Genomic DNA, 54245 nt, shown 5'->3' with positions numbered 1-54245 from the left:
CACCCAGGGCCTGGCTCTGGCGCACGCCCACGGGCGAGAGGACATCGTAGTCATCGGCGCCGAAGGAGGCTTGGCCATGTCGGATCAGGTAGAGATTGCCCACGAAAGGTTCCGGCCTGTTGGAGGTTGCTGCGAGGTTAGGATGCGGCACACGGGCTGTCAACGAAAAAACATACAAGCGTTTGAAAAGGTTGTTTGAAAGGTGTTGCCAGCGTTTGCCACGGCTGGCAGCACCTCAGGCGCAACGGTATGCTTGCTACAGTTACGCGCCGTAGTGGCGCATGTCTTTAAGGAGTCAATGTGGAGTTTCTTGCTGAATACGCAAGCTTTCTCGCCAAAACCGCCACCCTGGTCATCGCCATCCTGATAGTGCTGTCGGCTATCGCCGGGCTGCGCGGCAAGGGGCGGCGCAAATCGGGTGGGCAATTGCAGGTCACTCGCCTGAACGAGTTCTACAAGGACCTGCGCGAGCGCCTGGAATCCGGCCTGCTCGACAAGGCCCAGCTCAAGGCCTTGCGCAAGCAGCAGGCCAAGGCGGAAAAGCGGCAGAAGAAGGGCAAGGCCGAGGAAAAGGGCCGGGTCTTCGTGCTGGACTTCGATGGCGACATCAAAGCTTCTGCCACCGAAAGCCTGCGCAACGAAATCACCGCGCTGCTGACCCTCGCCACCCCGCGTGACGAAGTTGTGCTGCGCCTGGAAAGCGGTGGCGGCCTGGTGCACAGCTACGGCCTGGCCGCATCGCAGCTGGCGCGCATTCGTCAGGCCGGCATCCCGTTGACCGTGTGCATCGACAAGGTGGCCGCCAGCGGCGGCTACATGATGGCCTGCATCGGCGAGAAGATCGTCAGCGCACCGTTCGCAGTACTGGGTTCCATCGGCGTGGTGGCGCAACTGCCCAACGTGAACCGCCTGCTGAAGAAGCACGACATCGATTTCGAAGTGCTGACCGCCGGGGAATACAAGCGCACCCTGACGGTGTTCGGCGAGAACACCGAGAAGGGCCGGGAGAAGTTCCAGGAAGACCTGGACATCACCCACCAGCTGTTCAAGGACTTCGTTGCCCGCTATCGCCCGCAGCTGCATATCGACGAAGTGGCCACCGGCGAAGTCTGGCTGGGCGTTGCGGCACTCAACCGCAAGCTGGTGGACGAGCTGCAGACCAGCGACGAGTACCTCAGCGAACGCGCGCGCAACGCCAACCTGTTCCATTTGCACTACGCCGAACGCAAGAGCCTGCAGGAGCGAATCGGCATGGCTGCCAGTGGCACCGTGGAGAACACAGTGGTGGGCTTGTGGAGTAAACTCGGCCGCCTGCGCTAACACCTTGAACCCGTTGAAATTTTTTTTCGTTCAGGGGGTTGCAAGGTTAAAGGAATGAAGACATAATGGCGCCCATCGAAACGCAGCAAACTTTGAAAAAGGTTCAGCGTTTCAAGGAGATAGCGAAGCGCAAGCTGCTAGATCCGACCTTTGAGGCCGAGTAGCAAAGTGGTTATGCTCCGGATTGCAAATCCGTCTACGCCGGTTCGATTCCGACCTCGGCCTCCACCATTCGAAAGCCCCGCAGATTAACGTCTGCGGGGTTTTTCTTTGTGGGTTAAAAAATCCAAGTGTTTCGAAATAAAAGGCATGGAGTTCCGAAACTTAAACCTTTCGAGCGCTTGGCGATAGCGCCGACGCGGCGGTAAAGGCGCTCGGTGATTCCCTCTTTCGAGTGTCCCAGCAGCACGCTCGCATCGCTCAGATCGTGAGTTTCAGAGGAGCGTTAGTTGCCGGTCGTGAATGGCCGATTTCGACACAGAGCGAACATCTGTAACCGGGGCCGCTTCGCGGCCATCGCCGGCAAGCGCGGCTCCCACAGGTACAGCGCATGCCTGAAGGCTGGTGATGTTCCTGTGGGAGCTGGCTTGCCGGCGATGAGGCCTGCACTGACAACAGATCTCTGGATCAGTGTTCGCTCCGGGTCGAAAGCTGCCTTACGTGACAGGCCGCTATCGACCCAAAGCGGCCATTGCGCAAGTACTGCTATTGCTTATTTTTCGAGGCCGGCGCAAACCCTGTGGGAGCGGGTTTACCCGCGAAGCAGGCAACGCGGAGGATGGCACGGGCTTCGCCCGTGTTCGCGGGTAAACCCGCTCCCACAAAGATCACCTCAGATACGAATGTCCGCTATGGGTCGATAGCGGCCTGTCGCGTACGGCAGCTTTCGACCTAAAGCGGATAACTGTCCAATCCTCTGTGGTCAGTACCGGCCTCATCGCCGGCAACCGCGGCTGCCACCGGTACCGCACAGGAATGGCAGCCGCTCAGGGGATTGCAGCCACGCCGTCATTGTTGCACCCTCATCACTCATTCTGGCACGGGAGGGCAGCATGGACTGGAGTGACATGCGGATCTTCCTGGCGATTGCTCGCAGTGGCTCGTTGGGAGGGGCCGCCAGGGCGCTGGAGGTCAGTCACCCGACGGTCGGGCGACGCTTGCAGGTGCTCGAACAGGCCAGTGGGCAAGCGTTTTTCCTGCGCACTGCCCAAGGGCTGGTGCTCACCGACAATGGCGAGCGGATTCTCGACCTGGCCCTCGCCATGGAGCACAGTGCCCTGGCCATCGAACGTCGCCTGGCGGGGCATGGCGATCAGCCGGAGGGGCTGTTGCGCATCTCCTCGGCCGACTGGTTCGCCTGCCATGTGCTGTCGCCGGTGCTGGCCGAACTGGCACGGCGGTATCCGTTGATCGTGCCCGAAGTCATCGCCGGGCATCGGCTGTTCGACCTTGCCCGCCGCGATGCCGACATCGCTTTTCGCATCGTGCCCTTCACCGAACCCGACATCGTCCAGCGCAAGCTGACGACCTTGCCGTACGGGCTCTACACCGCGTTGCATGCTCCGGCGCCACAACCGGGCGGCGAGGGGCTGGGGTTGATCCTGATGAACGTTGCCCAGGCCCATTACCCGGATGTGCACTGGCTACAGCAGCGCTACCCGCTGGCCCGCACCGTGTTCACGAGCAGCAGCCGGACGGTCCAGGCGCAGATGTGCGCGCAAGGGCTTGGGGTCGCCGTGTTGCCACGCGTGCTCGGCGACGCGGTGCCGGGCCTGCGGCTGCTGGATGAGCACCAACCACCCCCGGGGCGGGACATCTGGATGGGCTATCACCGCGACATGCGCCAGCTGGACCGACTGCGCGCCCTGGCCGACCTTGCCTCCAGCATGATTGGCACGGGGTAGCAGGTTGCCGACGCTCAGCTCGGGCGCATCGCCGCTGCCTCCGCCAGTGGTGCCGGCTGCCGCGCCAACGTCAGGCTCAGCGCAACTCCCACGGCCAGGCAGGCGGCCATGCACAGCACGGCGATCATGAAGGCGTGGGTGATGCGGGCGGCCGTTGCCTGCTCACCAAGCAGGCTGTAGAAAACGCCGCCGATGAGGGCTACGCTCAGCGAGGTGCTGATCTGCAAGGTCGCGCTGGTGATGCCTGCGATCATTCCGGCATATGCCGGTGCGACCCGGCCCGTGACCAGGCGCATCAAGGTCGGCAAGGCCAGCCCTTGTCCCAGCCCGATCAGGAACAGAGTGGCCGTCACGGACGTGAAGGGCGGGGCAAGGCCAGGCGCAGTCACCGACATCAGCCAACCCAGCCATAGCAACCCGATCACCTCCAGCCCCATGCCTACGGGGTTCAGGTAACCGCCGAGGACGCGCCTGAGCAGGGGAACCGAGAGCGGGCCGATCAGGAAGCCGGCGCCGAACGGCAGGAAGACCAGGCCGGCATGCAGTGCGGTCATATGCCGTGCGCCTTGCAGGTAGATCGAAAACAGCAGGAAGAACACGCCAATGGCGTAGAAGCACAGCGCTACCAATAACGCCCGGCCCAGCCCGTGGGCTTGCAGCGCGGCCGGGGCCAGCAAAGGGGTTCCGCCGGTGCGGTGCAGGCGCGCCTCGTAGCGCCAGAACAACGCCCCCAGTACAGGCGCTGCAGCGAGCGACAGCACCGCCCACCAAGGCCATCCCGCTTCGCGGCCCTCGATCAACGGCACGACCAGGGCGCCGAGGGCCAGCATCGACAACGCCGTGCCCACCAGGTCCAGCTTGCTCGCCTGCAGCGCACGGGTGTCCTTGAGCACGGGGATACCGAATGCAATCACCAGCAATGCAATCGGCAGGTTGACCAGGAATATCGCGCGCCAGCCCATGCCGAACAGGTCGAGCGCAATCAGCACGCCGCCCAGCGCTTGGCCGAGCACAGACGCCAGGCCAAACACGGCCCCGTACAGGCTCAGGGCCAATGACCTTTCCGCTGCCGGGAAAATCGCCTGCACCGAGGCGAGTGCCTGCGGCGCCATCACGGCGGCGCTTACGCCCTGCAAGGCGCGCCCGAGCACCAGTACCCATGGTGCAGCCGCCACGCCGCACAGCAGCGAAGCAGCGGCAAAACCCAGCAGGCCCATGAAGAACATCCGCCCGCGACCGTACAGGTCGCCGAGTCGTCCGCCGGTGATCAGCGTCACGGCATAGAGCGTCGCGTAGGATGCGATCACCAGCTGCTCGGCAGAGGCACCTGTGCCCAGGTCGGCCTGTATCGAGGGCAGCGCGACGTTGACGATGAAGAAATCCAGCGGAGGCAGAAACGCACCGACCAGCAAGATGGCGAACATCAACCAGCGCCGGGGTTCGCTGGCTTCGTTTTCGATTCGAGACATGACAGGCATCCTGTGTGGCAACTCAGGTTCGATACGCGTGCAGGCCAGGTTTCCTGGAGGGTTGTCGCCCCGCTCGTGCCTGGCCGATGGGCCACACTCTAGGGAATCACATCCCGGCGCGCGCCTTACGAAACTGCACGGGCAACGTTCATTGCTGTCAGTCTCGCTGGCACCTCAGCGTGGGGTAGGGTGGTTGGGCTTGCGGTCATCGCGGCCGGCTTGCCGGGCCTCGGCGCGTACCACCAGCCAGATACCGACCGCCGACAGCGCCATTCCCGCTGCCATCTGCCAGGACAACGGCTCATCGAACATCGCCCAGGCCCAGAGCAGGGTGATCGGTGGGCTGAGGTACTGCACGCTGGCGACGCGGGTGGCTGAGGACCTGCGCAGGCAGGCCCAGTACAGCCCATAGCCGCCAAGCGTCGACAGGGCCACGGTCCACGACACGCTCAGTGCAAAGCCTGCGCTGGCAACCGGTGCCAGGCTGCGTTGGCTGCCTTCGATGGCCGCGAAGGCGAAACTGGAGACGAAACACTGCAGCCAGAGGTTGGGCAACAGGCTCATCGGCTGCACCTTGCTGCGTTTTTGCCACAACGTGGCGACCGCCAGCGAGCACATGCCGGCCACGGGCAGGCCATAGGCCCACATCGGTGCTGTGCCCAGCATCAGCGCATCGTGGGTCACCCACAGCACCCCCAGCAGCCCGACGATCAGGCCGACCCACACCTGCAGCGGCAGGCGCTCGCCCAGCACCAGCGCTGCGAGCAGCGCCATGCCCAGCGGCAACAGGTCGGCGCATAACGCGGCAAGGCCGGCGGGCACTCCCAGGGCAATGCCCTGCGTCACGCCGGTCAGGTAGCCCGCCATGGCCAGCAGGCCGATACCCGCGTGGCTCAGCAAAACGGCAAATGGCGTATGGCACAGGGCCCGGCAGACGAACGGGAACAACAGCAGGCTCACCACGAGGCAGCGCCAGAACACCACCAGCAGGACGGGGGCATGATCGATGGAAAAGCGTGCGCCGATAAACCCGGAACTCCAAGTCAGCAGCAACCCGGCTTCAAGCAAGGGCAGCGGCAAGGCCTGCCGCCAGGAGCGACGGGGCGGCGTGGCGGGCGGGATTGGCAGGTGCTGGTTCATACCCCGACACTACGAAATCGGCGTAATCTGATAAATCAAAAATAGGTGCAGCAGTTCTTCACGGATATTGAATCAGGGCGACCACGCTCGATATCGACCTCCTGCGTACCTTCCATGCCGTGGTGCGCATCGGCAAATTCAGCGCTGCGGCCGAGCAACTGCATAAAAGCCCGGCGGCAGTCAGCGTTCAAATTCAACGCCTGGAGGCCGTCGCAGATCCTCGAGGGGCTGCCGGCCATTCCCGACCACGACATCCTGTTCGTGCGCAGCCCGGCATCGGGCGGGGACGGCGCCGTGACTTTGCTGGCGCGGGCGATGCGGCAATCGTTTCGGTTGTAAGCAAGGGGCGGACGCTTCGATGCGCCGCCAGCGGGTATTGACTTATCGAAGAATCTCGATATCCTCGCGTCATGGAATTGCTAGAAGTCTTCAAAGCCCTGTCGAACCCGATACGCCTTCAGATACTGAAGGGGTTGAAGGATCCCGCAAAGAACTTCCCTCCCCAAGACGAAGGGGACGTTCTGACGGTGGGCGTGTGCGTCAGCAGTATCCAGGAAGGCATAGGGCTTTCGCAGTCTACGGTGTCGAGTTACCTCGCAACGCTGCAACGGGTGGGTTTGGTTGAGGTCCGGCGCATAGGCCAGTGGACATATTACAAACGCAATGAAGCCGCCATCAGCGCGCTTGCCGAGATCATCGGGAAAGACCTGTAACTTTTTTTGCTGCATAATATCGAAATATCTCGATATCCCTTATTCCAGATATGGAGGTTTACCGTGAAGGCGATGTTGCTCAAATCCTACGGCGGGGCAGATGCCTTCGAGCTCTGCGAGGTGCCGAAGCCTGTACCGCTGGCGGGACAGGTGCTGGTCCGGGTACACGCAACATCCATCAACCCGTTGGATTATCAAGTCCGCCGTGGTGACTACCACGACCTGGTGCAGCTGCCCGCAATTACCGGGCATGATGTGTCGGGGGTTGTAGAAGCCGTTGGTGCGGGCGTGACGGCCTTCGCTCCAGGAGACGAAGTCTGGTACACGCCGCAGATATTCGGCGGGCCGGGGAGTTATGCCGAGTACCACGTGGCAGCCGAAAGCATTATCGCCCGGAAGCCTGCGTCACTGAGCCATCTGCAGGCGGCTAGCCTGAGCCTGGTCGGTGGCACGGTGTGGGAAGCACTGGTCGTGCGTGCGGCGCTTCGAGTGGGGGAAAGCATCCTCATACACGGCGGTGCAGGGGGCGTCGGTCATGTGGCGATCCAGCTGGCCAAAGCCATGGGCGCACGGGTGTTCACCACGGTGCGCGAGACCAACGCTGAATTCGTACGTGGGCTGGGCGCCGACGTGGTCATCGATTACGAAAAAGAAGACTGCGTTGCTGCCGTGATGCGGGAGACTAACGGACAAGGTGTCGATGTGGTGTTCGACAGCATCGGAGGCAACACCTTGGCAGGTAGCCCTGATGTGCTTGCACAACTGGGCCGCGTCGTGTCGATCGTGGATACGGCACAACCACAGAACCTCATCCAGGCCTGGGGCAAGAACGCCAGTTACCACTTCGTGTTCACCCGCCAGAACCGCGGCAAGCTCGATGAGTTGAGTGCGTTGGTGGCGCGTGGGCAACTGCGGCCGCATATCGGCGCCGTCTACTCCCTTCGCGACATAGCGCTGGCCCATGCCCGTCTGGAGAGCCCCAATAACGGTATCCAGGGAAAGATCGCCATCGCCGTTGTCGAGGAATTGCCATGATCTATGAAATCGCTCTGCTTCCCGTTCATTCGCAACACATCGAAGCGTTCAGGGAGGCATTTGCCGAGGTCGCGCCTTTGCTCACTCGCGCCAAGGGCTACGGCGGGCACATGCTGGCGCAGGGGGTAGAGACGCCACACGTATTCAACCTGATCGTGCATTGGGCGTCACTTGCAGACCACACGCCTGGTTTCGAAGCCAGTGAAGACCATCGCCTGTTCATGCTGGGGCTGGCGCCGTACTTGTCGGAAGAACCGCAGGTTTATCATGTCGACGGTGCCGGCTTTCCCACGGGTGTTTGATCGACTTACAGAGGGGGCGAGCAAGGCCGTCGGGTCAGGACGCACTTGGTTTTTTCTCGAATGCGGCCTCCAGTACTTGCTCGATCTCGGCCAGCTTGTGTTCGGTGCCTGCCACCACGACCGCAGTCTGATTGGCGCAATTCACCAATAGCTCCAGTGTCGCCGGATGGTGATCGCCCGGAAATTTCCGGAGCACGAAATGAACCGTCGCATGACTGCGCCAGGTGGCCTGATCCATGGACCAACGAGGGTCGGCGAATGCAAAAATGACCGCCTGGGTTTGCCTATCAAGGAGCGAGGGCACATATACCCATTGGCTGTTGCGCGCTTCCCAGGCGGCGACCTTGACCGCGAATCTGCCGCCTGGGGCGAGGATTGTTTCCATTTCTTCCATTTGCCACAGCTCCTGGGGCAGGTTGTTCAGCGTCTGGAGGTAGGCTGCGGCAATTAGCCGGCAATGGATAGCGAAGCCGTAGAATTGCTGGCCTTTGCGACTGTCCGCTTTCGCCCCATAGCTGTCGCTCATGGCTTCAGTAGAACGACAGGCGCTTCAAACATAATCGGCCGAGGATCGACTCACCTGTCGACATAGTGACGCGCCCCAAATAGCATGCCTCAATCCAATATGCCCGAGCTGGTAAAATGATCTCAGATCCTGGCACACCAACTCTAGACCAGCTGAAAGTTCTCCTGACGGTCGTAGAAGTGGGAAGCTTCGCTGGCGCTGCAAGGAAATTGCATCGTGCAACGTCAGTGGTGAGCTATGCCATTTCCAATCTGGAGATGCAGCTCGGCGTATCACTTTTTGACCGCAAGACGACACGTAAACCACAGCTGACAGAGGCTGGCCGTACAGTGTTGGCCGAAGCACGAACCATCATCAACGGAGTCAACGGACTGCGATCGAAGGTGTCTGGACTGCTGCACGGTCTCGAAGCAGAGGTGCATCTTGCTTTGGATGTAATGCTGCCAGCGGAGCGGGTGGTCGATGCGCTCAGGACTTTTAGACAGGTGTTTCCCACCGTGGCTTTGCATCTACACATGGAAGCGCTCGGTGCGGTCACGCAATTAGTACTTGAGAAAAAAGCCGGCATTGGGATCAGTGGCCCCCTGGACCCGGGAAGGGATGGCCTTGAGCGTGTCGGCGTAGGGAGTGTTGAGTTAGTACCCGTTGCAGCCCCGGCGCACCCACTTGCCCTCGCCAGCCGCAACGAGCCTGGTGCGGCAAGAAATCACATCCAATTGGTTTTGTCAGACCGCTCACCGCTTACCGGGGACAGAGATTTTGCCGTAGTGAGCCCCCGTACATGGCGGCTCGCGGACTTAGGCGCAAAACACATGCTCCTCAAGGAGGGCATTGGCTGGGGCAACATGCCCTTACCTATGGTCCAAGCGGACCTCAATGCGGGACATCTTGTCCATCTCGATCTTCCTGATTGCAAAGGCGGCTCTTACGCGTTTGACGCTATCTACCGGACTGATTCGCCGCCTGGGCCGGCTGGGCTATGGCTCATCAAACGCTTCGGCCAGCAAGCCGAAGCTCTCTAGACTTGTCGAATAAGTCGTATTAACCGTTCGATATTCTTCTGGTTTTTAGCCAGCTAAGCCCCTGTTAGGGTGTTGCTCATAGACCAGACACGCGCACCTTCGGTGCCTGGGCCTCAATAATCGCAAGACTCCGGTGCTACAAAGGTGAACTTATGTGTTCAGCAGCCGAGCTTCTCCACCACCATTTCGAAATGTTTGTTGATGACCATGAAAAGTGGAAATCCCTACTCGTTCCGGACATCGTCTGGGAGCTGCCTTTTGCCCCGAGTCTCGGTCACCCGGAGAAGCTGGTCGGCCGCGAGCAAGTGCTCAATCATGTCGGATGGTTTGTCGGAGCGGTGGAGTCGTTTCAATTCCACAATCTACGTATTCAACAATTCACTGATCCACTAACCGCCGTCGCGCAAGTCAAGGCACAGGGGATCATCACTGAGACGGGTAAACCCTACTCGCAAGAATATGTCGTTTTCGTTAGCGTTCGTGAGGGTAAGCTGACGCATATTCGTGAGTACTTCGATCCTGTCCAGGCGGCTTACGCCTTGGACTCCCCCGTGGTGATGCCAGGCTAGCGGCGCAGCCGAGTGCACGAAAGAAGCAAAACTCCGACAGGCAAAGCAAGGTCGCCAAGGAGTCGCATGTCAAAAAGAGAGAAATTGGCACCGTCGAAAGCGACAACCAATTCCTGACTTGGAGACATCAAAATGACTGACTTCATCCCAACCCCAAACGAAGTGGCAGGCAAAGTGGTGCTGGTAACCGGCGCGGCTAGCGGCATCGGGAAGGCCATCGCCGAGCTCCTTCACAGCCGTGGAGCGAAAGTCATTGCCGAGGATATCGACCCGAAAGTCAACGCCCTTGAGCGTCCCGGCCTGGTTCCTTTCGTCGCCGATATCACCGTTGACGGTTCTGCCGAGCAAGCGGTGGCGTTGGCGGTAGAGAAGTTTGGCAAGCTGGACGTCCTGGTCAATAACGCCGGTCGCATCCTATACAAGCCCCTCGTCGAAATGACCCGTGAAGATTGGGAATGGCAGATGCAAACCAACGTGACGGGGGCGTTTCTTCATTCCCGAGAGGCGATGAAGGAGATGATGAAGAACAAGAGCGGCGCGATCGTGAACATCGCCTCGTACGCGTCCTACTTCGCATTTCCCGGTATCGCGGCCTATACCGCGTCCAAAGGCGCATTAGCACAGTTGACTCGTACCCAGGCACTGGAAGCAATTGAGCATGGCATTCGGGTCAATGCCATTGGCGTGGGAGATGTGGTTACCAACCTTTTGAACCATTTCATGGAAGACGGTCGTGGGTTCCTGCAAGAGCATGGCAAGTCCGCGCCGATCGGTCGAGCTGCAGCACCGGAAGAGATTGCCGAGATTGTCTCTTTCCTGGCTTCCGAGCGCGCCAGCTTCATTGTCGGTTCGGTGGTCATGGCCGATGGCGGCATGAGTGTCCCGGTAGGTTAATCCTTCGCCTCGTCCGCGTTGTGCTGAATTGGCAGCACAACGCGTTTCCTTGCTAGCAGACCTTTTCAGCGGAGGCGTCATGACCGCACTTCGAAAATCCGACTTTCCCCTCATCGACGTTCGCCAGCATCTGGAAACCGGGCCCATCGTGCTCGTGACCTCAGCCTGGAACGGCGAAAGCAACATCATGACCATGGGCTGGCACATGATGATGCAATTCGATCCAGCCCTTTTTGGCTGCTACATCTGGTCGGGGAACCATAGCTATGAACTGATTCGCAACAGCCAGCAATGCGTGATCAACGTACCCACTCTGGAGCTGGCGGACCAGGTGGTCGCGGTGGGAAACAGTACGGGCACTGACGTGGACAAGTTTGGTCAATTCGGACTTACCGCGACAGCGGCGACGCGGGTTGCAGCGCCGCTGATAGCCGAATGTTATGCCAGCTTCGAATGCCAGCTGTACGATTCGAAGCTGATTGGCGATTACGGTTTGTTCATCTGGGAAGTCGTCAAAGCGCACGTAGATCGCTCCGTGGAGCAGCCTAGAACGCTGCACTACAGGGGAGGCGGTCAATTCATGGTGGCTGGAGAAACCTTGGACTTTCGCCAGCAATTCCGTCCCCAGAACCTCTGACTGGCATAGCCCACTCACTATTTACGGTATTGAGTGGGCGTGACGCCAACCTCACGTTTGAACACCTGCGAAAAATGGCTTGGGCTGCTGTATCCGATCTCCAAGCCTATATCGATCACGCTCCGATCCGTTTCGACCAGGAGCTGCCGGGCTCTTGCCATCCTCAGTCTGATAAAGAACTGCGACGGAGAATAACCAGCGGCTTTTTTGAACAGCCGGCTGAAGTGGTACTCGCTCATCCCTGCTATTTCGGCCAAGTGCCCGAGATTGAATTCCTCAGCAAGATTCGCCTCCATCGCCGACAGCACGCGGCGCAGCTTGTAAGCAGGCAATGCGTTGCGGCGCACGATATCGTCCGCTGAGCTGTCTAGGTAGCTGCGGGCAAGGTGAATGGCGATGCACTGGGCCAGACCCTGCAGATAAAGTGGACTGGCCCTGTGCCCCGTCAGCTCCAGGCGAACTTGCTCCAATAGAACGGACAACCCATCGTCACGCCCGCCTGAGACTTCACGTAGTCGAACCGCTTCCACAGACCCGCCCAAGACCTCATGGATGGCTTTCTCCAAAAGCGGGATGCCGAGGTAGATATGCATGACTTCAAATGGTTCTACACCGTCTACGTGCCAGCGCATCTCGTAAGGCTGTGCCGAGGTAGTCAAGAAGAAATCACCTTTGGACACCTGGCTACATTGCCAGTCGCCATCAAGCTCACGCTCCTGAACGGCAGCATTCCCGGAGATGATCCACACGAGCAAGGGCTCAGCTACGGCGGGCACGATAAAGCTCTCTTCGTTACGCTCCCGGTTGAAGATCTGCACCAACATATCCCTATCGGCCAGGACGTCCGAGGCGGCAAGCCGCTCACCCCGAATGTAAGCCTCCAAACCATGGGCTGAAGTCCGCTCTATGACATCCATGGGAATTGTCACCTCAGTCAGTACGCGTGCTCAAACGAGCCACCTCGGGCATTGGTCTCACAGGGTGGACTTGAAGTTCAAGCCTAGGCTTTCAATGGTGAAGGCCCATCGCGGACCCGTTTGGGGATGTAAAGAACCCGCTCTGGATGCGTGTTCTGAAAGGTAAAGGTCGAAAAAAAGCCGGAATGTCTCCATTCCGGCCGGGCCTTCAACGCTCGGGATATAGAATCATCCCTGCGTGATACAGCACGTTGCTACGAAACTCCCCGTCGGCAGTAAATCCGCTGTCATCCACATACTCGATGTGATCACCCTCTAGCCAGTATCGACCTTGGTACGCGCTTTGTTGCCCTGCGCGGGCTTCGTCATAGCGGCCGCCAGGCAGGAGCTCATGGCGAATGCGACCGTCAGCCGTCACCCACATGCCAACGTATTTATCCTGCTCTCCAAGTGGTTCACCCATGGCATTTCCTCGCTGTCGACCAAACATTCAGAATGGACTTGCGGTTGGACGCACGATCAGTTCGCTGACATCGACATCTGCAGGCTGTTCTACGGCGTAGGCGATCGCCCGGGCAATCGCCGAGGCTGGAATCGCGATCTTGCGGAACTCGCGCATCTCGGTTCGCCCGCCCTCATCGGAAATGCTGTCGGCCAGTTCGGACTCGGTGACGCCTGGGGCAATGACGGTGACCCGGATGTCCCCCCCCACCTCCTGGCGCAAACCTTCGGAAATGGCCCGTACGGCATATTTGGTCGCGCAGTACACCGCAGCGGTCGGGCTCACGGCGTAGGCTCCAATCGAGGCAATATTGATGATCTGACCGGCACGCTGTTCTTGCATGAGCGGCAGCGTTGCGGCAATGCCGTGCAGGACGCCGCGAATGTTCACATCGATCATCCGATTCCACTCATCTACCTTGAGCGCTTCGAGTTTCGAAAGCGGCATGACGCCGGCATTGTTGATCAGCACGTCGACGCGTCCGTGCAGTTCGATAGCGAAGTCGATAAAGGACTGCATGTCATCCAGGTTGGTGACATCCAGCGCCAGGACATCAGCGACACCGCCTGCTGAACGAATCTCCCTGGCCAGAGTTTCCAGGCGATCGGTGCGGCGGGCGCCCAGGACCACGCGAGCGCCTTTGCTGGCAAGCAGGCGGGCTGTCGCTTCGCCGATACCACTGCTGGCGCCGGTGATGACGATGACTTTTTGTTCGATGCCGTGCATTTTCGTACTCCTGTTTCTGGCTTAAGGGGCCACCGCCGGCAGGCAGGTGGTGAAGCAAGAGTAAGAAGCCTTGGCTGGGCTGGGTTATCCGATTCCTCCGGTCAACATGCACGATCCTGCGTAAGCGGTCGGCGTTTGAGGCCATGCAATGACAGCGGGCAAAAAGCAAACATGCTTGTCTATTTCATCGAACGTAAACAACGAAATTAGGCGGCTATTCAGCTATGTGAGGCTGTTCCAAACTTACTCATACCAGCGTTCCATTCCGGAATGCTTATATCAAGGAACGTATGCCATGCCTCACGCCGCCACCATTTCAAGCTCAGTCTCTCATCCTTCGGCTGCAACAGCTGGTGCCGCCGCACTAGTAGGACGCGTTTTTCTGAGCGCGATCTTCATCCTCTCAGGCGTATCCAAGGTAAGCGCGCCGGCCATGATGATCGGCTACATCAGTTCAGTTGGTCTGCCGTTTCCTTCCTTAGCGCTGACGCTTGCCATCCTTGTGGAAATAGCCGGCGGTGTCGCTCTGATCGCCGGCTATAAAACCCGTGTTGTCGCAGCAGTTTTGGCGCTTTTCAGTGTCCTCACTGCGGTGATCTTCCACAGTGCTCTGGCCGATCAAAATCAATTCATTCACTTCTTCAAGAACATCGCGATGGCCGGCGGTTTGTTGCAGATCGTGGCCTACGGCGCAGGCCGCTTCAGCTTGGACGCGCGTCGCCAGTAACTGACGCGCGCTGGCAACTATCGACTAGATAAACCATTACCTACAGACGGGGAAGTTCATGAAAGCTATACAAGTGGCAGAGTACGGTCAGGTTGAGCGGCTTGAGCTGATAGAGCTTGAAGAGCTGGTGCCCAACGATGACCAGGTTCTGATTGACGTTGCCGGGAGCGGAATCAATCCGATCGACTGGAAGATTCTCTCGGGGGCCATGAAGCAGTTCATCCCAATGTCCTTCCCCTACACGCCGGGTGTCGAGGTTGCTGGCACCATTGCAGCAGTTGGAAAGAATATTCATGAATACGCTGTGGGTGATGAGGTGTTCGGATTCATTGGAATAGTCGGTGGTTACGCCACTCAGGCTCTTGCAACGCCCGACAGGCTTGCGCACAAACCCGATGGGCTATCACTTGTTCACGCCGGTGGAATTCCTGCCGCAGCGCTTACTGCTTGGCAGGCGCTGCACGAACAAGCCGAAATCCAGCCAGGTCAGACTGTTTTGATTCACGGTGCCGCAGGCGGGGTGGGTAGTTTCGCGGTCCAGTTAGCACGGCTGGCCGGCGCTCATGTAGTGGCAACGGGCTCGACCAGAAACCGAGACTATCTCCGATCACTCGGCGCCCATCAGTTCATTGATTACACCGCACAACAGTTCGAGAACCTCGTCAGCGATGTCGATACCGTCATTGATCTGATCGGCGGAGAAACTCAGGATCGCTCCTGGGCGGTGATCAAACGCGGTGGGGCATTAGTCTCGCCTGTCAGCACGCCCAACGTGCAGAAAGCTCTTGAGTACGGCGTAGTGGGCAAAAACTTCGCAACCCGGTCGGACGGGCGCCAGTTAGCGGAGATAGCGAAATTGTTTGCTGAGAAGAAGCTCCACGTCGAGGTTGAGGTCGTTCCGCTTTCCAACGCGGCTGAGGCTTTGATGCTAAGCCGGGGAGGACATACTCGCGGCAAACTGGTGTTCGATGTGAATCGGTGATTAACCTCGAAGGCCCTGCGCTCGAGTGAATCCGCCAGAAAGCAGCCCTGCGCAGGAATATGCAAAAGCCTCGCAGGAACCAAATAACGGCCTGCTTATCGCCGCCGTAATCTGAGCCCAAGCAGAAAGCGAGCCCGCTTCTGCCGCCGGCCATCAGAGCGACCTAGCCTGCAACAAACAGGAATCCACGTCACGCTTTGCACTGAAAAACCGGCAACGAATCCATCGCAAATTACGGAGTCGCTGTCATGAAAACTGTACATTCAATGATGATTGGAATTGCCTTATCTGCTCTCAGTGCAAGTTCGATGGCACTGCCGGCCAAAGAAATTGGCCGTTGGACCAATCAGACCTGCAAAGAAGTGATGGCTCCCCTTGTGGTGGAGGGTGGAGCGGATCGTCTCAATGACCGCCGTGTGGCTGAGGGTGGTGCTGATCGCCTGAATGACCGGCGTGCGGCTGGGGACGGCGCTGATCGCCTGAATGACCGCCGTGTGGCTGAGGGTGGTGCTGATCGCCTGAATGACCGACGCATGGCCGAGGATGGTTCGGATCGCCTGAATGACCGCCGTCAGGCTGAGGGTGGTGCTGATCGCCTGAATGACCGCCGTGTGGCTGAAGATGGTGCGGAACGTCTTAATGCCCGTAGAGTGGCTAAAGTCGATGTGGATCGTACCACCAATGCCTGACGCATATAGCCCTTCCTATCGAGAGCCCGGCCCACCGGGCTCTTGCATTTGAAGGGAGACCATTAGCATCTACCCAAAAAGCAGCGGGCCAATTTATTCTTTGCAATAGAACCAGCCTAATGGGAGGTAATGGCAGTGGATGATAGGGACGAAGAGCTGACGCGTCTGAGGGCCGAGCTGGCATCAACCATGCTTCGTTATGCTCCCACCTATGGCGTGTTTCAGACGGGAATTGCTCCGCTGCATTTCATACGCAGTGATACTCCAACCGACGTGATCCATACTGTCCATAAGCCGGGGCTATGCATCGTTGTGCAGGGCCGTAAACAGGTGCAGTTGTGGGAAGAAAGCTATGTCTACGACCCTTTGAACTATCTGGTCGTCTCGGTAACCCTGCCTCTAGCGGGTCAAGTGACAGAGGCATCCTCAGAACAGCCCTATTTCTGCATCCGCCTGGATATCGATCCGGCAGAAATCGCTCAGCTGATCGCAGACGTCAGCCCTGTCGGCGTGCCGAGCCAACACCCCCACCGAGGGCTATATCTGGATAAGATCGATAGCTCCTTGCTCGATGCAATGCTGCGATTGGTACGTCTGTTGGATGTGCCATCGGATATCCCAGCGTTGGCGCCGCTAGCACTGAGAGAAATTTTCTACCGACTGCTCAAAGGCCAGCAGGGTCAGCGTTTACATGAGATAGCCATAACCGATAGCCAGACCCATCGCGTCACTAGGGCCATTGAATGGCTGAACAACAATTACGCACAGCCGTTGCACATTGATGAGCTAGCGAGCTATGTCAATCTGAGTAACTCGACGCTTCACCATCGATTCAAGGCTGTCACCGCAATGAGTCCTTTGCAGTATCAAAAACAACTTCGCCTGCAGCATGCACGCAGGTTGATGATCTCAGAGGGTCTGGATGTATCTACAGCCGGATTCAAGGTGGGCTATGAAAGTCTCTCACAGTTCAGCCGTGAATACAGCCGGATGTTTGGAGCCCCACCGAGCCGAGATATCGCGAAGCTTCGCTCTCTCGGGTAAGGTGCTACTGAAGGCTTGGCTAAAACAACCCTGATGGCGGACGCCGAGCATAAGGCGCTGCCGCACCTTTTCGGCCGCTATCGACATGCTCGAAATTGCTGACGCGGCTAGGCTATGGGCGCTTGATGAGTCTGAATCTGAGAGGGGTTTTGATTAGGTTGGCAAAACGCCGGGGAGAGGTTTTGCAGCTCGCCAAAGCGCTGGTGGGTCCGCATCGTTATCGTCTCTTACGAATGGCCAAACAACCAGGCAAAGAAAGCAAGTTCCGGTAAAACTAGCGCGGTCAGCACCTTACGTAAAAATACAGATTTCCTCCTTGGAGTGCCCGAGCGGCCAGCTGACGAGGCTGATGTCCTAATCTCCGACGCTGCCTTCGGTCGATTACCGCGGAACTGGACTGCCGAACTTTCGTTTGTGTTGCCATCGGCGGATCGTTAGGTTCGTGGACTTCTAATCCAAACATGCGGAAATTAGTGTTCATCATGCTGGGATTTTCGAGCACCTTGTCGCAATTCAAACGGATACAGCCAAATCCTTGTATAGTGACCACGTAGCCGTGCTCTGCGGCTTCTCACTTTGAGGTAGCTTTATGCACCAGGCCATATCCCCCGAGACGCAGCGTGCCCATGAGCGTTTGAATGAACAGACCGAGTTGTTCATCAAGCTGGGCGGCCAGATTGAAAGCGTTCCTTCTGGCGTCAGCGGAGTGCTAGCGAGCAAGCCGAAGGTCGTTTGGACCAGTCCTCACACGGCCAAGCCCACCTACAAGCGATAGCGCGTCCAAATGCACTGCTCGGTTGGACCATTGCGAACACCAAGGGCGCAGGTCTTCGCAATGCCCGGAGAGCTATACCAAAGCCTTACTGGCACTTTAAGAGACCGTGACGACAACCCTCCCTTTCGAAGAGGGCAGAAGCAGGGGGCGCCGGCCCCATGCACGCCCGGATCTCGTTGCCCACAGTCCATTCGCCACAGGTGCAGGCCGCAGCAGCGCTGCGACCACGGACTATCAAATGCTGCGTGTTACGCCGCCATCGACCCTGATGTTCTGCCCGGTGATGTAGGCCGCGCCTTCGCTAGCAAGGAACGCAATGGTCGCAGCGATTTCTTCGCTGGTGCCGTAGCGCTTGAGCGGCACGCTGTCGCGGCGTTGCTCGGTGCTCGGCAAGCTGTCGATCCACCCAGGTAGGACGTTGTTGATGCGCACGTTATCGCCGGCGAAATTGTCGGCGAAGATCTTGGTGAATGCGGCAAGGCCCGAGCGGAATACCGCGGAAGTCGGGAACAGCTCGCTGGGTTCGAACGCCCAGGCAGTGGAGATGTTGATGATCACTCCGTTCTTCTGACGCTGCATGTAAGGCGTCACCAGGCGAGTCGGGCGAATGACATTGAGCAGGTAAGTATCCATACCCTTGTGCCAATCCTCGTCGCTGATTTCCAGGATTGGCGCGCGTGGACCATGGCCGGCGCTATTGACCAGCACATCGATACGGCCCCACTTCTCCACGACAGCGTCGACCAGGCGTTGCAGGTCTTCAACCGACTGGTTGCTACCGGTTACACCAATACCGCCGAGTTCGGCAGCCAACGCCTCGCCCTTGCCCGAAGAGGAGAGAATCCCAACCTTGAAGCCGTCGGCGGCCAGGCGTCGTGCTGCCGCTGCGCCCATGCCGCTGCCACCTGCCGTGATAATCGCAACTTTTTCTACTGACATGCTGCCTCCAATCTTTCAATGCTGATTTTTCAGGTGCATTCACCTTAGCAGCAGCCCCATTGGTGAGGGAGACAGCTAAACTTTACTATTGCGATAGATTAACTATCGACAGCTTGCTGCTTGAGCCAGTGTTGGACCACGCTCAATGAGTCCGGCTGTTTCATCTTGCGTGGCCAGACCAGATAAAACGACTTGTCGACCCTGAGTTGTTGGGTAAAAACCTGCATCAGTCGACCTGCGGCAATGTCATCACCGACGAACGCAGGGCTGGCCAAGGCAATGCCCTGGCCACTGATTGCCGCTTCAATGGCCAATGAGGTCTGATTGAAGCGCAGATTTCTGGCTGTGGGTTGCAGGTGATGCGGGAACAGCTCTGCAAGGAACTGAGGCCAGAAATTATGGGCATCGTGCAACATGACGAAGTCCTGCAACTGCGCAAAGCTGGCAGGTATTTCGTTGCCTTCGAACAGCCTTGGGCTGGCCACCGCAACGATACGCTGCTCCATCAGCAGCTCGCTATTCAAACCCGCTCCGAACTCGGGGTTGCCATAGCGGACAGCGATATCCACACCATCGTTGCTGAAGTGCGACAGCCAATCGGTTGCCAGCACACGCAAATCGATGTCTGGATGACTCTGCGCGAAATTGCCGAGCCTGGGAATCAGCCATTTCGAGGCGAAGGTAGGTGTAACGCTGATTGTCAGGTGAGAAGTCTGTGGCCGAAGCAGGCGTGTTGCCTCGTCGATCATGGCCAGCGCACTGCGAATGCTTCCGCTATAGCCCAGGCCCGCATCGGTCAACGCCAAGCCACGGGGCAGGCGTTCAAACAAACGCAGATCCAGGCTCGCCTCCAATCCGCGTATCTGCTGGGCAACTGCTGCCTGGGTCACGCCCAGTTCCTCGGCAGCCACACGGAAGTTCAAGCGGCGAGCCACCACTTCAAAAACACGCAACGCGTTCAGCGAGGGCAAGTCAGGGAAACCGTCTGGCATGGCAATGAAGATTCTATCGAGTTTGGCAATTTTTCTGTTTCTCTGATGCCTTCACACGGTTGATAACCTGATCGGGCTCGAAGGATTCACTGTGCCGAGGCTACTCCCTGAAAATAGCTAAAGAAACCCGTGCCAATCGAAAGCATCTCTTTGGTTAGCTTGCTGAAACGTTTCTTCGTGTCTATAAAGGGGAACAACTCCAAGAAAGGCCACCTGTCATGCCCCTTCTCAAATTCTTCGTTGCTCTCGCCGCCCTGTCCGCAACCTCCCACACCATGGCCTGGGATTACGTTCTGCTCGACACCGACAAAGCCGCCCAGAACTGGCAGATCAGCAGCCAGCAACTTGGCGTAAAAACTGACAAGCCCTTCAGCGTTACCTTGCGCACTTTGCACGGAGGCCGGCAAGAGGGTGTCAGCATCGTCGACATCGATAACGGTACGATGAAACTTTCGGTAGTGCCGACCCGTGGAATGAACGTCTTGCAGGCGTCGGTCGGTAATGTGCGCATGGGCTGGGATTCGCCGGTCAAGGAAGTGGTCAACCCGTCCTTCATCGAGCTCAATGGGCGCAATGGCCTTGGCTGGCTGGAGGGCTTCAACGAACTGGTCGCCCGCTGCGGTTACGAATGGGTCGGCCACCCAGGCGTCGACAATGGGGAACTGCTGACCCTGCATGGTAGGGCTGCCAACATACCTGCGAACAAAGTCACCCTACACATCGATGAGAAACCACCGTACGCCATCAGCCTGCGTGGCGAACTGAAAGAGCAGGCGTTCAAGAAGGTCGACTTCTCCGTCGTGACCGAATTGGTCACCGAACCGGGCAGCGTGATGTTCGCCCTCAACGACACCCTGACCAACAACGGCGACTATCCGAAGGAATACCAGGCGCTGTATCACAGTAACTTCAGCACCCCGTTTCTGGAGCAGGGCGCTCGTTTTGCCGCGCCAGTGAAACAGGTGTCGCCATTCAACGACAAGGCGAGGGGAGAACTGCCCGATTGGCAAACCTACCGAGCGCCGACCAAGGACTATGACGAAACGGTTTACAACGTGGTGCCGTATGCCGATGAGCAGGGCAATACGTTGACCGTGTTGCATGACAAGGCTGGCAATCTGGGCGTTTCGGTCGGCTTCAATACGCGGACACTGCCTGTATTTTCCCTGTGGAAAAATACCGATACCCAAGGCCAGGGTTATGTGACGGGGCTGGAGCCGGGGACAAGTTTTTCCTACAACCGCCGTTACCAGCGGCCATTGAACCTGGTGCCGACAATCGGACCGAAGGAAAACCGGCAGTTCCACATCAGCTACAGCTTGCTCACGGACAAGGTGGCGGTGGACAAGGCCTTGAAGCAGGTGAGCGAGATTCAGGATGGCCGCGAAACCGAAGTGCGGCAGACGCCATTGGTTGATCTGACCAAGGGGTAACCCCGGCCTTGGCATGTCGGCCGGTGTTGCAAAGCATCGGCCAAAATGTTCATGTCACTATCCAGTGACGTTCAAGGTTTATAAAGGTGTTGGCTTCACGTCTTTGCTTCACGATATTGCATTTCTAGAATTGGATCGCAAATCCGACTATGTCGGTTCGTTTCCGGCCCCGCTCTCCACCATTCGAAAGCCCCGCAGATTGACGTCTGCGGTCTTTTTCAATGCGATCAGCCCAATCAACAGTACGATCTGCCCCATTTCGGCCAGCGCGCGCACGACGGATTGCGTGCGCTTGCTCGCCTGGAAATCGGAAAAGCTCATCTGGTATGGGTAGGCCTTGTTTGGATGGTTGAACAGAGGGCTACTCCAGTACAAGTCGGACGCCCGTGCTGAATGGATCGAAGAATACCTAGCATATTTGCTAGTTGCGTTGTGCAAGGCCACTTGGCAGAGTGAAGTTCCGATTGCACTCAAAGGTGCTCTTGATATGACTCGGTGTTGCAGATCTTTCGCGATTTGTTCGACCTGCTATGTGTTTATGTCTTTCGTGGAGGTAAAGCCGACTCGAAGAAAAATTTAGGTGGGCGAAACAAGCGCATGCACGGTTTGGGTCGGAAAAGGTAGATAGGTTCTGCCCTTGCCTCAAGGTTATATTCGAATGGAGCGTTCCCGTGAATATGAAACTATGGTTATTGGCCCTGATTTTCATGCTGTCAAGCGGTTGCGTTTTGGCGCGCCAGCCCGGTGTTGACAACGCCATTAATGCTGCACAGGCAGGTAAGGTGGTGGATAAGTCACGACCCTTCAATGAGTACCAATGGGTGATGTCACATAATTCTTTTGTCACCAGCACCTGGACTGGTCTGCCTAATCAAAAACTTTCAATTTCTGATCAGTTAGCCCGGGGCGTCAGAGGGCTTATGCTGGACACATATAATGACCCTGTTGAGTTGTGTCATCCTCGAGGGGATTGTCAAGCGAAGCTGCAACAGGTTTTGGCTGAGGTAGTCGCGTTTTTGATGCTGAATAGAGACGCTGTAATCACTATTCACTTTGAGGATCGTGCTGACAGAGCAGCCATGCAGAAGGCGTTTGATGCGGTTCATCTGATGGGGCATTATGTTTTCAATCCAACAGGACGGTGGGCCGGACGAACTGAATGGCCTACATTGCAAGAAATGATCGATTCTGATCAGAGGCTTGTTCTCATCACGCAAGAACAAAAAAACGCAGGCGCTTATTCTAACAATGTTTACATGTTCGAGGATCAGGATATTACTGTCGAAAATTACTGGTCTTTGGGGAGTACCATTTTCGATCACGACCTAAGCTGTAAAACACGATGGGATAGTATTCCGCTGAGTAGACAGACAGCCAGTCACGGCGATTTCAAAGGCTGGTCACGGCTTTTTGTGATGAACCACTATCATTCAGTTCCCCTGAGTACGCACAGTGGTGACGACAATGAGATTGGCGGCAGAGTAGGGCTGGTAGATAGAATTAATAAACAGTGCAAGCCTGCGGCCGGCCGAGACCCTAATTATATTGCTGTTGATTTCATCGAGCAGGGTGATGTGCTGGAGTATGTTGAAAGGCACAATAATGGGGGGATTACTGCCTATGAGGGTAACAACCTAACTCAATCCCTGGTTTGTACCTTTTCTACTGCATTTAATCGAAGCATTAATTTGCAGGGCAGCGATCAGGAGCGGCTTGGGTGCGAGAATGACGAGATGCGATCCTTTTCGCTGTCGGGTGTCAAGAAAGGGACGCGAATTACATTTTTCGACAGTCCCAGTGGCGATATGCAAGACGATTACGCGATTGTCGATATCAAGCGCGATATCGGTCGCGATAAAGTATTAGGAATAAATACTTTCGAGCAGAACGTTTTCGATAATGATGAGTATCATATGGTTTGGGTTAAGAATAATGGGCTTGACGGGAAGGTTAGTCGGATCAAGGTGGAGACTGACGTGTCGGGCGATTATTCAGATGCTAAAATCGTTCTGTATGAAGCAGAAAACGGTGGTCAAAATAATCTTTGTACTATCCCGCTAGATAGGAATTACTCATTCAATTTCCCTGGGAGCCAGGGGTGCGACAATGATGAGGCTGTTTCTGCTCGTCTGCTCAAGGCGGCGAAAAATACAATCATTCAGTTTTATGGCAATTGGAATGCAAACACTTGTGACCAAGGGTGTTCAACCATAACTGTCCTAGAGAATGTAGACACGCCTGTCACAATTCCCACATTTAAAATTAGCTGGACCAGCCCTGATGGAAAGGTCAAGGTTGTTCGTTCGGATGACAGCGAGCAACTTGAAGGGAAAATATCCTCGGCTCGCATAGAACTTGATCCCTTTATTGGCAAGAATGTCGTGCCCGACACGCTGACATCGGAGTCAGACGGGTACTGGGGAAGTTGGGGGGGCATCGCCAAATGTCCCGCCGGAAATTTCGTCTGGGGATTCAGATTAAAGAGTGAGCCCTCCGTGGATGGAGATGACACAGCCTTGAATGCCGTCGAAATGTATTGTTCCAGAGATACTCTTTTGCCGATCAGAAGCAAAGAAGGCCCTTGGGGCAAAGAGATTAAAGACCCTATCTTCTGTTCAGCTACTGATGGACCTGTGACCGGATTTCAGATTCGCATCGAAAAACCACTCGATGGTGATGATACTGCTGCCGGTAATGTCCGATTGATCTGCAGGAACGGGAGGGTTTTAAAATTGGAACCATCCGCTCAATGGGGTGAGTGGAGTAAGATCTTCTCTTGCCCGGATGGTCAGTCTGCAGATGGTTTTGTAACCCGTGTCGAGGATCCTCTTGATGGGGATGATACGGCACTCAATGGTATGCGATTGCACTGTAAGCCCAATTAGACACGTGGTTTAGCTCACACCAAAGGGCACGTCAGTTGTCAGGCCGGTGCCCAGGCTCCTGGATTTTGAAAAGGCAAAAAGCCCGTAGATGATTATCTATGGGCTTTGTGTTTGCTCGAAATGACGATCTGCTTTCAGGCAATCACCCCTCGAACTGAATCACCATCCGCCCTTTGATCTTGCCCTCCAGCATCTCATCGAAGATCTGGTTTATATCCTCTATCGGCCGTAGGGTCACCTTCGGCACCACTTTCCCTTCCGCCGCAAACTGGAAAGCTTCCTGCAGGTCCTGTCGGGTCCCGACCAGTGAGCCGATCACTTCGATACCATCCAGCACCAGGCGAGGGATATTCAGGTTCATGGCTTCCGATGGCAGCCCGACCGCAACCAGGCGGCCCCCCGCACGCAGGGCATCAACCGCCGAGTTGAAGGCAGCCTTGGCAACGGCGGTAACCACGGCGGCATGGGCGCCACCGGTCTTGGCCTGGATGACCTTGGCGGCATCCTCGGTGCGTGAGTTTATGACCAGGTCAGCGCCCATCTCGCTGGCGAAGCGCAGTTGCTCTTCGTTGACGTCGATGGCGATCACTTTGGCGTTGAAGACGTTCTTGGCATATTGCAGGGCAAGGTTGCCCAGGCCGCCGAGGCCGTAGATGGCGATCCATTGGCCGGGGCGGATGTTGGAGATCTTCACCGCCTTGTAGGTGGTCACGCCAGCGCAGGTAATGCTGCTGGCGGCAGCGGAGTCGAGCCCGTCGGGCACTTTTACCGAGTAGTCGGCCTTGACGATGCAGGCTTCGGCCATGCCGCCGTCCACGGTGTAGCCGGAGTTCTTCACCTCGCGGCACAGGGTTTCGTTGCCGCTGGTGCAATACTCGCAATGCCCGCAGCCCTGGTAGAACCAGGCCACGCTGGCGCGGTCGCCCGGCTTGAGCGAGGTGACGCCTGGTCCAATTTCCTGGACCACACCGATGCCTTCGTGGCCTAGCACCACACCGGTCTTGTCACCGAAGTCGCCATTTTTCACGTGCAGGTCGGTGTGGCAGACACCGCAGCATTGCATCTTCAGCAGCGCTTCCCCGTGCTCGAGGGGGCGCAGGGTTTTCTCCACCACATCCACGCGACGGCCTGGTGCAACAACAGCAGCTTTCATAGGAGCCTCCGTGTCTATCTGAATGATATCGGCGGGGTTAGCATAGCCCTCGCCTGGTGGGGTAAAGCTGCTTCAGGTCATGGTCTTGGGTGGGAGGCTTGGACGCAGCAGGTACCTGCCCTGCGCGGGCACTTGCAGGAGCGGCCTTGTGTCGCGAAAGGGCCGCAGAGCGGCCCCGGGATTTCAGCGGTGGCGCATAAGTTGTTGGGGCTGCTTTGCAGCCCATCGCGACAAAAGGCCGCTCCTACAGGGTTCTGCGTAAGGCTCGCCACAAAAAGAAAAGCCCGCGGCAATAATGCGGCGGGCTGCAAGAACATACGGAGCAGGGCCAGTGTGCCCACCCGGATGTCAGTATTTCGTGAAGGTCAGGTCATGAGCTTGTCATGCATGGCTCAGTTCCAGTTGGCTGATGACGCACACCGAACCGTCCTCGGCAGGCGTGTCGGCGGTGTAGTCCACCTGGTTGTATACCCCACCATGGAAGTTGAGCGTGCGCGTTGCCCAGGTCGCACCCAACTGCAGGGGCGATGTGCTGCCAATACGGCCGTTGCAGCTTGCACTGACCGTGCAGGCGCCGTTGTTCGTCACGTCGATGCTCACATCGAAACCGGCACCGAGCGGTACGTCGGCCAGCACCGTGCTGCTGCTCGTGGCCGTCTGGTTGAAGTCGGTCCGGAAGCCCACGGTGATCTTGCCCTTGTTCCAGAACACCTTGATGGGCGGGTTGTCGTCGTCTTTGACGTGCATCTGGGCAATCACCACCTTTTGCGCAAAGTTCACTTTCTGCAGTGTCATGGTCTGGTAATTGCGGTGCCGGGCGCCGCTGTTCAGCGCCCAGTACGCCGGCTCCTTCCACTCGCAGCGGGTACGGTGGGTACTCTTGCTGGATGCGCCCTTGGTGGGGGCGGTCATGCGGATCGAGCCGTCACTCAGGCGGGCGATGACTTCAGGCAGGGTCGCCAGCGCCTGGGCACCGGTCAACTCCAGGGCTACCGGGTTGGTCGCGGACTTAGGCACGGGGGTGGTGATGATGAGGTTGTCGATATATACAGCCATGGTCTTTCTCCTTGAAAAACGACAGGTCCTGCATCATTTGCGAGCCTGGCCAGCATGGGCGCAGTTCACTGTGATTTGCCAAGGCTGGACGAAGGGAAAACCCAAGGGGATAAAAAAGCCCGCCATGGGAGGCGGGCAAGCAACGTTTGAAGGGAGAGCCAGCAGAGTGGACCCGGCCGGTTAACCGAGCATTAAGCGGTAACGCATTGACCTGCGCAGCCGATCAGCCTATACAAGCCTGCCACCAGCCCAGGAGCCAGCATGCACGACGAAGACGACTTGCACGAACCCGAGCACGATCACCTGCTTGACCACGAATTCCTCTACGACGATTCGGAGCCAGAAGCGGATGCCCAGGGCGCCGAGGATGAGGTCGAGGAGGACGAGGAAACGCTGGATGACCTCGATGACGAGGAGCGCGATCACCCAGCCTGGTTCGATGACTGCGAAGACGACTGACTCAGCGCCCGTCTACCGAAAAACGCCCTGGGCCGCTCACTGCCAGCATCAGCAGGCCACCCATGATGCTGAGGTTTTTCAGGAACTGGGTCATGTTGGCGCTGCGCTCAGGGTCGACCATGTTCCAGAACGGGTGGCCCAGCAGCGCCGTACCCAGTACGAAAAGCGCAAGCAGGAAGGCCAGCGGTCGGGTGTAGAAACCGAGGATCAGCAGGATGCCGACGACGAACTCCATGAGCACGGCAACTGCCGCTGCCAGCATTGGGGCAGGGGCGCCCAGTGAAGTCATGTAGCCGACCGTGCCTTCGAACCCGGTCAGCTTGCCCCAGCCAGACAAGACGAACAGGATCACCAGCAGCACGCGGGCAATCAGGATAAGGATGTCGCGTTGACCATCGAAAAGGGAGTAGCGCATGGCGGCGTTCCAGTGGGCGGGTACAAGCACCACTCTAGCAGCTGCGCAAAGGATTGCCGGCGGGCAGCAAAAAGGCGCCGCAAGGGCGCCTTCGCAAGGAATTTGGTGCGAGTGGCGGGACTCGAACCCGCAAGGCTCACGCCGACAGATTTTAAGTCTGCTGTGTATACCAATTCCACCACACTCGCACGCATGAAGGGGCCGTAACGACCAGCTCGCTTCTAAGCAGAAGGGCTTCGCAATCAAGCGCGCTTTATAACCCATTGTTATAGTTGAGTCAACCACAGCGCCTATGATCAACAGAATGAAGGGTCGATCGAATGGGCAATTGACACCTTGCTGTCATTACGCCACTGTTGCCCTCTATTGGATCCAAGAGTGTGGTGATGATTCAGTCCAGTGCTTCCGAGCGTATCGTGCGCCCGCGGCTGTTCTGGCGACTGTTGTTCGTGCTGGTAGTCGTGTTGGGGGCGTTTCTCTACCTCAGCCTGATCAGTCTTGGTGGTTACCTGCTGCTGCTGGGGCTCGATGCAGAACACCCTCAATCGCAGCGGCTGATGGCCCTGGCCGGTGGCGGGTTTATCCTGCTGGTTGGCCTGTGGCTGCTGAAAGTGGCGATGCCGCGGCGCATCAGCCCGGTGCTGGTTGAGCCACAGCGTTGAACCTCGCCCTATCTTCCGTCCTGCCGTACCGGTGGAGCTCGCATGGTTTCAGCTGATTGTCTCGACCACCCCGTCATGCCTGCCCACCGCTATGAACAGCTGGTTCAGTCGGTAGTGGATTACGCCATCTACATGCTCGACCCGTCCGGCCATGTGGTGTCGTGGAACGCAGGTGCGCAACGCATCAAGGGGTATCGTGCCGATGAAGTGATCGGCAAGCATTTCTCGTTGTTCTTCACCCCGCAGGATTGCACCGAAGGCCGCCCGGAGCGCTTGCTGCGCCAGGCGCTGGAGCAGGGCGTGGCGCAGGATGAAGGCTGGCGTGTACGCAAGGATGGCACGCAGTTCTGGGCGCTGGCCGCGCTGGATGTGATCCGCGATGACCAGGGCCAGGTCGTAGGCCTGGCCAAGGTGACCCGGGACATCACCGACCGGCGCGAGTCGGCGCTGCAACTGGATGCGGTGCGCGCTCAGCTGTTCCAGGCGCAGAAGCTGGAGGCCCTCGGCCAGTTGACCGGTGGCCTGGCACATGACTTCAACAACCTGCTGACCATCATCATCAGCTCGGCGCGCCTGGCGCTGACCACCCAGGACCCGGTACGCGCCCAGCGCATGCTGCAGCATATTCTGGATGCAGGGCAGCGGGGCACCGAACTGACCCAGCAGTTGCTCAGCTTTGCCCGCCACCGCAAGCTTGATGTGGCTTGCGTCGCCCCGGCGAACCTTATTGCCGCCACCCGTGGTCTACTGGAGCATGCGCTGCCTGGTTCGATTGACCTGGAGGTGGTGTTGCAACCGGACCTGCCCCTGATCGAGGTGGATGCCGGTCAATTGCAGATGGTGCTGCTCAATCTGTTGTTCAATGCTCGCGATGCCATCCCGGGGCAGGGCCGGATCGGGTTGACCGTCGATGTGGTCGAACTGGCAGGCGAGGTGGAAGGCCTGCACGGCGGGTTTGTGCGTTTCGAGGTGGAAGACAGCGGTGAGGGCATCGCGCCAGCGGTGCTGCCGCGGATCTTCGAACCGTTTTTCACTACAAAGCCCTTTGGCAAGGGGACTGGCCTGGGCCTTAGCCAGGTGTATGGTTTTGCCAGGCAGAGCGGTGGTGCCATTTGCGTCGACAGTGAGCCCGGCCGGGGAACTTGCATGCAGCTTTACTTGCCCATCTATCAGCGGACGGAAAGCCAACTCGACAGGTAGAACACGATGGCACAGGCACTCAGGCGGCTGGTGACGGGGATCGATGGGCTCGATGCGTTGCTCCAGGGTGGCCTGGTGGCTGGCGCGTCCTACATCATCCAGGGCCCGCCGGGGGCGGGCAAGACCATCCTCGCCAACCAGCTGGCCTGCGGGCATGTGCGAGGCGGTGGCAGGGTGCTGGTGGCGACCTTGCTGAGCGAGTCGCACGAGCGGCTGTTCCAGTACCTGGCGACTCTGGAGTTCTTCGACCCGGCGCTGGTCGGCGACCCGATCCAGTTCGTCAGTGCCTTCGATGCTCTGGAGCAGGAAGGCCTGGACGCAGTGGTACGGCTGCTGCGCCAGGAAATCGCCCGTCAGCAGGCCAGCCTGCTGATTGTCGATGGCGTGCTCAATGCCCGGGTGCGTGCGGAAACCGCGCTGGACACCAAGAAGTTCGTCTCCGAACTACAGGGCCATGCGGCCTTTGCCGGTTGTACCGTGCTGCTGCTGACCAGCGCCCGGCTGGAAGAAGGCAGCCCGGAGCACACCATGGTCGACGGTGTTATCGAACTGGGCGAGCAACTGTTCGGTAGCCGCGCCGTGCGCCATATCCAGCTGCGCAAGACGCGGGGCAGTGCGGCGTTGTCCGGGCGCCATGAATGTCTCATCGATGGAGACGGCATGCACGTATACCCGCGCCTGGAGTCGCTGTTCAGCCACCCCAGCCATATGGGCAGCGCCACACTGGAGCGCGTCGGTAGCGGGGTGGAGACCCTGGATGAAATGCTCGGTGGCGGGCTGGCCACGGGCTCGGTCAGCTTGCTGATCGGGCCTTCGGGTATCGGCAAGACGTCATTGGGCCTTGCCTTTCTCGGCGCCAGTAGCCCACAGGCGCCGGGGCTGCATTTCGGCTTCTACGAAACGCCGGAACGCCTGCGAATCAAGGCTTCGTCGCTGGGTTACGATTTTGCAGCCATGGAGCAGGGTGGCAGCCTGCAGCTGTGCTGGCAGCCGACCACCGAGGGCCTGCTGGACCAGGTCGGTGCACGTCTGCTCGAGCGGGTCGCGGCGCAAGGCAGCAAGCGTGTGCTGATCGACAGCCTGGGGGCGTTCAGCCGCCTGGCCACCGACCCGGCGCGGCTCAATGCGTTTTTCCGCGCCCTGGTTGGCGAGCTGCGCGCGCGCAATGTAAGCGTGATGCTGACCTGGGAAATGCGCGACATCTTCGGAGCGGAAATCAGCGCTCCGGCCCCGGACCTGTCGAGTATCGTCGACAACCTGATGCTGATGCGCTTCGTCGAGCTGGATTCGCAGCTGCGGCGCATGCTGTCGATCCTGAAGGTGCGTGACAGCCACCATGACCCTGCCTTGCACGAGCTGCTGATCGGGCCGCAGGGCATTACCCTGCGCAAGGCGTTCGAAGGCGCCTGCGGTGTGCTCTCGGGAACGCCGGTGCCGCAGGAAGGCGGGTGACGGGGCGGGCGATGAACACCATCCTGATCGTCGATGACGAGTACCTGATTGCCGACATCCTCGGTTACGCCCTGGAGGACGAAGGTTTTCTGGTGGAAAAGGCGAGCAACGGCCGCAAGGCGCTGGAGGCACTGAAGGAAAAGCGCGTTCAGCTGGTCATCACCGACTACATGATGCCGGTGCTCAACGGTGAGGAATTGGTGCGCTCGATGCGTGAAGACCCTGCCTTGAGCAAGTTGCCGGTCATCCTCATGAGTGGCGCGCAGGCCAACCAGGGATGCCCGCAACTGTTCGCTGCGGTGTTCGACAAACCGTTCGACATGGACTGTATGATCGCCAAGGTGCACGAACTGCTGGGCACCTGAGGCGTGGGGCGATCAAGCGCGTCCGTGCGGCTTGAGGCAGGTCGCTCAGTGCGAGTCGTCGTGCTTTTCCGGCGCGGGGCTGCCGGCCTGGATACGCTTGAAGATCTCTTCGCGATGGACCTGGACATCTTTCGGTGCATCGATCCCGATCCTCACCTGCATCCCTTTGACGCCCAGAATGGTGACTTTGATGTCATCGTTGATGACGATGCTTTCGCCAACCTTGCGGGTGAGTATCAGCATGTAGTTCTCCTTGGTGATGTAAAAGTCCGTCGGGCTAGTTGCCACGGCGGCGGGAGCTTGTCCCTCTTCCTTCTCATTAAAGACGCTTTCGGCGGATAGTAATTCCCCGACAGACAAATTCTGTTGCGTGTCTTCAGTCGCAGGTGCCGAAGCAAACCGCCAGCGGTTTGTCGGCCAAGGTGCTCGGTGGCAAGAATAGGGTGCTTGGCGGCCAATGGGAAATTTCTTCGCATCATGGTCTGAATAGACCGGGTTAATGGTCATCCTGTTCCTCGAGTGCCTGAAGAAACAACAGCAAGGCCACCTCTTCACGGTCCAGACCTTTGCGTACACGGTTCTTCGGCAAGTTGGCCAGGCGCCCAAGGGCATAGTGTTCAAGTACCGCCGGGTGAATGTAGCAGCGCCTGCAAACTGCCGGTGTATTGCCCAGGCGTGATGCGACCTGGCGGACGATGGCGGCAACCTGGCGTTTGGCTTCGCTCTCGGGCTCCCAGGCCAAGGGCCTGAGCAGGGCCAGGGCCAGGCTGCTTCCGGCCCAGGTGCGGTAGTCCTTGGCGGTGAAGTCGGCACCGGTCAGCTGCTGCAGAAACTGGTTGACCTCGCTGGAGCCGACACTGTGACGCTGGCCGTCGTCGTCCAGGTACTGAAACAGCGCTTGCCCGGGCAGCTCCATGCAGCGCTTGAGCAGGTTGGCCAGGCGCCGATCGTTGAGGCTGACGCTGTGCTCGACGCCACGCTTGCCGCGGAACTGGAAGCGGATGCTGCTGCCTTTCACCTCGACATGACGGTTGCGCAGGGTGGTCAGTCCATAGGACTGGTTGTCACGCAGGTAGCGCTGGTTACCGATCCGGATCAGGGTGTGGTCCAGCAGGCTGACCACCAGCGCCATCACCTTTTCCCGGTCCAGGCCCGGCCGGGCAAGGTGGGCGTGCAGCTGTGCACGCAGTTTCGGCAAGGCCTGGGCAAACGCCAGCATGCGCCCGTACTTGTGCTGGTCGCGTACTTCGCGCCACTGCGCATGGTAGCGGTACTGCTTTCGGCCACGGGCATCGCGACCTGTCGCCTGCAGGTGGCCTTGCGGGTCGGCGCAGATCCACACCTCGGTATAGGCCGGTGGGATTACCAGTGCAGCGATGCGGGCGAGAGTATCGCTGTCGCGCACCCGCTGGCCGTTGGCATCCAGGTAGATGAAGCGGCCCCGCCAGCGCCGCCGGGTCAGGCCTGGCTGGCTATCGTCGACGTAGTGCAGGGTGCGTGGAAGGGGGCAGTCAAGCATGGCTGGCAGGCCTCGATCAGGTCACTGATCAATGGACACCAGCGACGGGGCCGATGCTCAGCCTAGCAACGCCACCGATTTGATCTGCGCAAACAGCACCTGGCCCGGGTGCAGGCCGAGCTGGTCTGCCGAAAAGCGGGTGATGCGCGCTAGCAGGGCGTTGCCGCCGGCATCCAGGCTGACCAGTACATGGGCCCGGTTGGCGGCCGGGCGGCTTTCGCGCACGCGCACCGGCAGGCGGTTGAGGATGCTTGAAGTGCTGTCGGCTGCCAGGGCCAGGCTGACGTCACGTGCCTGTACCTTGACGCGCAAGGTGCTGCCCACCACCTGGGCCGGGTGGGCGATGCGCAGTAGCGGCCCGTCATTGCCGGACAGGCGCAGGTCGAGTAGTTCGTAGTGCGGGTCATACCCCACCACCAGGCCCTCGAACACCACGCCGGCATCCTCGCCCTCGGCCAGCGACAGGTCGAGACGGGCCAGGGTTTCGCCGATCGGGCCGCTGGCCACTGCCTGGCCTTGCTCCAGCAACACCAGGTAGTCGGCCAGCCGCACCACTTCCTCCTGGGCATGGCTGACATACACCAGCGGGATGTCCAGTTCGTCGTGCAGGCGTTCCAGGTAGGGCAGGATCTCGCGCTTGCGCGGCCCGTCGAGGGCAGCCAGCGGCTCGTCCATCAACAGCAGGCGCGGGCTGCTGAGCAGGGCGCGGGCAATGCCCACCCGCTGCGCCTCGCCACCGGACAAGGTCGCTGGCCGGCGTGCCAGCAAGTGGCCGATACCCAGCAACTGGCAGGCCTGGTCGAGGCTGACCTTGCGCTCGGCGGCGGCCACCCGCCGCCAGCCGAACTCCAGGTTGCCGCGTACCGACAGGTGCGGGAACAGGCTGGCCTCCTGGAACACATAGCCCACCGGGCGCAGGTGCGGTGCCTGGAAGTAGCCCCGGGCGCTGTCTTCCCAGATTTCGCCGTTGACTTCGATGTAGGCGCTGGCGGCCCGCTCCAGCCCGGCCAGGCAACGCAGGCAGCTGGTCTTGCCAGAACCGGAGTGGCCGAACAACGCACTGATGCCGCGGCCGGGCAGGTGCAGGTCTACGTCCAGGGTGAAGTCGTCGCGCGCCAGTTTCAGGCGCGCCACAATCGATGCGCTCATATCAGCTCCAGCCAGCCTTGCCGCGGCGTCCAGCGTACAGCAGGAGCAGCACCAGGAACGAGAATACCAGCATGGCACCGGCCAGCCAGTGCGCTTGCGAATAGGCCATGGCTTCGACATGGTCGAAGATCTGCACCGAGACCACGCGTGTCTTGTCGGGGATGTTGCCGCCGATCATCAACACCACGCCGAACTCGCCCACCGTGTGGGCGAAACCGAGGATGCTGGCGGTGATGAAGCCCGGGCGGGCCAACGGCAGCACCACGTGGACGAAGGTGTCCCAGGGGCTGGCGCGCAATGTGGCAGCCACTTCCAGCGGCCGCTGGCCAATTGCGCCAAAGGCATTCTGCAGCGGCTGGACCACGAACGGCATGGAGTAGATCACCGAGCCGATCACCAAGCCGGTAAAACTGAACACCACGCTGCCCAGGCCCAGCGCCTGGGTCGCCTGGCCCAGCCAGCCATGCGGGCCGAGGGCGATCAGCAGGTAGAAGCCGATCACCGTGGGTGGCAGTACCAGCGGCAAGGCCACTACCGCGCCAACCGGCCCGCGCAGCCACGAGCGCGTGCGCGCCAGCCACCAGGCGATGGGCGTGCCGACGATAAGCAGGATGAGGGTGGTCAGACCGGCCAGTTTCACAGTCAGCCAGATGGCACCCAGGTCACTGGCATCCAGTGGCATCAGATTTCATAACCGTAGGATTTGATCACCGCCGCGGCTTTCGGGCTCTTCAGGTAGTCGACCAGGGCCTTGGCGGCGGGGTTGTCCTTGCCTTTTTCGAGGATTACCGCGTCCTGGCGGATGGGCTCGTGCAGGGACGAGGGCACGATCCAGGCCGACCCGCTTTCGACCTTGCCATCCTTGTAGATTTGCGACAGGGCGACAAAGCCCAGCTCGGCATTGCCGGTGGAGACGAACTGGAACGCCTGGGTGATGTTCTGCCCTTCGACCAGCTTGGGCTTGGTGGTTTCGGTCAGTTTCAGCTTGTCCAGCACCTGGGTGGCGGCCAGGCCGTAGGGAGCGGTTTTCGGGTTGGCGATGGACACGTGCTTGAACTGGTTCTTCTTCAGCACTTCGCCGTTGGCGTCGACATAGCCGGGCGTGGCCGACCACAGGGCCAGGGTGCCGATGGCGTAGGTGAAGCGCGAGCCCGGAACAATGGCCTTTTCCTGCTCGAGCTTGGCCGGGGTGCTGTCGTCGGCAGCCAGGAATACCTCGAACGGCGCCCCGTTCTTGATTTGCGTGTAGAACTGGCCGGTGGCGCCATAGGCGGCGACCAGCTTGTGGCCGGTGTCTTTTTCGAAGTTCTTGGCAATGGCCTGGATCGGCGCTGTGAAGTTCGCTGCGACCGCGACCTGGACTTCATCGGCCCAGGCATTGTTGAAGGCGAGCAGGCTGGCCAGGGCGGTGGCAGCCAGGTGGGACGGGCGGATACGCATGAAGACAGTTCCTTGGGAGTTATCGTTATAGCCTGAACTATATAGCGATAGGCCATGGGCCGGAAAGGGGGCAGGATGATGCATGGGCAGGTCCGGCCCCTTCGCGGGCTTGCCCACTCCTACAGGGGCGCTCCAATATTCGAATTGTGGGAGCGGGTTCACCCGCGAAGAGGCCAGACCTGCTTATGCAGACGCCTGGCGGCCGACTACGGCCAGCGCCTTTTCGGCAATCTCTCGGGTCAACGCACCCGCCGGCATATGCCTGCCCAGCCGCAACGCCTGCCCCGACCACAGGTTGCTGAAATCGCTGTTGCCTTGCGGATCTGTAATCGCCCGCAAAGGCATCAATGCCCCACCGGCCAGCGGGAAGCGCGGTGCCAGGTCGCTCATCGGCCCCAGCTCACGCATGATGCGGTTGTTGATGCCACGCGCCGGTCGGCCGGTGAACAGGTTGGTCAGCGCCGTGTCGCTGGCAGACGCGCTGTCCAGGGCCAGGCGATGCGCCGGCGAGACCTTGGCCTCGGGGCAGAACAGGTAAGCCGTGCCGATCTGCACGGCCGAAGCCCCCAAGGCCAGTGCCGCCAACAGGCCGCGGTGGTCAGCAATGCCGCCGGCGGCAATCACCGGCACGCTGACCGCATCGGCCACCTGCGGCACCAGGGCGAAGGTACCGATCTGGCTGGTGATATCGTCGCTGAGGAACATGCCGCGATGGCCGCCCGCTTCATAGCCCATGGCAATGATCGCATCAAAGCCGTGGAGCTCCAGCCACTCTGCTTCTTCTACGGTGGTGGCGCTGGACAGCACCTTGGCACCACTGGCCTTCACCCGTTGCAGCAGGTCGGCCTGAGGCAGGCCGAAGTGGAAGCTCACCACCTCCGGGCGCAGTTGCTCGACCAGCTGGCAGCTCTGTTCGTCGAAAGGCGCGCGGTTGGACACCGGCGTGGGCGCCGCGAAGTCGGCACCCACTTCGTTGTAATAGGGCTCGAGCGCCTGCTTCCAGCGTGCATCGCGCTCGGCATCGGGCGCAGGCGGCTGGTGGCAGAAGAAGTTCAGGTTCAACGGGCGGCCCGGGCAGCCGGCGCGGAAGGCGGCGATCTCGGCGCGCACCTGGTCGCCCGTGAGCATGGCGCAGGGCAGGGCGCCCAAACCGCCCGCCAGGCCGACGGCAATGGCCATGCCCGAGCCCGTCGCACCGGCCATGGGGGCCTGCAGAATGGGCAACTCGATGCCCAGCAGGTCGAGGATGCGGCGGTCGGGCCAGTGGCTCATGCGATTCTCCTTGCGCGGGCGAGCGGCGGGGGCTTACAAGGCTTTGCTGACCTGGATGTCGCTGATCTTCTCGGCGTCTTCGCCGTGAATCTTGCGCAGGGCTTCCAGGGCTTGTCCGAGGGAAGCGTCGGGCATCAGCGCGAAGTCCCAGCGGCGCTGGCCGTCGAGTTTGTACTTGATGACGTACTTGGTGGTCTGGGTCATGGTGGCCTTATCTGAGTTTCGATGATGAACGACGGACGATCTTGATCTTGTGGGTCAAGGTTGGCTTGCGGGTGACCGAGATCGGGCGGGTTGTCACGGTATCGATGGTGATGTTCCAGAAACCGGTGCTGGGCACGGTGATCTTCGCCGGGAACTTGTCGAAATGGCCACCGTGGTAGGTGTGACGGCCGCCGTTCTTGAAGCTGCGGAAGTTGGCGTCGTTCATCAGGCGGATATTGCAGCGCTGGGAGCACTCGATGACGACAATGTCGTCCTCGTTCAGGTGCTCGCGCTGGTGTACGAATTTCATGTGATGCTCCGCAAGGATTGGTTCTGCAAACGCGAAAGATACCACGATGTCGAGTTACACTGCCGCGCTGTTCCGCCAGGCGTAGATAAATCTGCCAAAGCAGGGAGCAAAACGGCCTGGCTGTGGTCGAAGCGGATTCTTGAAGGCAGAGGTGCTGCAAATGAAGTGGATGGTGGCGGCGTTGGCGGTGACGCTGGGTGGCTGTGTGAGTGTTACCGAACTGGAACAGTCGCGTGAAACGCTGGATGTGATCTCCGGCAAGTCCCCGCGCGCGTATGCCGATTGCGTCAAGCAGAAGCTGGCCGATACCCGCGACCCGCTGGTGGAAGAGCAGCGCGGCGATGGCCTGCGGCTGATCGTGCCACAGAAGATCAGCTCGGGCGTGGGCCCGGCGGCGCTGGTGGATATAGACAAGCGTGGCAGCGGCAGCAGCATCAAGCTGCACGAGCGGCTGAACAACTTCCCGCTGCGCCTGGGCGACGTGCGCACCGCAGCCACCCAATGCATCTCCGGGAGTTGATCCAGCGCAACTGATCACGCTCCTTTTGCTTATATGTTTTAGGCCTAAGCATATAACAATAGAAAAGGAGATTCGTGATGACACCGTTGAGTCGCGTCGTGATCGGCAGCCTGCTGATCCTGGCCTGGCCCGCGGCGCATGCCGCCGATGGCCAGAAAGTCTTCACCCAGGGCGGGGCCAACCCCGCCGCCATGGCTTGCCTGGGTTGCCATGGCCCGGACGGCCAGGGCATTGCCGCTGCCGGCTTCCCACGCCTGGCCGGGCTGCCGGCCGCTTACCTCAGCAAGCAATTGCATGATTGGCGCAGCGGCAGCCGCAAGCAGCCGGTGATGGAGCCGCTTGCCAAGGCCCTGAGCGAGGATGAGATCAAGGCTGTCAGCACCTATCTGGCCAGCCTGCCGGCAGACCCTGCAAGCGACCTGCGTCGCCAGCAGATTGCCGATGACCCCACCACCCGCATGGCCCTGTACGGTGACTGGAGCCGGCAGATTCCTGGTTGCGTGCAATGCCATGGCCCGGGTGGTGGCGGGGTTGGCGAACACTTTCCGCCCCTGGCCGGCCAGCCCGCCAGTTACCTGGTGGCACAGCTCAATGCCTGGCGTGACGGCACCCGCAGCAATGACCCCAACCAGCTGATGGTCGGTGTGGCAAAGGCCATGACCGATGACGAGATCAAGGCTGTTGCCGAGTTCTTCGCCCGCCCCGCCAGCCAGGAGGTCAAGCCATGAAACCGATGATTCCAGCCCTGTTGCTGCTGGCCATGGGCAGCGCCCAGGCCGCCCAGATCGCCATGGAAGACCAGTCGCAGTTGAAAGTGCCTGGCGTGCAGGCCGCGCCGCAGTTCGTGCCGCCAGCGGAAAGCGAGTTGCCTGACAATGCCTTTGGCAAGATGGTGCGTGAGGGGCATGCCTTGTTCGTCGACACCCGCAGGTTGATGCCCGAGGCCGTGGGCAATGGCATGAACTGCAGCAACTGCCACCTTGACCAGGGGCGGCTGGCGCATTCCGCGCCGATGTGGGGGGCGTACCCGATGTACCCCGCCTACCGCAAGAAAAACGACAAGGTCAACACCTACGCCGAGCGTATCCAGGGATGCTTCCAGTTCAGCATGAACGGCAAGCCGCCTGCGGCCGACAGCCCGCAGATGACGGCGTTGGCGGTGTATTCATACTGGCTGTCGACCAAGGCGCCGACCGGCGTGGAGATTGCCGGGCGTGGCTACCCGGAGGTGCCGCAGCCCAAGGGCGGATACGACTTCAAGCGCGGCCAGCAGGTTTATCGCGAGCAGTGTGCGATTTGCCACGGCGACAACGGCGAGGGGCAGAAGGTGGCGGGCGAGTATGTGATGCCGCCGCTGTGGGGCAAGGACTCCTACAACTGGGGCGCCGGCATGCACCGCATCAATACTGCGGCGTCGTTCATCAAGTACAACATGCCGCTGGGCAAGCCGGGCAGCCTGAGTGACCAGCAGGCCTGGGACGTGGCGGCCTGGGTCAACCGCCATGAAAGGCCGCAGGATCCGCGTCTGGTGGAAGGCTCCATCGAGAAAACGCGGGTGAAGTTCCATGCCAACGATGGGGTGAACCTGTATGGGCAGAAGGTCGATGGGGTGCTGATCGGGCAGGGCACCGGTAGCTGATTGCCTGCCAGGCCAATACAGGCACCCCCATTTGCTGTCATCCAGCTGTCGTGGATGACAGCAATATTTACGATCCCCCGGAACTATCTACACTGGGTTATCTCTATCTTCCCATCGATCGGCCACAGGTGGGGCATTGTAAGGTGACTGCCGCCTGATTAGACTGCGCCGAATTCCACAGGCCTAGCCTTTTTTAAGGACGTATATGATCAAGAAATGCTTGTTCCCGGCAGCCGGTTACGGCACCCGCTTCCTGCCCGCTACCAAAGCCATGCCCAAGGAAATGCTGCCGGTGGTCAACAAGCCACTGATCCAGTATGGCGTTGAAGAGGCACTGGATGCCGGTCTGAACGAGATCTCCATCGTCACCGGGCGCGGCAAGCGTGCTCTGGAAGACCACTTCGACATCAGCTATGAGCTGGAAAACCAGATCAAGGGCACCGACAAGGAAAAATACTTGGTTGGTATCCGTCGCCTGCTCGACGAGTGCTCGTTCTCCTACACCCGCCAGACCGAAATGAAAGGCCTGGGCCACGCCATCCTGACCGGCCGCCCGCTGATCGGTGACGAGCCTTTCGCCGTGGTGCTGGCGGACGACCTGTGCGTGAACCCGGAAGGTGACGGCGTACTGACCCAGATGGTCAAGCTGTATAACCAGTTCCGTTGCTCGATCGTCGCCATCCAGGAAGTCGATCCGCAGGAAACCAACAAGTACGGCGTGATCGCCGGCGACATGATCCGTGACGACATTTTCCGCGTCACCAACATGGTCGAGAAGCCAAAGCCGGAAGATGCCCCGTCGAACCTGGCGATCATCGGTCGCTACATCCTGACCCCGGACATCTTCGACATCATCGCCAACACCGAGCCGGGCAAAGGCGGCGAGATCCAGATCACCGACGCCCTGATGCAACAGGCGCAGAACGGCTGCGTGATCGCCTACAAGTTCAAAGGCAAGCGTTTCGACTGCGGTGGTGCCGAAGGCTACATCGACGCGACCAACTTCTGCTTCGAGAACTACTACAAGACTGGCAAGGCTTACTGATAAGCCCTGCTGGCCTGTAAGCCACCCTTCGGGGTGGCTTTTTTGTTTGCGACGGCCAACGGCGTTATGCTGGGCGCCTGCCTAGGGGAGTGAATACATGGCCTACGATTTTGATCTGTTCGTGATTGGTGCCGGGTCCGGCGGTGTACGCGCGGCGCGGTTTGCCGCCGGCTTCGGGGCAAAGGTGGCAGTGGCCGAGAGCCGCTACCTGGGCGGTACCTGTGTCAACGTCGGCTGCGTGCCGAAAAAACTGCTGGTGTACGGGGCACATGTCGCCGACGAACTGGAGCAGGCCGCAGGCTTCGGCTGGACCCTGGAAGAAGGGCATTTCGACTGGGGCACCCTGATTGCCAACAAGAACCGGGAAATCGAGCGCCTCAACGGCATCTACCGCAACCTGCTGGTCAACAGCGGGGTCACCTTGCTGCAGGGGCATGCGCGTCTGACCGGTGCCAACGAAGTGGAAGTGGACGGCCAGCGCTACACCGCCGAGCACATCCTAATCGCCACCGGTGGCTGGCCACAGGTGCCGGACATTCCGGGCAAGGAACTGGCCATCACCTCCAACGAAGCCTTCTACCTCAAGGACCTGCCACGCCGAGTGCTGGTGGTGGGCGGTGGCTATATCGCGGTCGAGTTCGCTGGCATCTTCCAGGGCCTGGGGGCGGCTACCACGCTTCTGTACCGTGGCGACCTGTTCCTGCGTGGCTTCGACGGTTCGGTACGCACGCACCTGAAGGAAGAACTGGAAAAGCGCGGGCTCGACCTGCAGTTCAACGCCGACATCCAGCGCATCGACAAGCTCGAGGACGGCAGCCTCAAGGCCACCCTCAAGGATGGGCGCGAGCTGGTCACCGATTGCGTGTTCTATGCCACCGGCCGGCGCCCGATGCTGGACAACCTGGGCCTGGAAAACACCGGCGTCGAGCTGGACGCACGGGGTTACATTCGTGTTGACCAGCAGTACCAGACCACCGCGCCGTCGATCCTGGCCATTGGCGACGTGATTGGCCGCGTGCAACTCACTCCGGTGGCTCTGGCCGAAGGCATGGCCGTGGCCCGGCGCCTGTTCAAGCCCGAGCAATACCGCCCTGTGGACTACCAGAACATCCCCACCGCAGTATTCAGCCAGCCGCCGATCGGCACCGTGGGCCTGACCGAGGAGCAGGCGCTGGAGGCCGGGCACAAGGTACAGGTATTCGAGAGCCGCTTCCGTGCGATGAAACTGACCCTGACCGACATCCAGGAAAAGACCCTGATGAAGCTGGTGGTCGATGCCGAGACTGACAAGGTACTGGGTTGCCACATGGTTGGCCCCGACGCCGGCGAGATCATCCAGGGCCTGGGCGTTGCCCTGAAGGCCGGTGCGACCAAGCAACAGTTCGACGAAACCATTGGCGTGCACCCGACCGCGGCCGAAGAGTTCGTGACCATGCGCACGGTCACCCGCTGACGCCACTGGCCCCATCGCCGGCAAGCCAGCTCCACAGGTATCGCACAAGTCCAGAGACCTGCGCTGTACCTGTGGGAGCTGGCTTGCCGGCAATGGGGCCCTTGAATGCCCCCGCAATCCTTTGCTCAGCCCATTCCCTTCTATTAATTATCCTCGGTTATAGCCAAAACCAATCAAAAGCATGAGCTTTGCCAATGAGCCTTTAGCGGGATCAGCGGTTAGGATTCTCTCCATCAAATGTTTCCAACCCCATGAAGGAGCGTCTCTCATGCCAATCATCAACAGCCAGGTCAAACCGTTCAACGCCACCGCCTACCACAAGGGCGAATTCGTCCAGGTCAGCGAAGCCGACCTGAAAGGCAAGTGGTCTGTCGTGTTCTTCTACCCGGCCGACTTCACCTTCGTCTGCCCGACCGAGCTGGGTGACCTTGCTGACAACTACGCCGAATTCCAGAAGCTGGGCGTGGAAATCTACGGCGTGTCCACCGACACCCACTTCACCCACAAAGCCTGGCACGACACTTCGGACACTATCGGCAAGATCCAGTACCCACTGATCGGTGACCCGACCCACGTCATCTCGCGCAACTTCGACGTGCTGATCGAAGAAGCCGGCCTGGCCGATCGCGGTACCTTCGTGATCAACCCGGAAGGCCAGATCAAGATCGTCGAACTGAACGACGGTGGTGTAGGCCGCGATGCTGCCGAACTGCTGCGCAAAGTGAAAGCTGCCCAGTACGTTGCCGCTCACCCAGGCGAAGTTTGCCCGGCCAAGTGGAAAGAAGGCGAAGCCACCCTGGCGCCATCGCTGGACCTGGTCGGCAAGATCTAATTTTCGCCCGATAAGCGCCTGCGCGACGACCATGCTGCGTTGAAAACAGGCTCGGAATGCTCATTGACAACCTGTCAACTCCGCTTCCTCGCCTGTTTTCGCCTTGCCTGATCGCCGCGCAGGCACTTCTCGAACGAAAATCCGATCATGCGCTTGACGCGGGCGGTGAGCAGCCGCCAAAGCTGAAGTACTTACCGCCCCGTCAAACGCCCGGGCGACCTCGCCTGGGCGTTTTTGTATTCGAGTTTTGAAAAAGGAATCGCCCGTATGTTGGACGCCACGCTTAAATCGCAACTGAAAACCTACCTGGAGCGGGTCACCCAGCCGATCGAGATCGTTGCCTCCCTCGACGACGGCGCGAAATCCCGCGAATTGCACGACCTGCTGGCGGAAATTGCCAGCCTGTCGAATCTTATTACCTTCAGTGCGGACGGCAGCGATGCCCGTCGTCCATCGTTCTCGCTGAACCGCCCGGGGGCCGACATAAGCCTGCGCTTCGCCGGCATCCCCATGGGCCACGAATTCACCTCGCTGGTGCTGGCACTGCTGCAAGTCGGCGGCCACCCCTCGAAGGCCAGTGCCGAAGTGATCGAGCAGATACAGGCACTGGAAGGCGAGTTCACCTTCGAAACCTACTTCTCGCTGTCGTGCCAGAACTGCCCGGATGTGGTCCAGGCGCTCAACCTGATGGCGGTTATCAACCCCAACGTACGCCACGTGGCCATCGACGGCGCGCTTTTCCAGGCGGAAGTGGAATCGCGCAAGATCATGGCGGTGCCGAGCATCTACCTGAACGGCGAAGTGTTCGGCCAGGGCCGCATGGGCCTGGAAGAAATCCTTGGCAAGATCGACACCAACGCAGGCAGCCGCCAGGCCGAGAAGATCAATGCCAAGGACGCCTTCGACGTGCTGGTGGTAGGTGGTGGCCCAGCCGGTGCTTCGGCAGCCATCTATGCCGCCCGTAAAGGCATCCGCACCGGTATTGCGGCCGAGCGTTTCGGCGGCCAGGTGCTCGATACCCTGGCCATCGAGAACTTCATCTCGGTACAGGAAACCGAAGGGCCGAAGCTGGCCACGGCGCTGGAAGAGCACGTCAAGCAGTACGACGTGGACATCATGAACCTGCAGCGCGGTGAAGCCTTGATCCCGGCCACCGATGGCGGCCTGCACGAAGTGCGCCTGGCCGGCGGCGCATCGCTCAAGGCCAAGACCGTAATCCTGGCCACCGGTGCACGCTGGCGCGAAATGAACGTGCCGGGCGAGCAGGAATACCGCGCCCGTGGCGTAGCCTACTGCCCGCACTGCGACGGCCCGCTGTTCAAGGGCAAACGCGTGGCGGTGATCGGTGGTGGCAACTCCGGCGTGGAAGCGGCCATCGACCTGGCGGGTATCGTTGCCCAGGTAACACTGATCGAGTTCGACAGCCACCTGCGTGCCGATGCCGTGCTGCAGCGCAAGTTGCACAGCCTGCCCAACGTGAAGGTGATCACCAGTGCGCTGACCACCGAAGTGCTGGGCAATGGCGAAAAGGTGACCGGCCTGCGTTACAAGGACCGCACCAACGACCAGCAGCATGAAGTGGCGCTGGAAGGCATCTTCGTGCAGATCGGCCTGCTGCCGAATACCGACTGGCTGAAAGGCACCCTCGAGCTGTCGCCGCGTGGCGAGATCATCGTCGACGCCAAGGGCCAGACCAGCATCCCGGGTGTGTTTGCGGCGGGTGACGTGACGACCGTGCCGTACAAGCAGATCGTGATCGCGGTGGGTGAGGGGGCCAAGGCATCGCTGGCGGCCTTTGACCACCTGATTCGCACTTCGGCACCGGCGTAAGCCCGTACCGGCCTCTTCGCAGCGCAAGGCTGCTCCTACGGGGAATTCCACAGTATTCAAAAACTGTGCGGAATCTGTAGGAGCAGCCTTGTGCTGCGAAGAGGCCAGTACAAACAAAGCAGCACATGAGGATGTCTATGATTACTGCAGACACCCTCAGGAATCACACTCATGACCCTGATCAGCCGCGAACCCTGGTGGCTAGTCCCCCCGAAACCCGGGCAGCAAGAGCAGGACCTGCACTGGGGCTACCTGGAAATCTACGCCGACGGCCGCACCGTGTTCGTCGACCAGCGCCCGAGTGACCGAGAGCTGGCCGAGCGCAAGAGTTGCCGCAACTTCCCCGACCCCGAGCCGTGACGGCTCAGCCTTCCAGCTCGGCCAGGCGTGCCTCCAGCGCCGCGATGCGGGCTTCGAGGGCTTCGATGCGTTCTTCCGACACATTGCCGCCACTGCTGCGTGCCCCGCCTTCCTGCTGCCGTGCAGCCAGGATCGCCTCGATTTCCGCCGGGTCGCCCAAGGCATGGGTGTAGCGGTCTTCGCGCTGGCCGGGCTGGCGTGGCAGGTGCAAGGCCAGGCCGCGCGAGATCAGGCGTTCCAGCTGGTGCTGGATCTGCTCGGTGTCGTCGAAGTCGTGCAGGCGGTTGCTGCGGGTCAGCAGTTCGTTGAGGGTTTGCGGCCCGCGCAGGAACATCAGGCCCATCAGCACCAGTTGCGCCGGTACCAGCTCCAGTGCTTTGTCCACCCTCTGTTCCCAGCGGTCGGCGCGGCTGCCCATCTGCAGGCGGGTCATGTCTTGCCCTTCGAGGGCGCGCAGGGCCTGGCCGACCTGGCCTTGGGTGAGGTTCATCACCGGTTCGCGGCTGGTCTTCTGGTTGCAGGCCAGGACCAGGGCGTTGAGGGTCAGCGGGTAACTTTCAGGGCTGGTGGCCTGCTTCTCGATCAGCGAGCCGAGAACACGGATCTCGATGCTGTTGAAGCGGCCTTCGCCGACGGTTTCGTGTTCTGACATGGCCCTGTCTCATTGCTGGGGAAAGGCCACTAGGGTAGGTAATGCCACCGTGTTAGGCAATTGGCACCTGTGGGAGCGGGTGAACCCGCTCCCACAGGTGCCCGGCAAACTCACGCGTTGCGCCGCTCTTCAGCCTGGCACGCCGCCGCGGTAAACAGCACATCGGTCGAGGAATTCAGCGCCGTTTCCGCCGAATCCTGCAGCACGCCGATGATGAAGCCAACCGCCACCACCTGCATGGCAATTTCGCTCGGGATACCGAACAGGCTGCACGCCAGCGGAATCAGCAGCAGCGAGCCACCGGCCACGCCCGAGGCGCCGCAGGCACAGACCGCCGCCACCACGCTGAGCAGCACGGCGGTCGGCATGTCCACCGGGATACCCAGAGTATGCACTGCCGCCAGGGTCAGCACGGTAATGGTGATGGCGGCACCGGCCATGTTGATGGTCGCGCCCAGCGGGATCGACACCGAGTAGGTGTCTTCATGCAGGCCAAGGCGCTCCGACAGGGCCAGGTTGACCGGGATGTTGGCCGCCGAACTGCGGGTGAAGAACGCGGTGATACCGCTTTCGCGCAGGCAGAGCAGGGTCAGCGGGTAGGGGTTGCGGCGGATTTTCCAGTACACGATCAGCGGGTTCATCACCAGCGCCACGAACAGCATGCAGCCGATCAGTACTGCCAGCAGGTGCAGATAGCCGAGCAGGGCATCCAGGCCCGACTGGGCCAGCGTGGCGCTGACCAGGCCGAAGATGCCCAGCGGGGCGAAGCGGATGACCACGCGCACGATCAGGGTTACGCCGTTGGACAGGTCCTCGACCACGGTGCGGGTGGTTTCGCCGGCATGGCGCAGGGCCACGCCCAGGCCGATGGCCCAGGTCAGTATCCCGATGAAGTTGGCGTTGAGCAGGGCGTTGATCGGGTTGTCGACCGCACTCAGCAGCAGGTTCTGCAGCACCTCGGTGATGCCGCCCGGCGCGCTCAGCGTAGCGTCGCTGGTGCTCAGCACCAGGTTCGACGGGAACAGCATGCTGGCGGCCACGGCGACTACCGCGGCCCCGAAGGTGCCCAGCAGGTACAGCCAGAGGATCGGGCGGATGTGGGTTTCCTGGCCGTGGCGGTGGTTGGCAATCGAGGCCATGACCAGGATGAACACCAGCACGGGTGCCACCGCCTTGAGGGCGCTGACGAACACTTTCCCGAGGAATGCCATGTCGCGGGCGATGGCGGGCGCAAGCAGGGCCAGGGCTATGCCGGCAATCAGGCCGATGACGATCTGCGTCACCAGGCTGGTGCGGTTGAGGAAGCGGAGGATGGGGGTCATGTGCAGCGATATCCCAGCATGTTCAAAAAGGGCGCGACTTTACCATAGACCTTCGTCGAGCAGGGCGGCCTGAAGAACTCAGCGCCCGCGCCGACGCGACACCCGCGCTTCGATGTTCTTGCGCCCGATCAGCAGTGGCGGCTTCTCCACTACCGGCTCGTCTGCCAGCCACTTGTACATCACCAGGCAGTCCACCAGCCCAAGTCGGGCATGGCGGTAGGCCTTGGGCAAACGGCCAACGGTTTCGAAGCCCAGCTTGTGCCAAAGCGCCACTGCCACCTCATTGGTGGCCACCACCGAATTGAATTGCAGGGCCAGAAAACCCTCCTGGCGCGCCTGTTTCTGTGAGTGCTCGCACATCAACCGCGCAACGCCGCGGCCGCGTGCCGGTTCACAGACCATGTAGCCGCAATTGCCCACGTGCCCACCAGGCCCTGCGGTATTGGCCTTGAGGTAATACGAACCCAGCAGCTCGCCGTCTTCCTCGACCACGAATGTGCGCACGGGTAACTCCAGCCATAGCTGGCGGGCCTGATCGAAACCGAGGTCGGGGTCGAATGCGTAGGTTTCACGGGCCTGTACTACGGCCTGAAAGGTGGGCCAGAAGCGTTCGAAGTCTTCCGGCGTCATCGGGCGGATGTGGATCATGCGGGTTCCTGCAAGGGCTGGGCCGCCCAGTCTGGGTGGCGCGGCGCCGTCGCGCAAGGGCGGCGACGCCATTTGCGTTCAGCCGTTGGCCTTGCCTACCGCATCCATGGCACGTGCCGAGTAGACCAGCGCGGCACCGGCGTTCATCGCCACGGCCACGCCGAGGGCTTCGGCGATTTCCTCGCGGCTGGCGCCGTGCTTGACGGCCTGTTGCGAGTGCACGGCGATGCAGCCGTCGCAGCGGGTGGTCACGGCCACGGCAAGGGAAATCAGCTCGCGGGTCTTGGCGTCCAGGTGGTTGGTCTTGGCCCCTGCGCCGCTGGCGGTCATGTAGCCGGCCACGGTGTCAGGGGAAAGCTGCTTGAGATCGCCGATGCCGGCCATCAACTGCTTACGGTAGGCGTCCCAGTCCATCATGCTCATCGTCTTCACCTTGGAGAGGTTGCGAGTGGAGCTTTCAGGCTAGTCGAAGAGTGGGAAGGGTGAGACTTGTACTTTGGTTGGTTGCGCGCAGGCCCTTGGGCTGCGCGCAACCACAGCGATCAGATGTAGATGAACACCAGCACCAACGCCGCGACGAACGCCCACTTCTCCAGATAGTAGCGCGTGCGGTTGCGCTTCTTCAGTGCCTTGCCACGTTCGCGGATCTTGTAGATACGGGTGAACAGCCGGTTGATGCCACCGGTCTTGTCCCCGGCATCGTTGGGTGCGGCGGCAGCGGCCATGACGTTGCGGCTGAACCAGCGATTGAACGCGGTTGCCCAGCGGTACTTGAGCGGGCGTTCCACGTCGCAGAACAGGATTATGCGGTTGTGCTCGGTGGTATTGGCCGCATAGTGGATGTAGGTCTCGTCAAAGACCACGCCCTCGCCGTCGCGCCAGGAATACTTCTCACCATCCACGTCGATGTAGCAACCGTCGTCGTTCGGCGTGTCCAGGCCCAGGTGGTAGCGGTACGAACCGGCATACGGGTCGCGGTGGCGCACCAGCTTGGCGCCCGGCGGCAGGGTGGCGAACATGGCGGCCTTGACCGTGCCGATACCTTTTAGCAACTCGGTGGTGCGTGGGCACAGGGTCATCGCCGATGGGTGGCTTTCGCCGTACCACTTCAGGTAGAAGCGCTTCCAGCCGGTCTTGAAGAATGAGTTGAAACCGACATCATCATAATTGTCGGACTTCTTGATTTCGCCCACATGCAGCAGCTGTTGGGCTTCCTCGCGGATCTCCTGCCAGTGGTCCTGCAGCGTCTGCAGTTCGGGGAAGGCCTCCACCGGCAGGTAAGGCTTGGCCGGGTGCCTGGAAAACAGGTACAGGAAGCTGTTGACCGGAGCCAGGAAGCTGGAGTGATCGCCCAGCTGACGGGTCAGCTTGTGACGAACCCGACCGCGCAGGTGAACATAGGCGATCGAGAGGGCGAAGAGGAGTACGAGTGCAATTTTCATGGACGTTTACTTGTCGAAAAATGGCCATGCGCCATGGCATAAGCCCGCCAGCATAAACAATCATGGGGGTAGTTTGTACTTATTGTTGCGAAACGACGGGGCGACTTAGGTGTAATGCCCTACAGCCTTGCGCAAACGTTTCATGTTGAGGAGTTCGTATGATTCAGGACGTACGCCCCGGCGGAACCCCCTTCAAGCGGTTGTTTTTCGCCTTGCCGGTCAGCGAGGCTCAGCGTCGCGCCCTGGCTCAGTGGCGACGTGGCTTGAACCTGCGCAGCGGCAAGCCGGTGCCGGCCGCCAACTTCCACGTGACATTGCTGTTTCTGGGCGATGTGGATACCGCCCAGGTGCCTGCAATTTGCGCGGCGGTCGACCAGCTTTCGCTGTCGTCCGCAGCACCGCGGCTGGTACTGGACCGCTTGCAGGTGTGGCAGCGGGCCAGCGCCTTGGTGCTGGAGGCACAGCAGACGCCGCCGGCCCTGTTGCAGCTGGTGTACAGCTTGCAGCAGGTGCTGCTGCCGTTGGGAGTGGAAGCGGCCGACCGTGAGTATCGCCCGCACCTGACGCTGGCCAGGGATTACCGCGGCCAGCCGCCAGAAGCCAGCAGCGCGCCGGATTTTTACCTCGCCGCCCGCCATTTCACACTGTACGAGTCGCGCAAGGGCGCTTATTGGCCATTGGCGCAATGGCCGCTGTCGAGCTGATTCAGGCCATGGCGCCAGGGCAGGCGATTACACCGGCAGGCTCTGGTACGGCAATTCATCCCCGGGGCTGCGGTCGAACTGGCGCTTGTATTCGCGGCTGAACTGCGAGGTGCTCTGGTACCCCACCCGGTGCGCGGTCTGTGCCACCCCCAGGCCTTCGCCGATCAGCATCTGCTGCGCCTTCAGCAGCCGCAGGCGCTTGAGGTACTGCATCGGTGCCATGTCGGTGCAGCGCTTGAAGTGCTCGTGGAAGGTCGAAACGCTCATGTTGGCGCGCGCGGCCAGCGCTTCCACGCTCAGCGGCTCGGTGTAGTGTTCGCGCAGGTAGGCAAGGGCGGCGCCGATGCGGGCGAAGTGCCCTTGTTGCTCCACCAGCGCCCGCAACACGCCCGCCTGTGGGCCGCGCAAGGCGGTGTACAGCACCTCGCGTACCCGCGCCGGGCCCAGTACCCTGGCGTCCACTGGGTCCTGCAGGCAGCGCAGCAGCCGTTCCACGCATTCGCGCATCGGCGCATCCAGTGCCGCCGAGGTCATCGACTGCGGGGTTTGCGCCTGCACTGCGGCATCCGGCGCCAGGGCCATGCTTTGCACCAGTTCACCCAGCACGCTGCGGTCGATATCCACCGCCACGCCCAGCAACGGTGCTTGGGGAGTGGCGAAGGTTTCGCACATGAACGGTACCGACAATGCCTGCACCAGGTAATGCCCGGCGCCGTACTCCAGGGTACGCGGCCCCAGGCGTGCCAGCTTGCTGCCCTGGGCCAGAATCATCAGGCTGGGTTCGTAGATCTGCGGGCTGCTGGCCACATAGTGATCCCAACTCAGCACCTGCACCTGGGGCAGGTGCGTAGGCACGAAGCCCGGGCGCGTGGCGAGGCTGCGGATCAGTGTGCAAAGCGGCGCATTGGCGTCGACGTGTCGGGTCAATTGCATGATGGACCTGGGCAGAGGATCAGACAGTTTGATCATCGCAGAATGAACGCTCGGCGCCAGATGTTGCATGGCATCTTCGGAGAATCAGGCATCGATACCGGAGAATCAGCCGTGGGCGGAGCCACGCATGGCGCGCAGAATGCGCAGCCTGAATCGTTTCACTTCATAGCGAGGCCCTGCATGTACACCGCCATCGGTTACGCCGCCCAGACCCCCACCAGCCCTCTGGCTCCCATGACCTTCGAACGTCGCAGCCCGCGCCCTGACGACGTCGCCATCGATATCCTGTACTGCGGCGTGTGCCACTCCGACATTCACCAGGCGCGCAACGAATGGGGCATCGCCGTGTACCCGCTGATGCCTGGCCACGAGATCATCGGCCGCGTCACTGCGGTGGGCGACAAAGTGACCGCGCACAAGGTCGGCGACCTGGTCGGCGTTGGCTGCATGGTCGACTCATGCCGCCACTGCGAAGCCTGTGCCAAGGACCTGGAGCAATATTGCCTGGAAGGCCCGACCATGACCTACGCCACCCCGGACCGGGTCGACGGTAGCAACACCATGGGCGGTTACTCCAGCAGCATCGTGGTCAGCGAGCACTTCGTGGTGCGCATCCCGGCCGGCATGGACCTGCCCAGCGCCGCGCCAATTCTCTGCGCCGGCATCACCACTTATTCGCCGCTCAAGCACCACGGCGTCGGCCCTGGTCACAAGATCGGCATCCTCGGCATGGGCGGCCTGGGCCACATGGCCATCAAGCTGGCCAAAGCCCTTGGCGCCGAAGTGACCCTGTTCACCCGTTCCCAGGGCAAGGCCGAGGAAGCCCGTCGCCAGGGTGCCGACCATGTGATCGTGTCCACCGATGCCGAGCAGATGCACGCCGCGGCGGGCCGTTTCGACTTCCTGCTCGACACCATCCCGGTGCAGCACGACCTCAACCCGTACCTGGAAACCCTGAAATTCGATGGTGTACACATCCTGGTCGGCCTGATCGAGCCGATCGACCCGGCGGTGCACGCGGCCAATCTGGTGATGAAGCGTCGGGTGCTGGCGGGGTCATTGATCGGCGGAATTGCCGAGACACAGGAAGTGCTGGATTTCTGTGCCGAGCACGCGATTCGTTGTGATATCGAGTTGCTGGATATCCGCAATATCAACCAGGCGTATGAGCGGATGATTGCCGGGGACGTGAAGTACCGGTTCGTGATCGACATGGCCACTTTGCAGGGCTGATTGGTTGCCTGCCCCGGCCTCTTCGCGGGCTCGTCCGCTCCCACAGGTACAGCACAGGCTTCGTGAGCTGTGATTTGCCTGTGGCAGCGGGTTTACCCGCGAAGAGGCCGGCACAGGCAATGAAGACGCTGGATCTGTTACCAGGCCAATGCCCTGTCCCAGCCTTTCCAGAACAACCACCGCCGTACCTCGCCATGCGCCCCGGTACCGATCTGCCAGGCAGGCCGCCCGCTATCCAGGGCAACCACCGAAACAAACCCGGCATGGCTCGCTGCCACCAGCGTACGCCCGTCAGCACTGATATCCAGCGCACTGATGGTCGACCCCAGGTAATGCTGCCAATGCTCCACGCCATCTTCGCCAAACGCCCGCAGGTAACCATAGGCATCCCCCACGATGTACTCACCGTCGCGCGCCACGCCGGCATACACCCGTGCACCATCCTGTACCAGCGGGGTACGTGGGTCCTGGCTGTAGTAGTCGGTGTCCAACCCCGGCAAGTCGGCCACCCTGACGGCAAGTGTGGCACCGCTGTAGAAATGGCAGGCATTGACTATCAACTGGTCACCCGCGTGGTTGAACAGCGCAAAGTGCGGATACTCGCTGGCCGGGCCGATTGCTGCTACGGGCCTGAGCTGGTCGTCCAGTACCAGGTGACGGCTGCCTTGTTCGCCGACCACGATCAACCGGCCATCCACCGACACCGCACCATGCTCCATGCTCAGCCCGAGGCTGATGTCGTCCGGGTCGGTGCCTTCGTCCAGTTCGTCGAGCACCCGCGCCTGTTGCGGCAGCAAGCGGGTCGCGCCGTGGCGGGCCAGCAGGAAGATACCCTCGGCACTCACCAGCAGCACCCGCTGGCCATCCGGGAAGGGGATCAGTGCGGACGGCGTGGGCGGCAGTTCGAATGGCTCGAACGGGTAACCCGGCGGCAACCCCTCCAGCCCCGTGGGCCAGCTCAGGCGCAGCACCTGCGGGCCCCCCCAGCCATCGGTCACGCGTATGCCCTCTGCATTGGCCAGGGCGAAATAGCGCCGGGCCGGACAGCGGCCGAAGTGATCGACGCCGATCACCGGGGTCACCCCGAGATTGTCAATGCGCACCACCTGGCCTTTGTCATGCGGCATGCCGATGCGTGCCAGCAGGCTGCCATCCTCCAGCAGCAGGACGTTGCCGATGCCTTGCCCGTGCTCCTTGATCAGCGGTAGCAATGGGTGGTGGGCGGGCGGCCAGGCTTCGCGGAAGGCTTGCTGTTCGGAGGCTTCGACGCCAGGCCGGTTGGCTGCTTGCAGGGCTTGCAGCCAGGCATCGAGCAAATGCTCGGTGGCTTGCGGCAGGGGCTCTTCCAGGTCATCCCAACCTTGCGCGCGGCCCTGCGCGACATAGTCGTTGACGGCCTGCGCATAGGCGATGACCGCCTGCTGCCACTGCTGCTGGGTGTGCTGCTGGTCCATTAGCGGATCGGGCTCCTTGTTGCATACGCGTTCGTACAAAGCGCGCATGTTACTCCTTCTGCCCGGTTCGCGGTTGTGAGCCCCCGGCTTGACGCGTACCATGCCGGGCATTCCTTCCAATAACAAAGCGTGCGTCCACACCCCGGCAAGCGGGTGACTGGCGTGCGTCCTGTTGCCTTGCCTGCGGAGAAGCGGTTTGCACCCATGAATGGACCCATACCCACCAACATGCCACCCACGGCGGGTAGCGGCAGCTGGCTGAGCGTCATTGCGCTGGCCCTGGCGGCCTTCATATTCAACACCACCGAGTTCGTCCCGGTGGCGCTGCTCAGCGACATTGGCCGCAGCTTCGACATGAGTACCGCGCAGGTCGGCCTGATGCTGACCATCTACGCCTGGGTGGTGGCGCTGGCCTCGCTGCCGATGATGCTGCTGACCCGCAACATCGAGCGGCGGCGCCTGTTGCTGTTCGTGTTCTTGGTGTTCATCGTCAGCCACTTGCTGTCGTGGTTGTCGCAGAGCTTTGCCATGTTGCTGGTCAGCCGTATCGGTATTGCTTTGGCGCATGCGGTGTTCTGGGCCATCACCGCTTCCCTGGCGGTGCGTGTAGCGCCGCCCGGCCAGCAGGCCAAGGCGCTGGGCCTATTGGCCACTGGCACCACCCTGGCCATGGTCCTGGGTATCCCGCTGGGCCGCGTGGTGGGCGAAGCGCTGGGCTGGCGCATCACCTTCCTGAGCATTGCCGGGGTGGCGCTGGCGACCATGCTGTGCCTGATGAAGTCGCTGCCGCTGCTGCCCAGCCAGAACTCGGGTTCGCTGCGCAGTCTGCCGATCCTGTTCAAGCGCCCGGCGCTGGTGATCACCTATGTGCTGGTGACGCTGGTGATTACCGCGCAGTTCACCGCTTACAGCTACATCGAACCGTTCGCCCTGCACGTGGCGAAGATCGGCGGTGACCGCACCACACTGGTGTTGCTGCTGTTCGGCGGTGCCGGGGTATTCGGCTCGTTGCTGTTCAGCCGTTACAGCGACCGCTTCCCGCATGGCTTCCTGGTGGGCTCGATCGGCCTGTTGGCGGCGTGCCTGTTGCTGCTGTTGCCGCTGTCGGGCAACTTCTACGTGTTTGCCGCGTTGAGCATGTTCTGGGGTGTGGCGATCCTCAGCTTCAGCCTGTCGCTGCAGTCCAAGACCCTGAAGCTGGCGTCCGATGCCACCGATGTGGCCATGGCGCTGTTCTCGGGTATCTACAATATCGGCATCGGCGGTGGTGCTTTGCTGGGCAGTATCGTCAGCAGCCAGCTGGATGTGGCGGATATCGGCCTGGTGGGCGGTAGCGTGGCGGTGGCCGGGTTGCTGCTGGCTGTGGCCAGCACCCGGCGA

At 60.5% G+C, this 54245-nt stretch carries 60 protein-coding genes, 2 tRNA genes and 1 pseudogene (1 of these 63 running past the window's edge); 34 read left to right on the top strand and 29 right to left on the bottom strand.

Annotated features, from left to right (window positions below; all coding sequences use genetic code 11):
- Positions 1-103, bottom strand: the 5' portion of a protein-coding gene (locus tag ACK1U9_RS08095) for a histidine phosphatase family protein (protein ID WP_108481317.1). 608 nt of this gene lie to the left of the window's left edge; 103 of the gene's 711 nt are visible here — the first part of the coding sequence; the start codon lies at positions 101-103; the stop codon falls past the left edge of the window.
- A gap of 197 nt (positions 104-300) precedes the next feature.
- Here ACK1U9_RS08095 and sohB point away from each other — a divergent pair, with 197 nt between their 5' ends.
- The 3 genes from sohB (at position 301) to ACK1U9_RS08080 (ending at position 3224) form a co-directional block, all read left to right on the top strand.
- A complete protein-coding gene (gene sohB, locus ACK1U9_RS08090; protein WP_023662815.1) occupies positions 301-1320 on the top strand; it encodes a protease SohB in 1020 nt (339 codons plus the stop codon).
- Positions 1321-1474: 154 nt separating this feature from the next.
- Positions 1475-1548, top strand: a tRNA-Cys gene (locus ACK1U9_RS08085).
- Positions 1549-2372: 824 nt separating this feature from the next.
- A complete protein-coding gene (locus ACK1U9_RS08080; RefSeq protein ID WP_046614898.1) occupies positions 2373-3224 on the top strand; it encodes a LysR family transcriptional regulator in 852 nt (283 codons plus the stop codon).
- Positions 3225-3238: 14 nt separating this feature from the next.
- On the opposite strand, the gene ACK1U9_RS08075 is transcribed toward ACK1U9_RS08080, so the two are convergent.
- Both ACK1U9_RS08075 and ACK1U9_RS08070 read right to left on the bottom strand, forming a co-directional pair.
- Positions 3239-4693, bottom strand: a complete 1455-nt coding sequence (locus ACK1U9_RS08075; RefSeq protein WP_108481315.1) for an MFS transporter — start codon at positions 4691-4693, stop codon at positions 3239-3241.
- Positions 4694-4867: 174 nt separating this feature from the next.
- The gene (locus tag ACK1U9_RS08070) at positions 4868-5833 is read right to left on the bottom strand and encodes a DMT family transporter (RefSeq protein ID WP_108481314.1); all 966 of its coding nucleotides are present in this window, start codon (positions 5831-5833) and stop codon (positions 4868-4870) included.
- A 71-nt stretch (positions 5834-5904) separates the two neighbouring features.
- Between ACK1U9_RS08070 and ACK1U9_RS08065 the strand changes: the two are divergent.
- The 4 genes and pseudogenes from ACK1U9_RS08065 to ACK1U9_RS08050 all read left to right on the top strand — a co-directional run.
- Positions 5905-6057 (top strand): annotated as a pseudogene (locus tag ACK1U9_RS08065) (helix-turn-helix domain-containing protein); the annotation flags it as partial.
- A gap of 186 nt (positions 6058-6243) precedes the next feature.
- Positions 6244-6546 carry an ArsR/SmtB family transcription factor gene (locus tag ACK1U9_RS08060; RefSeq protein WP_003256877.1) on the top strand — a complete coding sequence of 101 codons (303 nt, stop codon included), beginning with the start codon at positions 6244-6246 and terminating at the stop codon, positions 6544-6546.
- A gap of 63 nt (positions 6547-6609) precedes the next feature.
- Positions 6610-7581 carry a zinc-dependent alcohol dehydrogenase family protein gene (locus ACK1U9_RS08055; RefSeq protein WP_108481313.1) on the top strand — a complete coding sequence of 324 codons (972 nt, stop codon included), beginning with the start codon at positions 6610-6612 and terminating at the stop codon, positions 7579-7581.
- The gene (locus ACK1U9_RS08050) at positions 7578-7883 is read left to right on the top strand and encodes an antibiotic biosynthesis monooxygenase family protein (RefSeq protein ID WP_046614901.1); all 306 of its coding nucleotides are present in this window, start codon (positions 7578-7580) and stop codon (positions 7881-7883) included. The genes ACK1U9_RS08055 and ACK1U9_RS08050 overlap by 4 nt, the downstream gene beginning before the upstream one ends.
- A 34-nt stretch (positions 7884-7917) precedes the next feature.
- Here ACK1U9_RS08050 and ACK1U9_RS08045 read toward each other — a convergent pair whose 3' ends face one another.
- Entirely contained in the window at positions 7918-8409 is a 492-nt protein-coding gene (locus tag ACK1U9_RS08045) for a hypothetical protein (protein WP_052970517.1), read from the bottom strand.
- A 116-nt stretch (positions 8410-8525) separates the two neighbouring features.
- On the opposite strand from ACK1U9_RS08045, the gene ACK1U9_RS08040 reads away from it, so the two are divergent.
- From ACK1U9_RS08040 to ACK1U9_RS08025, 4 genes are all read left to right on the top strand, one after another.
- Positions 8526-9431 (top strand): LysR family transcriptional regulator, encoded by a 906-nt coding sequence (locus ACK1U9_RS08040; RefSeq protein ID WP_108481312.1) that lies wholly within the window; start codon positions 8526-8528, stop codon positions 9429-9431.
- Positions 9432-9583: 152 nt separating this feature from the next.
- Positions 9584-10000, top strand: coding sequence for a nuclear transport factor 2 family protein (locus tag ACK1U9_RS08035; RefSeq protein WP_449109814.1), 417 nt, complete (start codon positions 9584-9586; stop codon positions 9998-10000).
- Positions 10001-10132: 132 nt separating this feature from the next.
- The gene (locus tag ACK1U9_RS08030; protein WP_027609281.1) at positions 10133-10894 is read left to right on the top strand and encodes an SDR family NAD(P)-dependent oxidoreductase; all 762 of its coding nucleotides are present in this window, start codon (positions 10133-10135) and stop codon (positions 10892-10894) included.
- Between the two features lie 79 nt (positions 10895-10973).
- Positions 10974-11531 (top strand): flavin reductase family protein, encoded by a 558-nt coding sequence (locus tag ACK1U9_RS08025; RefSeq protein WP_108481311.1) that lies wholly within the window; start codon positions 10974-10976, stop codon positions 11529-11531.
- Positions 11532-11548: 17 nt separating this feature from the next.
- Here ACK1U9_RS08025 and ACK1U9_RS08020 read toward each other — a convergent pair whose 3' ends face one another.
- From ACK1U9_RS08020 to ACK1U9_RS08010, 3 genes are all read right to left on the bottom strand, one after another.
- On the bottom strand, positions 11549-12448 hold the full coding sequence (locus ACK1U9_RS08020; RefSeq protein WP_108481310.1) for an AraC family transcriptional regulator: 900 nt from the start codon (positions 12446-12448) through the stop codon (positions 11549-11551).
- 208 nt (positions 12449-12656) lie between these two features.
- The gene (locus ACK1U9_RS08015) at positions 12657-12911 is read right to left on the bottom strand and encodes an Atu4866 domain-containing protein (protein WP_108481309.1); all 255 of its coding nucleotides are present in this window, start codon (positions 12909-12911) and stop codon (positions 12657-12659) included.
- Positions 12912-12938: 27 nt separating this feature from the next.
- Positions 12939-13676 carry an SDR family oxidoreductase gene (locus ACK1U9_RS08010; RefSeq protein WP_046614907.1) on the bottom strand — a complete coding sequence of 246 codons (738 nt, stop codon included), beginning with the start codon at positions 13674-13676 and terminating at the stop codon, positions 12939-12941.
- 295 nt (positions 13677-13971) lie between these two features.
- Here ACK1U9_RS08010 and ACK1U9_RS08005 point away from each other — a divergent pair, with 295 nt between their 5' ends.
- From ACK1U9_RS08005 to ACK1U9_RS07985, 5 genes are all read left to right on the top strand, one after another.
- A complete protein-coding gene (locus ACK1U9_RS08005) occupies positions 13972-14403 on the top strand; it encodes a DoxX family protein (protein WP_012314978.1) in 432 nt (143 codons plus the stop codon).
- Positions 14404-14461: 58 nt separating this feature from the next.
- On the top strand, positions 14462-15385 hold the full coding sequence (locus ACK1U9_RS08000; protein ID WP_108480378.1) for an NADP-dependent oxidoreductase: 924 nt from the start codon (positions 14462-14464) through the stop codon (positions 15383-15385).
- A gap of 248 nt (positions 15386-15633) precedes the next feature.
- Entirely contained in the window at positions 15634-16074 is a 441-nt protein-coding gene (locus tag ACK1U9_RS07995) for a hypothetical protein (protein ID WP_108480377.1), read from the top strand.
- 129 nt (positions 16075-16203) lie between these two features.
- On the top strand, positions 16204-17118 hold the full coding sequence (locus ACK1U9_RS07990) for an AraC family transcriptional regulator (RefSeq protein WP_046614910.1): 915 nt from the start codon (positions 16204-16206) through the stop codon (positions 17116-17118).
- 589 nt (positions 17119-17707) lie between these two features.
- Entirely contained in the window at positions 17708-17893 is a 186-nt protein-coding gene (locus ACK1U9_RS07985; RefSeq protein ID WP_046614911.1) for a hypothetical protein, read from the top strand.
- 234 nt (positions 17894-18127) lie between these two features.
- On the opposite strand, the gene ACK1U9_RS07980 is transcribed toward ACK1U9_RS07985, so the two are convergent.
- Both ACK1U9_RS07980 and ACK1U9_RS07975 read right to left on the bottom strand, forming a co-directional pair.
- Positions 18128-18832 carry an SDR family oxidoreductase gene (locus tag ACK1U9_RS07980; protein WP_085599320.1) on the bottom strand — a complete coding sequence of 235 codons (705 nt, stop codon included), beginning with the start codon at positions 18830-18832 and terminating at the stop codon, positions 18128-18130.
- Between the two features lie 98 nt (positions 18833-18930).
- On the bottom strand, positions 18931-19824 hold the full coding sequence (locus ACK1U9_RS07975) for a LysR substrate-binding domain-containing protein (protein ID WP_153670727.1): 894 nt from the start codon (positions 19822-19824) through the stop codon (positions 18931-18933).
- A 218-nt stretch (positions 19825-20042) separates the two neighbouring features.
- On the opposite strand from ACK1U9_RS07975, the gene ACK1U9_RS07970 reads away from it, so the two are divergent.
- Positions 20043-21257 carry an aldose 1-epimerase family protein gene (locus ACK1U9_RS07970; RefSeq protein ID WP_153670728.1) on the top strand — a complete coding sequence of 405 codons (1215 nt, stop codon included), beginning with the start codon at positions 20043-20045 and terminating at the stop codon, positions 21255-21257.
- 147 nt (positions 21258-21404) lie between these two features.
- On the opposite strand, the gene ACK1U9_RS07965 is transcribed toward ACK1U9_RS07970, so the two are convergent.
- On the bottom strand, positions 21405-21578 hold the full coding sequence (locus ACK1U9_RS07965; protein ID WP_153670729.1) for a hypothetical protein: 174 nt from the start codon (positions 21576-21578) through the stop codon (positions 21405-21407).
- Between the two features lie 356 nt (positions 21579-21934).
- Between ACK1U9_RS07965 and ACK1U9_RS07960 the strand changes: the two genes are divergently transcribed.
- Complete coding sequence (locus ACK1U9_RS07960; protein WP_286195687.1) at positions 21935-24142, top strand: hypothetical protein; 2208 nt, start codon at positions 21935-21937, stop codon at positions 24140-24142.
- A 142-nt stretch (positions 24143-24284) separates the two neighbouring features.
- Here ACK1U9_RS07960 and adhP read toward each other — a convergent pair whose 3' ends face one another.
- Positions 24285-25295 (bottom strand): alcohol dehydrogenase AdhP, encoded by a 1011-nt coding sequence (gene adhP, locus ACK1U9_RS07955; protein WP_153670731.1) that lies wholly within the window; start codon positions 25293-25295, stop codon positions 24285-24287.
- A gap of 381 nt (positions 25296-25676) precedes the next feature.
- On the bottom strand, positions 25677-26351 hold the full coding sequence (locus ACK1U9_RS07950) for a polysaccharide lyase family 7 protein (protein ID WP_153670732.1): 675 nt from the start codon (positions 26349-26351) through the stop codon (positions 25677-25679).
- Between the two features lie 261 nt (positions 26352-26612).
- On the opposite strand from ACK1U9_RS07950, the gene ACK1U9_RS07945 reads away from it, so the two are divergent.
- Positions 26613-26810 (top strand): hypothetical protein, encoded by a 198-nt coding sequence (locus tag ACK1U9_RS07945; RefSeq protein ID WP_046614920.1) that lies wholly within the window; start codon positions 26613-26615, stop codon positions 26808-26810.
- 1 nt (position 26811) lies between these two features.
- Here the strand turns inward: ACK1U9_RS07945 and ACK1U9_RS07940 are convergent, their stop codons facing one another.
- Together ACK1U9_RS07940 and ACK1U9_RS07935 are read right to left on the bottom strand one after the other, a co-directional pair.
- Positions 26812-27225: a DoxX family protein gene (locus tag ACK1U9_RS07940; protein WP_085599310.1), complete on the bottom strand. Its 414-nt coding sequence runs from the start codon at positions 27223-27225 to the stop codon at positions 26812-26814.
- Positions 27226-27328: 103 nt separating this feature from the next.
- Positions 27329-27413: transfer RNA gene (locus ACK1U9_RS07935), tRNA-Leu, on the bottom strand.
- Between the two features lie 198 nt (positions 27414-27611).
- Here ACK1U9_RS07935 and ACK1U9_RS07930 point away from each other — a divergent pair.
- From ACK1U9_RS07930 to ACK1U9_RS07915, 4 genes are read left to right on the top strand one after another with little or no spacing between them, the layout of a single operon-like run.
- Positions 27612-27887 carry a hypothetical protein gene (locus ACK1U9_RS07930; protein ID WP_046614969.1) on the top strand — a complete coding sequence of 92 codons (276 nt, stop codon included), beginning with the start codon at positions 27612-27614 and terminating at the stop codon, positions 27885-27887.
- Between the two features lie 42 nt (positions 27888-27929).
- Positions 27930-29087, top strand: a complete 1158-nt coding sequence (locus ACK1U9_RS07925; RefSeq protein WP_046614970.1) for a two-component system sensor histidine kinase NtrB — start codon at positions 27930-27932, stop codon at positions 29085-29087.
- Between the two features lie 6 nt (positions 29088-29093).
- Positions 29094-30539 carry an ATPase domain-containing protein gene (locus ACK1U9_RS07920; RefSeq protein ID WP_449109813.1) on the top strand — a complete coding sequence of 482 codons (1446 nt, stop codon included), beginning with the start codon at positions 29094-29096 and terminating at the stop codon, positions 30537-30539.
- Positions 30540-30550: 11 nt separating this feature from the next.
- Positions 30551-30904: a response regulator gene (locus ACK1U9_RS07915; protein WP_046614972.1), complete on the top strand. Its 354-nt coding sequence runs from the start codon at positions 30551-30553 to the stop codon at positions 30902-30904.
- Positions 30905-30949: 45 nt separating this feature from the next.
- On the opposite strand, the gene csrA is transcribed toward ACK1U9_RS07915, so the two are convergent.
- From csrA to ACK1U9_RS07875, 8 genes are all read right to left on the bottom strand, one after another.
- Complete coding sequence (gene csrA, locus ACK1U9_RS07910; RefSeq protein ID WP_004375914.1) at positions 30950-31147, bottom strand: carbon storage regulator CsrA; 198 nt, start codon at positions 31145-31147, stop codon at positions 30950-30952.
- A gap of 253 nt (positions 31148-31400) precedes the next feature.
- Positions 31401-32423, bottom strand: coding sequence for a DNA topoisomerase IB (locus ACK1U9_RS07905; protein WP_196187990.1), 1023 nt, complete (start codon positions 32421-32423; stop codon positions 31401-31403).
- Positions 32424-32480: 57 nt separating this feature from the next.
- The gene (modC, locus tag ACK1U9_RS07900; protein WP_196182758.1) at positions 32481-33572 is read right to left on the bottom strand and encodes a molybdenum ABC transporter ATP-binding protein; all 1092 of its coding nucleotides are present in this window, start codon (positions 33570-33572) and stop codon (positions 32481-32483) included.
- A gap of 1 nt (position 33573) precedes the next feature.
- Positions 33574-34254, bottom strand: coding sequence for a molybdate ABC transporter permease subunit (gene modB / locus ACK1U9_RS07895; protein ID WP_196187989.1), 681 nt, complete (start codon positions 34252-34254; stop codon positions 33574-33576).
- On the bottom strand, positions 34254-35012 hold the full coding sequence (gene modA, locus ACK1U9_RS07890; RefSeq protein ID WP_449109812.1) for a molybdate ABC transporter substrate-binding protein: 759 nt from the start codon (positions 35010-35012) through the stop codon (positions 34254-34256). The genes modB and modA overlap by 1 nt, the downstream gene beginning before the upstream one ends.
- 183 nt (positions 35013-35195) lie before the next feature.
- Entirely contained in the window at positions 35196-36284 is a 1089-nt protein-coding gene (locus ACK1U9_RS07885; RefSeq protein ID WP_449109811.1) for an NAD(P)H-dependent flavin oxidoreductase, read from the bottom strand.
- A 33-nt stretch (positions 36285-36317) separates the two neighbouring features.
- Positions 36318-36488, bottom strand: a complete 171-nt coding sequence (locus ACK1U9_RS07880; RefSeq protein WP_173015092.1) for a hypothetical protein — start codon at positions 36486-36488, stop codon at positions 36318-36320.
- Between the two features lie 7 nt (positions 36489-36495).
- Positions 36496-36798: a DUF1883 domain-containing protein gene (locus ACK1U9_RS07875; RefSeq protein WP_004375922.1), complete on the bottom strand. Its 303-nt coding sequence runs from the start codon at positions 36796-36798 to the stop codon at positions 36496-36498.
- Positions 36799-36958: 160 nt separating this feature from the next.
- Here ACK1U9_RS07875 and ACK1U9_RS07870 point away from each other — a divergent pair, with 160 nt between their 5' ends.
- From ACK1U9_RS07870 to ACK1U9_RS07835, 8 genes are all read left to right on the top strand, one after another.
- A complete protein-coding gene (locus ACK1U9_RS07870; RefSeq protein ID WP_025339668.1) occupies positions 36959-37318 on the top strand; it encodes a hypothetical protein in 360 nt (119 codons plus the stop codon).
- A gap of 77 nt (positions 37319-37395) precedes the next feature.
- Complete coding sequence (locus ACK1U9_RS07865) at positions 37396-38046, top strand: c-type cytochrome (protein ID WP_196187985.1); 651 nt, start codon at positions 37396-37398, stop codon at positions 38044-38046.
- Positions 38043-38957 (top strand): c-type cytochrome, encoded by a 915-nt coding sequence (locus ACK1U9_RS07860; RefSeq protein ID WP_046614978.1) that lies wholly within the window; start codon positions 38043-38045, stop codon positions 38955-38957. The genes ACK1U9_RS07865 and ACK1U9_RS07860 overlap by 4 nt, the downstream gene beginning before the upstream one ends.
- A 205-nt stretch (positions 38958-39162) precedes the next feature.
- Positions 39163-40002: a UTP--glucose-1-phosphate uridylyltransferase GalU gene (galU, locus tag ACK1U9_RS07855; RefSeq protein WP_013973181.1), complete on the top strand. Its 840-nt coding sequence runs from the start codon at positions 39163-39165 to the stop codon at positions 40000-40002.
- Positions 40003-40099: 97 nt separating this feature from the next.
- The gene (gene gorA / locus ACK1U9_RS07850; protein WP_075045612.1) at positions 40100-41455 is read left to right on the top strand and encodes a glutathione-disulfide reductase; all 1356 of its coding nucleotides are present in this window, start codon (positions 40100-40102) and stop codon (positions 41453-41455) included.
- 268 nt (positions 41456-41723) lie between these two features.
- Positions 41724-42287 (top strand): alkyl hydroperoxide reductase subunit C, encoded by a 564-nt coding sequence (gene ahpC, locus ACK1U9_RS07845; protein ID WP_004375926.1) that lies wholly within the window; start codon positions 41724-41726, stop codon positions 42285-42287.
- A gap of 267 nt (positions 42288-42554) precedes the next feature.
- Positions 42555-44117 (top strand): alkyl hydroperoxide reductase subunit F, encoded by a 1563-nt coding sequence (ahpF, locus tag ACK1U9_RS07840; RefSeq protein WP_153670738.1) that lies wholly within the window; start codon positions 42555-42557, stop codon positions 44115-44117.
- A gap of 171 nt (positions 44118-44288) precedes the next feature.
- The gene (locus ACK1U9_RS07835) at positions 44289-44477 is read left to right on the top strand and encodes a hypothetical protein (RefSeq protein WP_013973178.1); all 189 of its coding nucleotides are present in this window, start codon (positions 44289-44291) and stop codon (positions 44475-44477) included.
- A 4-nt stretch (positions 44478-44481) separates the two neighbouring features.
- Here the strand turns inward: ACK1U9_RS07835 and ACK1U9_RS07830 are convergent, their stop codons facing one another.
- The 5 genes from ACK1U9_RS07830 to lpxO form a co-directional block, all read right to left on the bottom strand.
- Complete coding sequence (locus ACK1U9_RS07830) at positions 44482-45129, bottom strand: YceH family protein (protein ID WP_046614981.1); 648 nt, start codon at positions 45127-45129, stop codon at positions 44482-44484.
- 110 nt (positions 45130-45239) lie between these two features.
- Positions 45240-46451: a serine/threonine transporter SstT gene (sstT, locus tag ACK1U9_RS07825; RefSeq protein WP_449109810.1), complete on the bottom strand. Its 1212-nt coding sequence runs from the start codon at positions 46449-46451 to the stop codon at positions 45240-45242.
- Positions 46452-46529: 78 nt separating this feature from the next.
- Positions 46530-47099, bottom strand: a complete 570-nt coding sequence (locus ACK1U9_RS07820; protein WP_449109809.1) for an N-acetyltransferase family protein — start codon at positions 47097-47099, stop codon at positions 46530-46532.
- 78 nt (positions 47100-47177) lie between these two features.
- Positions 47178-47522, bottom strand: coding sequence for a carboxymuconolactone decarboxylase family protein (locus ACK1U9_RS07815; RefSeq protein WP_013973174.1), 345 nt, complete (start codon positions 47520-47522; stop codon positions 47178-47180).
- A gap of 119 nt (positions 47523-47641) precedes the next feature.
- Complete coding sequence (lpxO, locus tag ACK1U9_RS07810) at positions 47642-48541, bottom strand: lipid A hydroxylase LpxO (protein ID WP_046614984.1); 900 nt, start codon at positions 48539-48541, stop codon at positions 47642-47644.
- A 158-nt stretch (positions 48542-48699) separates the two neighbouring features.
- On the opposite strand from lpxO, the gene thpR reads away from it, so the two are divergent.
- Positions 48700-49245, top strand: coding sequence for an RNA 2',3'-cyclic phosphodiesterase (gene thpR / locus ACK1U9_RS07805; protein ID WP_449109808.1), 546 nt, complete (start codon positions 48700-48702; stop codon positions 49243-49245).
- Between the two features lie 27 nt (positions 49246-49272).
- Here thpR and ACK1U9_RS07800 read toward each other — a convergent pair whose 3' ends face one another.
- Complete coding sequence (locus ACK1U9_RS07800) at positions 49273-50178, bottom strand: AraC family transcriptional regulator (RefSeq protein ID WP_085599292.1); 906 nt, start codon at positions 50176-50178, stop codon at positions 49273-49275.
- Between the two features lie 180 nt (positions 50179-50358).
- Here ACK1U9_RS07800 and calA point away from each other — a divergent pair, with 180 nt between their 5' ends.
- On the top strand, positions 50359-51411 hold the full coding sequence (calA, locus tag ACK1U9_RS07795; RefSeq protein WP_085599290.1) for a vanillin reductase: 1053 nt from the start codon (positions 50359-50361) through the stop codon (positions 51409-51411).
- Between the two features lie 137 nt (positions 51412-51548).
- On the opposite strand, the gene ACK1U9_RS07790 is transcribed toward calA, so the two are convergent.
- Positions 51549-52865 (bottom strand): hypothetical protein, encoded by a 1317-nt coding sequence (locus ACK1U9_RS07790; protein WP_046614989.1) that lies wholly within the window; start codon positions 52863-52865, stop codon positions 51549-51551.
- Between the two features lie 204 nt (positions 52866-53069).
- Here ACK1U9_RS07790 and ACK1U9_RS07785 point away from each other — a divergent pair.
- Positions 53070-54245, top strand: a 1176-nt coding sequence (locus tag ACK1U9_RS07785) for a sugar transporter (RefSeq protein WP_449109807.1), incomplete at its 3' end; no start/stop codon positions are given.

This window comes from Pseudomonas sp. XP1 (genome assembly GCF_053557675.1).
Note: the sequence above shows the minus strand (reverse complement) of the source record. Positions and strands in the feature narration are given on the sequence as shown.

Bases quoted from the DNA above. Each gene is read 5' to 3' on its own strand.
- ACK1U9_RS08035 (WP_449109814.1), top strand. From the start codon at position 9,584: ATGTGTTCAGCAGCCGAGCTTCTCCACCACCATTTCGAAATGTTTGTT.
- ACK1U9_RS07930 (WP_046614969.1), top strand. From the start codon at position 27,612: ATGATTCAGTCCAGTGCTTCCGAGCGTATCGTGCGCCCGCGGCTGTTC.
- ACK1U9_RS07800 (WP_085599292.1), bottom strand. From the start codon at position 50,178: ATGCAATTGACCCGACACGTCGACGCCAATGCGCCGCTTTGCACACTG.
- ACK1U9_RS07875 (WP_004375922.1), bottom strand. From the start codon at position 36,798: ATGAAATTCGTACACCAGCGCGAGCACCTGAACGAGGACGACATTGTC.
- ahpC (WP_004375926.1), top strand. From the start codon at position 41,724: ATGCCAATCATCAACAGCCAGGTCAAACCGTTCAACGCCACCGCCTAC.
- ACK1U9_RS07860 (WP_046614978.1), top strand. From the start codon at position 38,043: ATGAAACCGATGATTCCAGCCCTGTTGCTGCTGGCCATGGGCAGCGCC.
- ACK1U9_RS08005 (WP_012314978.1), top strand. From the start codon at position 13,972: ATGCCTCACGCCGCCACCATTTCAAGCTCAGTCTCTCATCCTTCGGCT.
- ACK1U9_RS08050 (WP_046614901.1), top strand. From the start codon at position 7,578: ATGATCTATGAAATCGCTCTGCTTCCCGTTCATTCGCAACACATCGAA.
- ACK1U9_RS07905 (WP_196187990.1), bottom strand. From the start codon at position 32,423: ATGCTTGACTGCCCCCTTCCACGCACCCTGCACTACGTCGACGATAGC.
- ACK1U9_RS07940 (WP_085599310.1), bottom strand. From the start codon at position 27,225: ATGCGCTACTCCCTTTTCGATGGTCAACGCGACATCCTTATCCTGATT.
- ACK1U9_RS07985 (WP_046614911.1), top strand. From the start codon at position 17,708: ATGCACCAGGCCATATCCCCCGAGACGCAGCGTGCCCATGAGCGTTTG.
- ACK1U9_RS08060 (WP_003256877.1), top strand. From the start codon at position 6,244: ATGGAATTGCTAGAAGTCTTCAAAGCCCTGTCGAACCCGATACGCCTT.
- ACK1U9_RS08075 (WP_108481315.1), bottom strand. From the start codon at position 4,693: ATGTCTCGAATCGAAAACGAAGCCAGCGAACCCCGGCGCTGGTTGATG.
- ACK1U9_RS07970 (WP_153670728.1), top strand. From the start codon at position 20,043: ATGCCCCTTCTCAAATTCTTCGTTGCTCTCGCCGCCCTGTCCGCAACC.
- ACK1U9_RS07980 (WP_085599320.1), bottom strand. From the start codon at position 18,832: ATGTCAGTAGAAAAAGTTGCGATTATCACGGCAGGTGGCAGCGGCATG.
- ACK1U9_RS08070 (WP_108481314.1), bottom strand. From the start codon at position 5,833: ATGAACCAGCACCTGCCAATCCCGCCCGCCACGCCGCCCCGTCGCTCC.
- ACK1U9_RS08025 (WP_108481311.1), top strand. From the start codon at position 10,974: ATGACCGCACTTCGAAAATCCGACTTTCCCCTCATCGACGTTCGCCAG.
- ACK1U9_RS07915 (WP_046614972.1), top strand. From the start codon at position 30,551: ATGAACACCATCCTGATCGTCGATGACGAGTACCTGATTGCCGACATC.
- ACK1U9_RS08040 (WP_108481312.1), top strand. From the start codon at position 8,526: ATGATCTCAGATCCTGGCACACCAACTCTAGACCAGCTGAAAGTTCTC.
- ACK1U9_RS07865 (WP_196187985.1), top strand. From the start codon at position 37,396: ATGACACCGTTGAGTCGCGTCGTGATCGGCAGCCTGCTGATCCTGGCC.
- ACK1U9_RS07920 (WP_449109813.1), top strand. From the start codon at position 29,094: ATGGCACAGGCACTCAGGCGGCTGGTGACGGGGATCGATGGGCTCGAT.
- ACK1U9_RS08045 (WP_052970517.1), bottom strand. From the start codon at position 8,409: ATGAGCGACAGCTATGGGGCGAAAGCGGACAGTCGCAAAGGCCAGCAA.
- ACK1U9_RS07925 (WP_046614970.1), top strand. From the start codon at position 27,930: ATGGTTTCAGCTGATTGTCTCGACCACCCCGTCATGCCTGCCCACCGC.
- ACK1U9_RS07950 (WP_153670732.1), bottom strand. From the start codon at position 26,351: ATGGCTGTATATATCGACAACCTCATCATCACCACCCCCGTGCCTAAG.
- modC (WP_196182758.1), bottom strand. From the start codon at position 33,572: ATGAGCGCATCGATTGTGGCGCGCCTGAAACTGGCGCGCGACGACTTC.
- ACK1U9_RS08020 (WP_108481310.1), bottom strand. From the start codon at position 12,448: ATGGATGTCATAGAGCGGACTTCAGCCCATGGTTTGGAGGCTTACATT.
- ACK1U9_RS08080 (WP_046614898.1), top strand. From the start codon at position 2,373: ATGGACTGGAGTGACATGCGGATCTTCCTGGCGATTGCTCGCAGTGGC.
- ACK1U9_RS07815 (WP_013973174.1), bottom strand. From the start codon at position 47,522: ATGAGCATGATGGACTGGGACGCCTACCGTAAGCAGTTGATGGCCGGC.
- ACK1U9_RS07870 (WP_025339668.1), top strand. From the start codon at position 36,959: ATGAAGTGGATGGTGGCGGCGTTGGCGGTGACGCTGGGTGGCTGTGTG.
- ACK1U9_RS07965 (WP_153670729.1), bottom strand. From the start codon at position 21,578: ATGAGCTTTTCCGATTTCCAGGCGAGCAAGCGCACGCAATCCGTCGTG.
- ahpF (WP_153670738.1), top strand. From the start codon at position 42,555: ATGTTGGACGCCACGCTTAAATCGCAACTGAAAACCTACCTGGAGCGG.
- galU (WP_013973181.1), top strand. From the start codon at position 39,163: ATGATCAAGAAATGCTTGTTCCCGGCAGCCGGTTACGGCACCCGCTTC.
- ACK1U9_RS07990 (WP_046614910.1), top strand. From the start codon at position 16,204: ATGGCAGTGGATGATAGGGACGAAGAGCTGACGCGTCTGAGGGCCGAG.
- ACK1U9_RS07880 (WP_173015092.1), bottom strand. From the start codon at position 36,488: ATGACCCAGACCACCAAGTACGTCATCAAGTACAAACTCGACGGCCAG.
- csrA (WP_004375914.1), bottom strand. From the start codon at position 31,147: ATGCTGATACTCACCCGCAAGGTTGGCGAAAGCATCGTCATCAACGAT.
- ACK1U9_RS07885 (WP_449109811.1), bottom strand. From the start codon at position 36,284: ATGAGCCACTGGCCCGACCGCCGCATCCTCGACCTGCTGGGCATCGAG.
- calA (WP_085599290.1), top strand. From the start codon at position 50,359: ATGTACACCGCCATCGGTTACGCCGCCCAGACCCCCACCAGCCCTCTG.
- ACK1U9_RS08030 (WP_027609281.1), top strand. From the start codon at position 10,133: ATGACTGACTTCATCCCAACCCCAAACGAAGTGGCAGGCAAAGTGGTG.
- ACK1U9_RS08015 (WP_108481309.1), bottom strand. From the start codon at position 12,911: ATGGGTGAACCACTTGGAGAGCAGGATAAATACGTTGGCATGTGGGTG.
- ACK1U9_RS07790 (WP_046614989.1), bottom strand. From the start codon at position 52,865: ATGGACCAGCAGCACACCCAGCAGCAGTGGCAGCAGGCGGTCATCGCC.
- ACK1U9_RS07820 (WP_449109809.1), bottom strand. From the start codon at position 47,099: ATGATCCACATCCGCCCGATGACGCCGGAAGACTTCGAACGCTTCTGG.
- ACK1U9_RS07945 (WP_046614920.1), top strand. From the start codon at position 26,613: ATGCACGACGAAGACGACTTGCACGAACCCGAGCACGATCACCTGCTT.
- modB (WP_196187989.1), bottom strand. From the start codon at position 34,254: ATGCCACTGGATGCCAGTGACCTGGGTGCCATCTGGCTGACTGTGAAA.
- ACK1U9_RS08000 (WP_108480378.1), top strand. From the start codon at position 14,462: ATGAAAGCTATACAAGTGGCAGAGTACGGTCAGGTTGAGCGGCTTGAG.
- modA (WP_449109812.1), bottom strand. From the start codon at position 35,012: ATGCGTATCCGCCCGTCCCACCTGGCTGCCACCGCCCTGGCCAGCCTG.
- ACK1U9_RS07830 (WP_046614981.1), bottom strand. From the start codon at position 45,129: ATGTCAGAACACGAAACCGTCGGCGAAGGCCGCTTCAACAGCATCGAG.
- thpR (WP_449109808.1), top strand. From the start codon at position 48,700: ATGATTCAGGACGTACGCCCCGGCGGAACCCCCTTCAAGCGGTTGTTT.
- lpxO (WP_046614984.1), bottom strand. From the start codon at position 48,541: ATGAAAATTGCACTCGTACTCCTCTTCGCCCTCTCGATCGCCTATGTT.
- ACK1U9_RS07975 (WP_153670727.1), bottom strand. From the start codon at position 19,824: ATGCCAGACGGTTTCCCTGACTTGCCCTCGCTGAACGCGTTGCGTGTT.
- ACK1U9_RS08010 (WP_046614907.1), bottom strand. From the start codon at position 13,676: ATGCACGGCATCGAACAAAAAGTCATCGTCATCACCGGCGCCAGCAGT.
- ACK1U9_RS07835 (WP_013973178.1), top strand. From the start codon at position 44,289: ATGACCCTGATCAGCCGCGAACCCTGGTGGCTAGTCCCCCCGAAACCC.
- ACK1U9_RS07995 (WP_108480377.1), top strand. From the start codon at position 15,634: ATGAAAACTGTACATTCAATGATGATTGGAATTGCCTTATCTGCTCTC.
- adhP (WP_153670731.1), bottom strand. From the start codon at position 25,295: ATGAAAGCTGCTGTTGTTGCACCAGGCCGTCGCGTGGATGTGGTGGAG.
- ACK1U9_RS07960 (WP_286195687.1), top strand. From the start codon at position 21,935: ATGAAACTATGGTTATTGGCCCTGATTTTCATGCTGTCAAGCGGTTGC.
- sstT (WP_449109810.1), bottom strand. From the start codon at position 46,451: ATGACCCCCATCCTCCGCTTCCTCAACCGCACCAGCCTGGTGACGCAG.
- gorA (WP_075045612.1), top strand. From the start codon at position 40,100: ATGGCCTACGATTTTGATCTGTTCGTGATTGGTGCCGGGTCCGGCGGT.